The following is a 56,548-nucleotide window of genomic DNA, read 5'->3' as shown; positions in this document are numbered from 1 at the left end:
CGGCAAAGCCGCTCAGCCGTTCGCGATGGTCGCGCAGCGTCAGCGAGCCGGCAATCACCGCCACCGGCCCGGACCGGCCGGAAAGAAAGCGGCGCATCAGCCCGCCGGCCGTGCGTCCGGCCGCGATATTGTCGATGCCGGCGAAATGCCTGCGGCCGGATGCCGGCAGGTCCGAGACCAGCGTCGCCACGGGAATGCCGCGCGCGGTCAGCCTGCCGATCGCCGCCTCGACCTCGGGAGCATCCACGGCCACGACGGCGATGCCGGCAGGCCTCTGCTCCCCGGCCCTGTCGAGCGCGGCTGCCAGCGCGACGGCATCCAGCGACGGCACGGGGTCCAGCGAAACGGCAAGCCGCTCCAGCCCGCCAAGCCGCGTCGCGGGATCGCCGACCTGGAGAACATGAGCTTTCAGGGCATGCATGAAGGGATTGTCGCCATCCGGCAGGATGAAGCGGATGGCATAGCTGCGGCTCTTGGCCAGATTGGCGGCCGCCACATCGCGAACATAGCCGAGACGCGTCACCGCCGCCTGGACGCGCTCGCGCGTTTCGGCGCGCACGCCCACACGCGCGTTCAGAACCCGATCGACGGTGGCCAGGCTGACGCCGGCTTCCGCCGCGATGTCGTGCACCGTCGGCCGCATGCTCCTTCCTCCCTGAAGCAGGCATAGGACAGATTCTGAGATACGTAAATCAAAATCTGACGTACGTATGTCAGATCGCGCTCGAAAAAATGGCGCCGGCCTCTTTAGGCTGGCGCCATCCCTCTCACGATCGATCCGAGAGAACCGTCATGGCCGCGCCGGGCGCGCGGTCTGCCAGATCAGTGGCCGCCGCCGGCGCCTGCGGGAACCGCCTGCGGCTTCTTGATCAGGGCCACGCACAGGATCAGAGCGGAAAACAGCCCGGTCAGCAGAACGAAAATGTCGGAGAAGGACATCACCGCCGCCTGCGTCTGCACGATGCCGGACAATTGCCTGATCGCGGCCAGCTGACCGTCGATGCCATGGGCGGCATAATTGCCCGCGATCGAATTCAGCTTGTGCATCGCCGCCGGATTGCCCCACTGCACATGCTCGGAGAGCTGGGCATAATGAATGTCCTGCCGGCGGGTGAGCAGGGTGTTGATGATCGCCAAACCCAGGGCGCCACCGAGATTTCGCGTCAGATTGTACAGGCCGGAGGCGCCGCCGATCCGCTCGCGCGGCAGCGTGCCGAGCGCGATGTTGTTGATCGGCACCATGCACATCATCAGCCCGAAGCCGCGCAGGATCTGCGGAATCAGCAGCTCGTAGAAATCCCAGTCGGCGGTGATCCCGCTCATGATCCAGGTGCCGAGCGAGAAGCTGGAGAAGCCGGCGACCATCAGCACGCGCGGATCGAATTTGCCGGAGAGGATGCCGGCAATCGGCGCGGTGACGAACATGGCGAGACCCGAGACAAACATGGTCTCGCCGATCATCAGCGAGTCATAATGGCGGATACGGCCGAGATAGAGCGGATAGAGATAGGTCAGCCCATAAAGCCCGATGCCCATGATGAAGGAGAAGAGCGAGCCGAAGGCGAAATTGCGGTTGGAGAAGGCGCGCAGATCGACAACGGGGAAATCCACCGTCAGAGCCCGCCAAAAGAACACGATCCCCGCAAGCGCGCTGGCGATCGCGCCCAGCACGATCTTGTCGTCGCTGAACCAGTCCTTGGTGTTGCCCTCTTCCAGCACATATTCGAGAGCGCCGAGAAAGACGCCCATGGAGATGAGGCCCCACCAGTCGAACTTCTTCAACAGCGCCAGGTTCGGCTTGTCGAAGTCGATATAGGTCCAGGTGACGATGGCCACGACGATGCCCGGCGGCACATTGACCAGGAACAGCCAGTGCCAGGAAAAGGCGTGGCTGAGATAGCCGCCCACCGTCGGCCCGATGGTGGGCGCCAGCGTGGCGATCAGGCCGATGATCGGCGAGACGATATTGCGCTTGGAGGGCGGGAAGATGGTGAAGGCCGCCGCGAAAACTGAGGGGATCATGCCGCCGCCGATGAAGCCCTGCAGCGCGCGATAGATGATCATCTCCTCGATGCTGGTCGAGGTCGCGGCCATGGCGCTGGCGATGGTGAAGCCGATGGCGGCGCTGGCAAAGAGCACGCGCGTGGAGATGATCCGCGCCAGCGTGCCCGACAGCGGGATCATGATGACCTCGGCGATCAGATAGGAGGTCTGCACCCAGCCGATTTCGTCGGAGCCCGCGGAAATGCCGGCCTGGATCTCGGCCAGCGAGGCGGAAACGATCTGAATGTCCAGGATCGACATGAACATGCCGACGACCATGGCGAAGAAGGCGATCAGGCGCCGGGGGTCCATCCGCTCGTCGACGGGCGCCTGGGCCGGGGCTGCCGGACGCTGCTGCGCGGGCCGCGCGCCCGAGCCGACCGTTTGAATTGAGGCCATGGCTGATGTCTCCGCCTGTTGCCCTTGCGTCTCGTCAGGGCCTGAAGCGTCGTGAGGGTCGCGGTCCATCGCGCTTGGCGCGCGCCCGTGCCGGCCGGCGGCTTCGTTTCGTCTGAAGGAAATACTGTCGTCATGCGCGCAAGCCGACCCGCCGGCTTGCCCGGGATGATCCACGCCGGAGCCTGTCCGGCGCGAATGCCGATCGGTCTGCCTGTCGCCTTACGCCGGCCGGTCGATCCAGGCCGGCCAATCCTGGCCGACCCATGACGCGCCGGTGCAGCGCCAGAGCTTACCGGCCGGCCGTTTCAGCGGCGCCCGGTGCGGTGCGGCTGTCGACATCGACGACAACGCTCAGGCCGGCGCGCAGACGACCGCTTTCCAAGGCATCCTTCGGCAGGCTGATGCGCACGGGAACGCGCTGGATCACCTTGGTGAAGTTGCCGGTGGCGTTTTCCGGCGGCAGCAGCGAGAAGACCGAGCCGGAGGCCGGCGCGATCGACTGCACCGTGCCTTCGATCGGCTTGTCGTCATAGGCATCGACATGCACCTTGACCTTCGAGCCGGGCACCAGACCGGCGATCTGGGTCTCCTTGAAATTCGCGTCGATATAGAGCGCTTCGGTCGGCACCAGGGCCGCCAGACGCTGACCGACGGAAACGAGATCGCCCTTCTGCACCGAGACATTGCCGACGACGCCGTCATAAGGCGCCTTCAGCACGGTGAAGCTGAGGTCACGGGCGGCCTTGTCGCGAGCAAGCTCCAGCGAGCGGATCGTGCTCTCGGCCTCGGCGCGCTGCGCCTTCAGGACGGCGATGCTCGCATCGGCAGAAGCGATGCCGGCATCGGCGGCCAGAAGATTGGCGCGCGCCTGATCGACGGCGACATTGGCGGCATCGAGCGAGGCTGCCGTGCCGACCGAGCGGGAGGTAAGATCGCTCTCGCGGCGCTGGGTGATTTCCGCGCCGCGCACCGTTGCCTGCAGCGCCACCTTCTGTGCCTCGGCCTGCGCGCGGGCAGCCACGGCGCCCGTGATCTGCGCGTCGAAGCGGGCGAGCGACAGCTTCTCGGTCGCGATCTGCGCCTCGGCCTGATCAAGCGCGATGCGGTAATCGCCGCCATCGAGCACGACAAGCGGATCGCCGGCCTTGACGTGCTGGTTGGCGATGACGGGCACGCTCTCGACATAGCCGGAGACCTTCGGCGCGATCGCGGCGATGTCGCCCTCGATATAGGCGTCGTCGGTGGAAATCATGAAGCGCCCGTTGGTCCACCAGTCATGGCCATACCAGCCGGCAGCCGCCAGAACGGCGAGACCGATGACCGGCAGAAGAAGGCCGCGGCGCTTCTTGGCCGGCGCCGCAGTGGCGGCCGGAGCCGCCCCGGCAGTCTTACCCTCCTGGGGGCGTGCCTCCGCGGCGGGCTGGCTGTCGCGCGCCACATCCGGCTGATCGTCTGCAGAGGTCTCGACAGGGCGCACATGCGCCGCGCTGGAAGTGGTCTTGGCTGCCATGGAAGCATACCCGCGAAGAGAAGGAGAAAAGCGAAAGATCGGACCGAACCGTTCGGTTCGAATTGACATAAGCCGATCCTTCGCCCATATCAAGAGGAAATCGAACCCGGCGGTTCGAAAGGCTGACCATGATGAACGAAGCGAAAAACACGGCGAAAGCGGAGAGCGCCACGCGGGATGATGCCTGCGGCGGGCGGCGCGTGGCCGGGGCGGATCCGGCCAAGCGCGAGCAGATCCTGGCGGGCGCCAAGACCGTCTTCATGCGGCTCGGCTTCGATGCCGCCAGCATGAACGACATCACGCGGGAAGCAGGCGTCTCCAAGGGCACGATCTATGTCTATTTCGACAACAAGGAAGACCTCTTCTGTCGCCTGATCGAGGAGGAGCGCACGCGCTTCGTGCGCAACGTCAAGGATACGCTGAACGATTCCGCGCCGATCGCCGACATGCTCACCGGCTTCGGCATCCGCTTCGCCACCCATGTCTGCTCGGAAAGCACGATCTGCGCCATGCGCTCGGTCCTGTCGGTGCAGGCGCGCATGCCGCACCTGACCAAGCGCTTCTTCTCCGCCACGCCTGAAAATGTCTATACCGTGCTGAAGGCCTTTCTCGATCGCCACGTCGCGGCGGAACGGCTGGAGATCGAGGATACCGATCTCGCCGCGCGGCAATTCATCGACCTGTGCACGGCCGGCGTGTTCAAGCGCCGCCTTTTCAACGACCTGCCTGCCGCACCCGACGCGGCGGAGATCGCCCGCATGGTGGCCTCCGCCGTGCGCCTGTTTATCCTTGGCTATGCCCCGGCCTCCGGTGTTCGGCCGAAGGAGCCGGCGCTGGCCGAGCTGTAGCCTGGGTTCGTCGCAGGGACGCCCGAAGATTCCTGCGCCGGATCGTCCTGTCATGCGCGCATCGGCTTGCCGTTCCCAAAAGAGCTAATAGATATGGTGGCACGCGCCATAAGGCGCTGCCGCCCGCCCGTTCGCGCCTCTTGAAGACAGACGCGTGCACGGTGGCGTTCCGCGGCCGACCCGACCGAGGAAGGACATAGCCCTGATGCAGGAGATTCTGCAGCTCGTGCAAGACCCGACAGCCTGGATTGCGCTCGTGACGCTCGTCGTCATGGAAGTGGTACTGGGCATCGACAATCTGATTTTCATCTCGATCCTGACCAACAAGCTGCCCGAAGCGCAGCGCGAGCGGGCACGGCGCATCGGCATCGGCCTTGCGCTGGTCATGCGCCTGGCGCTGCTCGGCACCGTCGCCTGGATCGTCAAGCTGACGGCCCCGGTCTTCGAGCTGTTCGGCCATCCCTTCTCCTGGAAGGACCTGATCCTGATCGCCGGCGGTCTTTTCCTGGTGTGGAAGGCGACCAAGGAGATCCACCACACGGTGGACCCCGTCGATCACAAGGAAGACATGGTGGGCAAGGGTGCGAGCCTGAGCTTCAATGCCGCCATCGGCCAGATCCTGCTGCTCGACCTGGTCTTCTCCGTGGATTCGATCATCACGGCGGTGGGCATGACGCCGCATCTGCCGATCATGATCGTCGCCGTCATCGCCGCCGTCACCGTGATGCTGCTGGCGGCCAACCCCCTCGCCAATTTCATCGCCCGCAACCCGACCATCGTCATGCTGGCGCTGGGCTTCCTGCTGATGATCGGCGCGACGCTGATTGCCGACGGCATGGGCTTCCACGTGCCCAAGGGCTATATCTACGCTGCCATGGCCTTCTCTGCTTTGGTGGAGGTGCTCAACATGGCCGCGCGCCGCCGGCGCGAGAAGCAGAAGAGCGGGCATTGAGGCAATGTCGGCGCCCCCCAGGGCCGCCGGCATCCGCCACAACAGGTCCACGTGAAAAACACAGCAGGCCGAGATGAAAAAGAAGAGAGGCGCGATCCGGTCGCGCCTCTCTTTTCTATCGGTCAGGAGGGATGTGCGTCAGCCAGACGTGCCGCGGCGAGAGGCCAGCGGCTCAGGCACGCAGGCTGCGGGCGCCGGCCATTTCTGCCTGATCGGCGCCGTAGAGACAGACCCGGTTGCGACCGGCATCCTTGGCGGCATAGAGCGCGAGATCGGCATGGCGAAACAGGCAGCTCGGCCCGACCGCGCCGCCGCCGAAGGCCAGCCCCACGGATGCGCCGATCACCACGGGCTGCCCCTCGTAGAACATCGGCGCTCCCAGCACCTCCACCACGCGCCAGGCCATGGCCTCGGCCTCGGCCAGCGAAACCGGTGGCGCCAGGAGCGCGGCAAATTCATCGCCGCCGACGCGCGCGACCAGCTCGGACCGGCCAAGCGCGATCTTCAGCCGCATGGCGACCTGCTTCAGACAGGCATCGCCGGCCGGATGGCCGAAGGTGTCATTGACGCCCTTGAAGCCGTCGAGATCGATCAGCATCAGGCCAGCCTCGCCATCGGCATGCTGCTCGCAAAAGGTCGAGAACACGCTCTGGAACCGGGCGCGGTTCGACAGGCCCGTCATCATGTCGTTCTCGGCCAGTTCGCGGATCTGATTGAGATGCATGCGCTCTTCGGTGATATCCTGTTTCATGCCGAAAATGCGAAAGGGGTGACCGGCCTCGTCGGCATCGACACTGGCGGTGATGCGCAACCAGCGGCGATTGCCGCGCCGGGTGATGATTTCGGCATTCATGGAGAAGCTGCCGCAATCGGCGATCGCCTGGGCGCGCTTGATGTCGAGCTCGGCGCGGGAGGCAGGCGTGTAAAGATCCAGCACCTCTTCCCGGTTGAAGCGGCCGGCGCGGGGGATCTCGAACATGTCGTAGATCACGTCGCTCCAGGTCAGGCAATTGTCCGCAAGGGAGCATTCCCAGACCCCGATCCGGGCCATGGCCGAGGCATGGTTGAAGGTCCTGCGCAGATGCGCAAGCTCGGCACTCAGCTGCTGAATCTGCCTGTCACGCATGTCCAACTGCCGTTCGAGGCCCGACAGCTCCGTGTCGGCATTCGTGAAACAGCCATGCTGGGGCGCAGGCAGCGCCCCCTTATCGACCAATTTTTCCATCTGGTCCCTAAACCTCGCATCATGCGATGGCAGACCATAGGCCCGCTTCCGTTAACAGAAGGTAGGCAGGATGACTAAATTTCGATCAAACAGACACGACCGTCTGCCTGAAACCCTGCCACCCAACCCTGTCACCAGACCCTGCAAGCGATGGGGAAAGCCGGCCTGCCGAAGGATCGTGTGATCCGGCGCATCGCTGAGCCACACGGACGGATGACGGGAGGAAACCGGGCGCGGCGCGACAAGGCGATGGATCGGCCGGCGCCCTCAGGCTGTGCGCCCCCGTTTTCCTTGACGCGTGACGGGGAATATGGTCTCACCCGAGCCCAAGGGACAAGGCCTTCTCCTGCCGGCAGCGGCGCATGAGGGCCCGCGCCCCGTAAGCCCGCAGGACGCCTGCCCGCCGCCTGCCCAGCGCGGGCCGCGCGCAGCGGCCGCCCAAACGCTTGAAGCACGAGCCGATTTCATGACCGACACCCCCGTCCGCGTGCGCATTGCGCCTTCCCCCACTGGCGAGCCGCATGTCGGCACTGCCTATATCGCGCTGTTCAACTGGCTCTTCGCCAGGAAGAACAACGGCACCTTCATCCTGCGCATCGAGGATACGGACGCCACGCGCTCCACGCCGGAATTCGAAGAGAAGGTGCTGGATGCCTTGAAATGGTGTGGGCTGACCTGGGCGGAAGGCCCCGATGTCGGCGGCCCCTATGGCCCCTACCGCCAGTCCGACCGCAAGGACATGTATCAGCCCTACGCCCAGGAGCTTCTGGACAAGGGCCATGCCTTCCGCTGTTTCTGTACGCCGGAGCGGCTGGAACAGATGCGCGAGGCGCAGCGCGCCGCCGGCAAGCCGCCGAAATATGATGGTCACTGCCTCAATCTCACGGCCGAGGAAGTCACCACGCGCATGGCCGCCGGCGAGCCCTCGGTGGTGCGCATGAAGATCCCGACGGAAGGCTCCTGCGACTTCACCGACGGTGTCTATGGCGATGTCTCGATTCCGTGGGATTCGGTCGACATGCAGGTGCTGATCAAGGCCGACGGCATGCCGACCTATCACATGGCCAATGTGATCGACGACCATCTGATGAAGATCACCCATGTGGCGCGCGGCGAGGAATGGCTGGCCTCGGTGCCCAAGCACATCCTGCTCTACCGCTATTTCGGCTGGGACCAGCCGGTGTTCATGCATCTGTCCCTGATGCGCAATGCCGACAAGTCGAAGCTGTCCAAGCGCAAGAACCCGACCTCGATCTCCTATTATTCCGCGCTCGGCTATCTGCCGGAAGCACTGATGAACTTCCTCGGCCTGTTCTTCATCCAGATCGCTGAGGGCGAGGAGATGCTGACCATGGCCGAGTTGATCGAGAAGTTCGATCCCGACAACCTCTCCAAGGCCGGCGCGATCTTCGATGTGCAGAAGCTCGACTGGCTGAACGGCCGCTGGCTGCGCGAAAAGCTGGAGCCCGATCAGTTTGTTGCCCGCGTGCTGGAATGGGCCATGGAGAACGGCCGGCTGACCGAAGGGCTGAAGCTTGCCCAGAGCCGCATTTCGCGCCTCGGCGAACTGCCGCCGCTGGCCGGCTTCCTGCTTGCCGGCGATGTCGGCCTTTCGCCTGCCTCCTTCGCCGGCCTGAAGACCAGCCCGGCCGAGACGCTGGCGATCCTCAACGCCGTCCAGGCCGATCTGGAAAAGCTGATCGAGTGGAATGTCGAGGCGATCGATGGCGCCCTGCGCGGCGTGGCCGACGGGCTCGGCAAGAAGCTGCGCGTGGTCACCCCGCCGCTCTTCGTCGCCATATCGGGTTCGTCGCGCTCGCTGCCGCTGTTCGATTCCATGGCGCTGCTCGGCCGCTCGGTCGTGCGCCAGCGGCTGAAGATCGCCACGGGCGTCGTCGCCTCCATGGTCGGCAGCGGCGCCTAAGCGCCGCCCGCCTTTCGCCCGACAAGAAGAACCGGGCGGGATGATCGCCGAAGCCGCGCCTCGTGCGCCGCGCCATCCTGCCAGAAAAGCGCCAGAAGGTTTGAAGCGATGTCCGACAAGCCCACCGAGACCAAGACCGAAACCGCCCTCTCCTCCGACGTCACCGAAGTGCGCGCCCAGAAGCTGGCGCGCCTGCGCGAGACCATCGGCGATGTCTATCCCGCCCATTTCCACCGCAGCCATACGAGCGCGGAACTGGCGGAGAAATATGCCGATCTCGTCCCCGATACGGAGACGGAAGACCGGGTGACGGTGGCGGGCCGCGTCTATTCCGCGCGCAATTCCGGCATGTTCATCGACCTGCACGATGCCTCGGGCAAGATCCAGATCTTCTCGCACAAGGACACGACGCCGGAGGAAGCCCGCGCGCTGCTGCCGATGATCGACCTCGGCGACATCATCGGCGTCACCGGCGTCATCCGGCGCACCAAGCGCGGCGAGCTGACGATCAATGCGCAAGAGATCACCATGCTGACCAAGGCGCTTCTCCCCATGCCGGAGAAGTGGCACGGCCTTTCCGATATCGAGCTGCGCTACCGCAAGCGCCATCTCGACATCATGACCAATGAGGATTCCAAGCTGCGCTTCCGCCAGCGCAGCCGGATCATCTCGGGCGTGCGCCGCTTCATGGAGGAGGACGGCTTCATGGAGGTCGAAACCCCCATGCTGCATTCCGTCTATGGCGGGGCCACGGCCGAGCCCTTCAAGACCCACCACAACACGCTGAAGCTCGACATGTACCTGCGCATCGCGCCGGAGCTGTTCCTGAAGCGGACCCTGGTCTCAGGCCTCTCCGACAAGGTGTTCGAGATCAACCGCAACTTCCGCAATGAGGGCGTGTCCACCCGGCACAATCCCGAATTCACGATGATGGAATGCTACTGGGCCTATGCCGATTACGAGGACATGATGGACCTCGTCGAGCGGCTGTTCGCCTCGCTGGCCGAGACCATCCACGGCTCGACCGATGTGGCCTATGGCGAGCAGACGCTCTCCTTCAAGGGCCCCTTCCGCCGCGTGCCCATGCCCGACGCGGTCAAGGAGGCCACCGGCATCGACTTCATGGCGATCGGCACCGATGACGAGGCCCGCGCCGCCGCCAAGGCCGCCGGTTTCGAGGTGGAGAAGGACGCGACCTGGGGCGAATGCCTGGCCTTCATCTTCGAGGAGAAGGTCGAGGGCACGCTGATCCAGCCCTCGCATGTCACCCATTTCCCCAAGGACATCTCGCCCTTCGCCAAGGAAGTGCCGGGCGAGCCGCGCTTGGTCGAGCGCTTCGAGACCTATTGCAATGCCTGGGAAATCGGCAATGCCTTCTCCGAGCTGAACGACCCGGAAGAACAGCGCCGCCGCATGGTCGAGCAGCTGGAGCAGGCCCATGCCCGCGGCGAGAAGGAAAAGCAGCTGGACGACGAGTTCCTCGACGCCATCGACCAGGGCATGCCGCCGGCCGGCGGCCTGGGCATCGGCATCGACCGGCTGATCATGCTGCTCACCAACGCCCCCTCGATCCGCGACGTCATCCTCTTCCCGGCACGGCGCGCCAAGGCGGACTGAGCCGAGGCCTGTTTTCAGAACTTGACGCCGGCGTCGACCAGACGCCGGCGTTTGCCGTTTGAGGGCATGGGGCTGATTGGAGCGCCGCGCTAGTGTCCCGTCACACCGCTGTCGGCCGTGGCGTCCGCGCCGGGCGAGTTGCGGTGGGCAGCCTCGTCGGCCGGCTTTGCCGCCGCGCCAGAGCCGGAATCGCCGGTGATTTCATGGGACGGCCCGGATGCTTCCGGGGCCGGTGCCGCGCCAGCCTCATGTGCTGCGCCAGCCTCATGCGCGGCGGGCGCAGGATCCGCAGCGGCAGGCGCTTCAGGCGCGTGGACCGCAGGCACAGCGCCGTCGCCGTGATGGGCTGCATCCTCGGGAGCCCCCGCAGGCGCGGCCTTGGCCTCCTGATCGGGCGGTGCGTCATGCGTGGCTGCATTCGCGGCCTGCGGAGCGCCGGCGTGCTCGGGTGCCGCGTCGTGGCCGTTTGCCGCCTCATGGCCGGCGGGCGCATCATGGCCTGCGGGCGCGTCGTGAGCGGGCGCCGCCGGTTCAGGGGTGGAGGACGAGCCCATGCCGAACAGGCCGGTCACCTTGTCCAGAAGGCCGCCGGACGATTTGGCTTCGCCCTCGGCGGCCGCGTGTTCCTCGGCCTTGGCCGGATCGGCGCTCTTCGAGCCGAAGATCATGCCGGTGATCGAGGAGAACCAGCCGCCGCTTTCCGCACTGGCCGTGGGAGAGCCGCCATGACCTTCGCCGTCCTTGGCGCCATCGCCATGGCCGCCTTCGGTCACGGCTTCACCCTTTGCGCTTTCACCATGGCCGCTTTCGCCATGCCCGCCCTCGGCCGGTGCGCCGTGTTCGCCTGCGGCAGCCTCGCCATGGCCGCTGCTGTCCCCATGCCCGCCGCCTTCCGGCTTGGCCGCACCATGCCCGCCGCCATGCGCGGCCGCCGCTGCCGCGGCCTCGGCTGCGGCGGCCGCCGCAGCGATGGCCTTGGGATCGATGCAGTCCTTCGGATCGGCCATGGTCGTCATGATGCCGCGAATATCGTCGAAGGACAGCGCCTTCTCGTCCCCGGAGAAGCGACCGGCCTCGTTGACATCGCCGTCACGATAGCTGGCGACGATCGGCTGCGGCATGTCGGCCACCCGCGTCGGATCGGGCGCAAATAGCGCCTCGGCGCCGATGGCCGTGCCGCGCCAGTCGGCGCGCTTCTGCGGCCCCGCATCGCTCAGGATCACGACCTGGTAGAGATCGGCCTTTTCCTGCTTGGCCATGAGGCCCGCGACGCGCAAGGCGGTGCGCACCCGCTCCTGCCCGTTGCCCTTGTTGACGGTGACATATTTGCGCAGAAAGCGCTGGCCGTTGCGGTGGATCTTGACCACCTCCAGGATCGAGCAGTCGAGCCCGGAAATGGCGGCGGTCTTGGCCTCCTCGTCAATCCCGTCACCGGACCGGCCGAAATAGAAGGCGGCGCCCGCGCCTGCGCTCGAGAGCACGACGACGCCGACCAGCGAGAGGATGAAGACCTTCCTCGACAGGCGAATCTTGAACGATATACCCTTCACGTCGCCGGCCTCACCTTCGACTTCACCACAAACGCACAACCAGATGGTGGCGCAAGCTTAAGCGATGCCATGTTTCGGAACTCTAAACGACCGGGCGGAGAACCGTCGGCGGGTTTTAACGACACGGCCTCTTGATCCCCCAAAGGGGACGGGGCATGACCGGACGATCGGGAACAAGCAGGGGATCGTGGCCATGGCGCGGATCGGAATTGCGGGCGCGGGGGTCATTGGCGCGGCCATGGCGGTCCAGCTCATCGAGCGCGGGCACGATGTCACGGTGTTTGAAAAGGATGGCGAGAGCCTGCCGGCCTCCGTCGGCAATGCCAGCATCCTGGCCATTCCCGAGATCGACCCGATCGCCCGGCCGGACATGGTTTTTTCCGCGCCGAAATGGCTGATGGACCCGCTGGGGCCGCTGACGCTGCGCTGGCAGGACCTGCCCGCACTCACCCCCTGGCTGCTGGCGCTTCTGGCCGCCGCCCGCCCCTCCCAGGTCGAGGCCTCGCGCCAGGCGCTGACCGTGCTGATGCGCGAGGCGCTGTCCGAGCATGCGGCGCTGGGCGAACAGCTCGGCCTGAGCGGCCATATCCGCCACACCGGCGCGCTGCATGTCTATGACAGCCAGACGGCGCTGGACAAGGGCTATGCCCATGACCGGCAGGCCGCCCGCATCCTCGGCTTCGAGGTAGAGCGGCTGGACGCGGCCGCAACGCGCGCCCGTGTCCCGGCGCTGGAAGGCCATCTCGCTGGCGCGGTCTTTTCCGGTGGCTATCACACGCTGAACCATCCGCAGACCTTTCTGGACCGCCTGCGCGAGGTCATTCGTGCGCGGGGAACGCTGGTCGATCAGGCGGTCACCGCCGTGGTGCCGACCGCCTCGGGCGTCAGCTTGCGCAGCCGGGCCGGCGATCACGCCTTCGACAAGGTGGCGGTCGCCGCCGGCGTCTGGTCGCGCGAGCTGGTGCGGGGCCTCGGCCTGCGCGTGGCGTTGGAGACCGAGCGCGGCTACAACACCACCTGGACCGATCCGGCCGTGACGCTTCCCATGCCGGTCTTCTTCTCCGAGCACGGCTTCGTTGCCACGCCGCTCGATGGCGCACTCAGGGTCGGCGGCGCGGTGGAGCTTGCCAAGCCGGAGGCGCCCGCCAATTTCGCCCGCGCGCAGGCCATGCGCACCCGGATGCGCCGCTACGTGCCCGCGCTGCCGGAGGCGGGCGGCGTGGAATGGATGGGCCGGCGCCCCTCCACGCCCGACAGTGTGCCCGTTATCGGCCTCTCGCCGCAGGATCCGCGCATCGCCTTCGCCTTCGGTCATGGCCATCTCGGCCTGACGCTCTCGGCCATCACCGGCCGCCACATCGCCGATCTCCTTGAGGGCCGCAGCCTGCCGGAGCTGGCGCCCTTCTCGATCAGCCGTTTTCAGTAAACCATCGCCTGTCAGAGGACTGCTTCATGCATAAGGTCATTTTCGATACGGATCCCGGCGTCGACGACGCCATGGCGCTCCTGTTCCTGCACCAGCACGCCGAGATCCACCTCGTCGGCATCACCACCGTTTTCGGCAATGCCTCGGTGGAGACGACGACGCGCAACGCGCTGTTTCTCAAGCGCGAATGGCAGATCGAGGCGCCGGTGGCAAAGGGCATTCCCGAGACCATCGACCCGGCCCGCGCCCATGCCGACTGGCCGACCTTCGTTCACGGCGAGGACGGGCTCGGCAATATCGGCGTGCCCGAAACGATCGACCTGCCCATCGATCCCCGTCCCGCCCACCGCTTCATCATCGATACGGTGCGCGCCTATCCGGGTGAGGTGACGCTGATCGCCGTCGGTCGCATGACCAATCTCGCCCGCGCGCTGAAGGAAGACCCCGAGATCGTCGGCCTGGTCAAGGGCGTCATCATCATGGGCGGCGCCTTCGACACCAATGGCAATGTCAATCCGGCGGCCGAGGCCAATATCCATGGCGATCCCGAGGCGGCCGACCAGGTCTTCACCGCCGCCTGGCCGCTGACCGTGGTCGGCCTCGATGTCACCACCAAGACCGTGATGACCCGTGCCGATCTCGCGGCCATTGTCGAGCGGGGCGGCGCGCGCACGAAGCTGCTTTCCGATATCTCGCAATTCTACATCGATTTCTACGAGACCCGCGTGCCGGATGGCATGCTGGTGCATGACAGCTGCGCCTGCGTCTATCTCGTCGCGCCTGAGCTTTTCACCATCCGCAAGGGCTCGATGCGCGTCGTCTGCGGCGGCATCGCCGATGGCCAGACGATCCAGAAGCCGGACGATCTCGGCTGCGGCCCCAGCGTCTGGGACGGCCTGCCCTCGCAGGCGGCCTGCATGGAGGTCGACGCACCCGCCGTGCTCAAGCTGATCGCCGACACTTTGGCGAATACGGGGGCAAACACCGGGGGCAAGACCGGAGCCTGAGCCGATAAAAATCCGCGCGCCGGCTTTCTTCGGAGCGGCGCGCGGCTATCTTCTGACGGCATGAAAGCCGATCATCTGCTCTACCCCACGCCCAAGGGCCTTTATTGCGAAAGAGGCGGGTTCTACATCGACCCGGTCCAGCCGGTGGAGCGGGCGCTGATCACCCATGGCCATGCCGACCATGCCCGCGCCGGCCATGGCGCGGTGCTCGCCACCCGCCAGACGCTCGACATCATGGCGGTCCGCTATGGCGAGGCCTTCTGCCAGACGCCGGAGGAAGCGCCGCTCGGCAAGGCTATGCGCATCGGCGACGTCACCGTGCATTTTCACCCGGCAGGCCACGTGCTCGGCTCGGCGCAGATCGCCGTGGAGGCGGAGGGCCTGCGCATCGTCGTTTCAGGCGATTACAAGCGCCGGCGCGACGCGACCTGCCTGCCCTTCGAGCCGGTGCCCTGCGATGTCTTCATCACCGAAGCCACCTTCGGCCTGCCGGTCTTCCATCATCCCGACGATGCCGGGGAGATTGGCAAGCTTCTGACCTCGCTGCGCCAGTTTCCCGAGCGGGCCCATCTGGTCGGCGCTTATGCATTGGGAAAGGCGCAGCGTGTGATCATACTGCTGCGCGAGGCCGGCTATAACGCGCCGATCTTCATTCACGGGGCGCTTACGAAACTTTGCGACTATTACCAGGCGCAGGGCATCGATCTCGGCGCTTTGGAGCCGGCGACCATCACCGGCCGCGACAAGAGCGCCTTTGCCGGGCGGGTGATCATCGGCCCGCCCTCGGCCTTTGCCGACAAATGGGCGCGGCGCTTTCCCGATCCCATGGCCGTCTTCGCCTCCGGCTGGATGCTGGTGCGCCAGCGCGCCCGCCAGCGCGGCGTCGAGCTGCCGATCGTCATCTCGGACCATTGCGACTGGGCGGAACTGACCGCGACCATCGCCGAGCTGCGCCCCGGCGAGGTCTGGGTCACGCATGGGCGGGAAGAGGCGCTGGTGCGCTGGTGCGAGCTGCAGGGCATCGCCGCCCGGCCGCTGCACCTCGTCGGCTATGACGACGAGGGGGAGTGAGCCATGCAGGCCTTTGCCGAACTGCTCGACCGGCTGGTGCTCACCCCACAGCGCAATGCCAAGATCCGGCTGATGGCGGATTATTTCCGCACGACACCCGATCCGGACCGTGGCTATGCGCTGGCGGCGATCGCCGGCACGCTTGACATCGCCGCCGTCAAGCCGGCACTCTTGCGCCAGCTGATGCTGGAGCGGATGGATCCCATCCTCTTCCAGTACTCCTATGATTATGTCGGCGACCTCGCCGAGACCATCTCGCTGGTCTGGGAAGCGGTGGAGCCTGAGGATGCGCAGGTCGCGGACCTGTCGCTCGGCGCCGTCATCCATCGCCTGCAAAGCGCCGGACGGGCCGATGTGCGCGGCCTCGTGCGCGATCTTCTCGACCGCCTCGACGGTTCCGCACGCTATGCCTTCCTCAAGTTGATCACGGGCTCGATGCGCATTGGCGTCTCCGCCCGGCTGGTAAAGCAGGCGCTGGCGGAGATGGGCGGCGTGGAGGCCGGCGAAATCGAAACGCTCTGGCACGGGCTCTCCCCGCCCTATCTCTCGCTCTTCGCCTGGCTGGAGGGCCATTCGGAGCGGCCGGCCCTGTCCATGCCGGCCGTCTTCCATGCGGTCATGCTGGCAACGCCCGTCGCCGAGGGGGATCTCACCAATCTCGACCCGAAGGACTATGCCGCCGAATGGAAGTGGGACGGCATCCGCGTCCAGCTCGCCAATCTCGACGGCACGCGCCGGCTCTATTCGCGCAGCGGCGACGACATCTCCGCCGCCTTCCCAGACATTCTCGAGGCGGTGAATTTTGAAGGCATCATCGACGGAGAGCTGCTGGTCGGCGGCACGGCCCGCACCAACCGCGCCACCCGCACCTTCTCCGACCTGCAGCAGCGGCTGAACCGCAAGACAGTGACGCACAAGACCATCGAGGACTATCCCGCCTTCGTGCGCGGCTACGATCTCCTGTTCTCGCGCGAAGGCGACCTGCGCGCCCTGCCCTTTTCCGAGCGGCGCACAGCACTCGCCGGCCTGATCGAGGAAGCCTCGCCCACGCATTTCGACCTGTCGCCGCTGGTTCCCTTCGCAAGCTGGGAGGAGATCGACCGGCTGCGCACCGCACCGCCCGATCCCGTCATCGAAGGCATCATGCTCAAGCGCTGGGATTCGCCCTATCTTGCCGGGAGGGCCAAGGGCCCGTGGTTCAAGTGGAAGCGCGAGCCCTTTAATGTCGATGCGGTGCTGATGTATGCCCAGCGCGGACACGGCAAGCGCTCCAGCTATTATTCCGACTTTACCTTCGGCGTGTGGACGACAAGCGAGGGCAAGGACATGCTGGTGCCGGTGGGCAAGGCCTATTTCGGCTTTACCGATGCGGAGCTGGAGATCCTCGACCGCTACGTGCGCAACAACACGATCGAGCGCTTCGGCCCGGTCCGCTCGGTCAAGGCCACGCCGGACCATGGCTTCGTCCTGGAAATCGCCTTTGAAGGCATCAATCGCTCCAGCCGGCACAAGTCAGGCGTCGCCATGCGCTTTCCCCGCATCGCCAGGCTGCGGGCCGACAAGCTGCCGCGCGACGCCGACCGTCTGGAAACGCTGCTCGCCATGATCCCCGCAGGTGCGCACGACGATATCGACGGCTGAAATACGGACGATCCGCGGCCTCTCCTCCTCGTCCACAGATGAGGTCATGCGCGCAATCGGTAAGGGCGCTGCTTCTGTAGGCGAAAAAGCGCGCACAAGCTCATCCATGCGCAAGCCTGCCGGTCTACAAATCACTCCGGAAGCCAACGGCATCAGACCGAACCGGGAAAGCTTTTAGCAGGCAAACCAGCAAGCACATCGCCTTTTCGCTCGTGCGAGCAGAGTATGTTAACACGCAATCGCCACCATCGCCTGGACATCCAGGGCTGGGATGGCAAGAACTGTGCGTGGTTTTCACCTGTCATCCCGCTCTCCTCTTCTGATCAGGATCACGGTTCGGATGACAGACCGAACAGGTCCGAGATCATCATGATCCAGGGATTGACGACGCGTGACGATCACCAGATCTCGAAACAGACGAACGGAGTGGCTGAGACGGCTTTTGCGCCCCAGCTATATTCCGGCCGTCATCGCGCTCGCCGTGATCCTTACCGCCGCCTTCTTCGCAGAGCGGCAAAATGCCTCCGTCAACGAGGTCCGCTCGCGGGCGATGGTGGCCGAGCGTCTGACGGCCATCCGCTCTAAAATCGAGCGCGGCATCACCGACGATGTGCAGCTGGTGCGCGGACTGGCGGCGCTGATCGCGGCGAGGCCGGACATGATAGAGGCGGACTTTCCGCGCGTGGCCAGGGAGATTGCAAGCCAATCCTCCTACCTGCGCAATCTGGCCCTGGCCCCCGATATGGTGATCGCCCAGGTCTATCCCCGCGCCGGCAATGAGCAAGCGCTTGGAAAAGACTACCGGCTGATTCCCCAACAGCGAGAGACCGCACTGCGCGTCCGCGACGAGAACCGCATGATTCTGGCGGGGCCCATGAATCTGATCCAGGGCGGATATGGGCTGAGTGCGCGCTTTCCCATCCGCGTGGAGGACGGCACCAGCGGCGGCCGGTTCTGGGGCATCCTTTCCGCCGTGCTGAAAATCGACCAGCTTTACCGAGATGCGGGCCTGATGGAGTCCGAGCTCGACCTTGCTCTGTCCGGACGGGATGGCACGGGCGCGCAGGGGCCGGTTTTCTTTGGTGCAGCAGAGGTGCTGCAGCGCAATCCCGTGCGCCTGACCATCGACCTGCCCGGCGGCAATTGGGTGATCAGTGGAACGCCGGCGGGCGGCTGGCCCCACTCGCCGCCCAATCTATGGACCGTGCGGATGGCCATCGCCTTCGCCGGGCTTCTGCTGCTGGTCCCTGTCTATACGCTCGGCCGGCTGATGGACGAGCGCCAGCAGCACATCACAATCCTGACCCAGAAGGAAGAAAGGCTCAGCGCGCTCTCGCACCGCCTGCGAATCGCGCTGGATGTGTCGGAAACCGGCACCTGGGAATGGGACCTGGCACGCGATGTCGTGTTCATGGACCGGCGGATGCAGGAGATCTACGAGTTCCACGAGGATGAAGATCCCGGCGCAGCGCTTTGGCGCAGTCGTCTCCATCCGCTCGACAGGGAGGACACGACTGCACGGGTCCATGAGGCCCTGCGTACCCGGCAGCCCTATCAGATACAATTCCGCATCATCGTGCCGGACAAGGGCGTCAGGCATATCCGCTCGATCGGATCGCCCTATACCGACGCCAAGGGCATCCAGCGCGTGGCGGGCGTCAACTGGGACATTACAGCCGACGTGGCCAAGACCGAAAGCCTGGAGGAAGCGCGGCGTCTGGCCGAGACCCGCAGCCGCGAAATCGAAGCCGCGCGCCACCGCATGGAGTTCAACGCGCTGCATGATCCGCTGACCGGCCTGCCGAACCGGCGCTATCTCGACCAGAAGCTGAACGCGCTAAGCCTCGAGAGCTTGGCGATCAGCATCTTTCACCTCGATCTCGACCGCTTCAAGGACATCAACGATACGCTGGGCCATGCCGCGGGCGACCAGGTGCTGCGGCATGCCGCAGACATCCTCCGCTCGAAGATGCGCGCGGGCGATTTCATTGCCCGGATCGGCGGCGACGAATTCGTGGTCATCGTCACCAATAACAGCCTGCCGGATCAGGGCGAAACCCTGGCCAGGGAGATCATCGCCGCCTTTCATGCCCCGCTTCCCTATCATGGCCATGAATGCCGGATCGGCGTCAGCATCGGCATCGCCCGCCAGGCGGAGGCGGAAACGCCGGAGCAGCTCCTGGTCAATGCCGACATTGCCCTTTACGAGGCCAAGCGCGATGGACGTGGACGCTACAGGTTCTTCACCCCGGCGCTCAAAGCCGCCGCGCTGACCACCAAGAAGGTTGGCGACGAAATCCTGCGCGGGCTGGAGCGCGGCGAGTTCATTGCCTATTTCCAGCCGCAGTTCTCGCCGGTCTCGCTCGATATCGTCGGGGTGGAGGCGCTGGCGCGCTGGCAGCATCCCACGCGTGGATTGCTTGCACCTGCGGCCTTCCTGGAAACGGCGGAGGAGATCGGCGTCGTCTCGCGCATCGACGACAGCATTCTCGATTGCGGGCTGGAAGCCCTGCACAGCTGGGACGCCGGCGGCGTGTCGATCCCCAAGCTCTCGGTCAATCTTTCCCACAGCAGGCTGATGGACGAAAGCCTGCCCGAACGGCTGGAAGCGCTCGATCTGCCGGCCGGTCGCCTGTCCTTCGAACTGCTGGAGTCCATCTCTTTCGACGACTGGGACAACCGGATCATGGCGACGATCAAACGCATCCGCGCCATGGGCATCGAACTCGAGATCGATGATTTCGGCAGCGGCTACGCCTCGATCACCAGCCTTCTCAAGCTCACACCGAACCGGCTGAAAATCGACCGCCAGCTGGTCATGCCGATCCTCTCCTCGAATCGGCAGCTGCGCCTGGTTTCCTCGATCATCGACATCGGCCGGGCGCTGGGCATCGACGTGGTGGCAGAGGGCGTGGAAACCCGCAACCATGCCGACGTTCTGCGTGCCCTCGGCGCGCATGCGCTGCAGGGCTATGCCTTCGCCCGGCCGATGTCGAAGGAGGCGCTGACCGCTTTCGTCAGCGAGCAGAGCTGGAAGGCCGCCTGATCGATCCAAGCACAGCGGATCATAAAATATTTTAAAAACATGACCTTGTATGATTTTTTCGACCGACTCGCCTGTCGGTGTGTGTCCCGCTTTCGGCCACACCGTGGCGCAAAGGAAACACTTGTTGAGGGACTTACCCTATTTTGGGGGATGGCAGCGAATGCCCGCTCGCAACGCGGCGGCAAAATGGTAAGGAGAAATGGTGAATCACTCGTTACCGGCAGCGTAGAGCCGGAAGGGGAAACCCGGATGAAATTCGTCAAGACGCTTCTGCCGCTGAGCCTTCTCCTGCTGTCGGGCTGCATGGTCGGCCCCAATTATCAGGAGCCGCCGGCCGTTCTTCCTGCCAAGTTTTCGCGCGGCTCGTCTGCGGCGGACAATGTGGTCATGAACCCCTGGTGGCAGGCCTTCCGTGACAAGAAGCTCGACAGCCTGATGACCCGCGGGATGAACGAAAATCTCAGCGTGAAGCAGGCGCTCGAGCGCATCAATCAGGCAAATGCCAACGTCATCATCGCCGGCGCCGGCGCCCTGCCGTCGCTCAACAGCTCGTCCTCGGCCACCGTGCAGGGCCAGGATGGCTCGCTGGTGCGCCGCCAGTCCAACGGACAGCGCGACCATAGCGAGACCAAAACGGCCACCACGTCACTTCCCGCGTCCTGGCTTCTCGACCTCTTCGGCCAGTATCGCCGGTCGGTCGAATCGGCCAACGCCACGCTGGATGCGGCCTATGACAATATCGGCACGGCACGGCTCGCTTATCTCTCCGATCTGGCGACGTCCTATATCGACGCGCGCTACAACCAGGAGGCTCTGGCCCTCGCCCGCAAGAGCCTGGAATCGCGCCGCGAAACCTTGAAGCTGACCAATGACATCCGCGAGGCGGGTGCTGCTTCGAGCCTCGACGTGGTCCAGGCTGAAGGTTTGGTCAATTCGACGCTTGCCGAGCTGCCGGCCTATGAAAGCGGCTTCAATGTCGCCGCCAACCACATCGCCACGCTGCTCGGCCTGCCGGCCGCCTCCATCACCTCGGAGCTGACGCGCAGCAGCGGCCAGCCGAGCCCCCGCTACAACACCAAGGTCGGCATTCCCGCCGATCTCATCCGCAACCGCCCGGATATTCGCGCCGCCGAGCGCAATCTCGCTGCGGCGACGGCGGAAATCGGCGTGGCCGAAGCCCAGCTCTATCCGAGCCTTTCGCTCGCCGGCTCGATCAGCGCCTCGCGCACGCTGACCAACGCCGTGCAGGGCAATGTCGGCGCCTGGTCCTTCGGCCCGGATCTGGTCATCCCGATCTTCAATGGCGGGCGGCTGCGCGCCAATGTCGAGGTGCAGCGCTCGGCAGCCCAGGTGGCCTATCTCACCTGGAAGCAGACGGTGCTCAAGGCCGTCGAGGATGTCGAGAACGCCCTGATCTCGCTCAAGAACAATTACGAGACGGTCGCCGCGCTGCGCAAGGTCGTCGCTTCCTCCGAACAGGCACTCGGCCTCGCCCGCGAAAGCTATCGCGGCGGCGCCACCTCGCTGCTGGACGTGCTCGACGCCGAGCGTACCCTGTCGCAGTCGCGCATACAGCTGGCCGCAGCCATTCGCAGCCTTGCAGCAAATTACGTCTCGCTGAACGTCGCCATCGGCGGCGGCTCGGCCATTGCAGTCCCGGTCCGCGGCGCGCCCGTGGTCGCCAGGACGACGGTGGTCGCGACCAAGTAAGGACGCCGGCAGCATCCTTTGAGCTTGGTTTCATCAGGGGCGTCGGCTTTGGCCAGCGCCCCTGATCGCGTTTTCTCGCCTTGTCGCTTGCTCGCCTTGTCGTGCAAAGCGCCGTTCAAGGACGCAAGCGTCACGTCAGGCCGATCTCCAGCGCCTGCGCGCCCTCCCACAGCACCATCCGGCCAAGCTTGGCGAGATCCTCCAGCGGCGAGGTCACGGTGAGAAAATGATTGCCGGCAAGCTGCCCCATCTTCGATTTGAAATGGACGGCGCCATAAGCCAGCAGCATCTCCGTCTCGCTGATGCCGCCGGGATAGAGCAGCATCTGCCCGGGCGCGGGGAAGCTGGTGTGGTTTTCATAACCGATGCCGAAATCGGTGGTGCCCAGCGGAATCCACAGGCCCTCGCCGCTCCAGCGCACATGGATGATCCGTTCGCGGTAGGGCAGAAGCTTCAGGATCGCCGAACAGGTCTCGGGCGCCGCCTCCGTCTCCAGCCGCGCCTCGAACCGGAAGGGCCCGGCCTTCAGAAACACCATTTCGCTCATTGCACACTGCCTCTTTGACGTTATGCCGCATCATGCCCAAGGGCTGCCGCCGGCACCAGCCCCGGCGCGCATCCGCCCTGTGGCAAAATCAGCCGGCAAAGCGGTGGCACCTCATGATTTTTTCCGGCTCAAGGCTTGGCTTTCCTTAAGAACCTCTCCATATTTGGAGCATCCCCGCGAGCGCCTGTTCGATGGCTTTCGCCTGCGCGTGACAGGTGCACATTCGCCCCTGATTGGCCGGTCGTGACTGGCCGCGTGCCAGACGGGCGCGACGGAGGCGGCAGGCATCTTTGACTGCTGCGTCCGGCTCGTTCGTGCAGACGATCAGCGGGGACCGGTCTCATGCTTGTGTTTCGCATCGCTGTGTTTCGCATTGGCTGAGCCTCCCGCCTGGACAACCATCCGAGAGGAACGACCCATAGATATCGCCGCGCTCCTGCTTCCGGTTCTCGTCTTCGCCCCGCTCGCGGGCAGCATCGCGGCCATTTGCCTGCCTTCACGGCAGGGAACGGAGGCGGCCTGGCTTTCCGGTCTCGTCGCCTTTCTCTGCCTCGGCATCAGCGTCTTTCTCTATCTGCAGGTCAGCCATCGCGGCGTCATCACCTGGCAGATGGACTGGATCCCTCAATATGGCCTGAACCTGAAGCTGCGGATGGACGGGCTGTCCTGGATGTTCTCAGGTCTGATCAGCGCCATCGGCCTGCTGGTCGTCGTCTATGCCCGCTACTACATGTCGCCAAGCGACCCGGTGCCGCGCTTCTTCTCGCTGTTCCTCGCCTTTATGAGCGCCATGCTCGGCCTGGTTCTGTCGGGCAATCTGGTGCTGATGGCGATCTTCTGGGAGATGACCAGCATCGTCTCCTTCCTGCTGATCGGCTACTGGTATCAGAACGCCCAGGCGCGCGACGGCGCGCGCATGGCGCTGACCATCACGGCGACCGGCGGGCTCTGCCTGCTGGTGGGGCTGATGCTAATCGGCCATATCGTCGGCAGCTACGATCTCGATGCCGTTTTGGCCTCGGGCGATGCCATCCGCAACCACCCGCTCTATCTGGTCGCGCTCATCCTCATTCTCGCCGGCGCCCTGACCAAGAGCGCGCAGTTTCCCTTCCATTTCTGGCTGCCGCACGCCATGGCGGCGCCCACGCCGGTCTCGGCCTTTCTGCATTCGGCGACGCTGGTAAAGGCCGGCATCTTCCTGCTGACGCGCTTCTGGCCGGTGATGGCCGGCACGGATGCCTGGTTCTGGCTGGTGGGACTGGCGGGCCTGACGACGCTTCTGCTCGGCGCCTATTTCGCCATTTTCCAGCATGATCTCAAAGGGCTGCTCGCCTATTCCACCATCAGCCATCTCGGCCTGATCACGGTGCTGCTCAGCCTCGGCAGCCCGGTGGCGGCCGTCGCCGCCATCTTCCATACGCTCAATCATGCGACCTTCAAGGCCTCACTGTTCATGGCGGCCGGCATCATCGATCACGAGACCGGAACGCGCGACATCAGGCGCTTGAGCGGCCTGTTCCGCTATATGCCGCATACGGCCACGCTCGCCATGGTAGCCAGCGCCTCCATGGCCGGCGTGCCGCTGCTCAACGGTTTCCTGTCGAAGGAAATGTTCTTCGCCGAGGCGATCGAGACCCATAAGGTCAATTTGCTGGATACGCTGACGCCCTATGTCGCCACACTGGCCAGCCTGTTCTCGGTCACCTATTCGGTCCGCTTCATCCACTCCGTCTTCTTCGGCCCGCCGCCGCGCGACCTGCCGAAGATCCCGCATGAGCCCGTGCGCTGGATGCGGCTGCCCGTGGAGTTCCTCGTGCTCGCCTGCCTGATCGTCGGCGTGGTGCCCTCGCTCACCATCGGCCCGATGCTCCATACCGCGGTCACCGCCGTTCTGGGCGCCGAGACGCCCTATTACAGCCTCGCCGTCTGGCATGGCTGGAACCTGCCGCTGTTCATGAGCATCATCGCGCTCGTCGGCGGGGTGCTGCTCTATGTGCTGATGAAGCCCTATCTCGCCAACAGCGTCGAGGGGCCGCCCTATATCCGGCGCCTGGAGGGCCAGCGCATCTTCGAGCGCGTGCTGGTGACGCTGTCCTGGCGCTGGGCGCGCCTGATCGAGGCCAAGGCGAGCACAAGGCGGCTGCAGCCGCAGCTGCGCATTCTCGCCGCCGTCTCGCTGCTGGCGGCTGCCGTGCCGCTGCTCCATCGCGGCTTCCAGCCGGCGGAGATCGTGCTGCGCGGCATCGATCCCGCCTTCGCCTTCGTCTGGCTGATCGGCATGGCCTGCGCGGTCGGCGCGGCCTGGCAGGCGAAGTTCCATCGGCTGGCGGCCCTGGTGCTGCTCGGTGGCGCGGGGCTGATCACCTGCATCACCTTCGTCTGGCTGTCGGCGCCGGACCTCGCCGTCACCCAGCTGCTGGTCGAGATCGTCACCACCGTCTTGATCCTGCTCGGCCTGCGCTGGCTGCCGAAACGGATCGAGCAGGCGACCAAGCCGGAAGAAATGACCTTCGGCGTGCGCCTGCGCCGCCTGCGCGATTTCCTGGTGGCGGTGGCCTGCGGCCTCGGCCTCACCCTGATTTCCTACACGGTCATGACCCGGCAGATGCCCGGCACGATTTCCAGCTTCTTCCTTGAGCGCGCCTATTCGGAAGGCGGCGGCACCAATGTCGTCAATGTGACGCTGGTGGATTTCCGCGGCTTCGACACCTTCGGCGAGATCGCGGTGCTCTGCATCGTCGCGCTCACCGTCTTCGCCCTGCTGCTGCGCTTCCGCCCGGCCTCCGAGAGCCTGGAAAAGCCCGAGCAGCAGCAGGTGCAGAACGCCTATGACGACCGCCACCCGGATCGGGCCAAGGGCGACAGCGTCTCCGACTATCTGTTCGTGCCGGCCATCCTCATGCGCTGGATGTTCCCCGTCATCGGCATGCTGGCCGCCTATCTGTTCTTCCGGGGACATGATCTGCCGGGCGGCGGCTTTGCCGCCGGCATCGCCATGTCGATCGGCTTCATCCTGCAATATATGGCCGGCGGCACGCGCTGGGTGGAGGAGCGGCTGCGCATCCATCCGCTGCGCTGGATGAGCATCGGCCTGCTGGTCTGCAGCGCCACCGGGCTCGGCTCCTGGGCGCTGGGCTATCCGTTCCTCACCTCCACATCGCATTACCTGCATCTGCCTGTGATCGGCGACGTGCCGCTCGCCAGCGCGATCCTGTTCGATCTCGGCGTCTTCTCGCTGGTGCTGGGCGCCACCGTGCTGATCCTGATCGCGCTGGCCCACCAGTCCGTGCGTGCCCCGCGCGCCCATATCCGCGCGCCGCGTGTCGGTGGGAAGGAGGTCTCCTGATGGAACTCGTGCTCTCCGCCGGCATCGGCGTACTCGCCGCCTCGGGCATCTGGCTCCTGTTCCGGCCGCGCACCTATCAGGTCGTCATCGGCCTTTCCCTGCTGTCCTATGCGGTGAACCTGTTCATCTTCGGCATGGGACGGCTGCGCGTGGACGCGCCGCCGATCATCGAAAAGGGTGGCGCCGGAGGGCTTCTCACCCATAGCGATCCCCTGCCCCAGGCGCTGGTGCTCACCGCCATCGTCATCGGCTTTGCCATGACCGCGCTCTTCCTTGTCGTGCTGCTCGCCTCGCGCGGCTTCAGCGGCAATGACCATGTCGATGGGAGGGAGTGAGCCCATGTCGGTCTTCGCCCACCTGCCGATCCTGCCGATTCTCATTCCGCTGATCACCGCGGCGGCGCTGATCCCGATCGACGACCGCAACCGCGACCTGAAGGGCGTGGTCAGCGTCGTCTCCAGCGCGATCGTCTTCCTGGTCTCGCTGTCGCTGATGTATGCCGCCGCCGACCAGCCGGAAGGCCGGCCGCTGGTCTATCTGCTCGGCAACTGGGCCGCGCCCTATGGCATCGTCCTGGTGGTCGACCGACTCTCGGCGCTGATGCTGGTGCTGTCGAGCCTGGTGGCGCTCGGCGCGCAGACCTTTTCGATCGCCCGCTGGCACCGCCAGGGCTTCCACTACCATTCGCTGTTCCAGTTCATGGCGCTCGGCGTCAACGGCGCCTTTCTCACCGGCGACCTGTTCAACCTCTTCGTCTTCTTCGAGATCATGCTCGGCGCCTCCTATGGCCTGCTCCTGCATGGATCGGGGCCGATGCGGGTGAAGAAGGGGCTGCATTACATCGCCATCAACCTCGCGGCCTCCTCGCTCTTCCTCCTTGGCGTCAGCCTGATCTACGGGGCGACCGGCACGCTGAACATGGCCGATCTCGCGCTGCGCATCGGCCAGCTGAACGTCGAAAACCGCATGCTGATGGAAGCGGGTGCCGCTCTGCTCGGCATGGCCTTTCTCGTCAAGGCGGCGATGTGGCCGCTCGGCTTCTGGCTGGCCGGGGCCTATGCCGCCGCCAGCCCTCCCTCTGCCGCCTTCTTCGCCATTCTCACCAAGGTCGGCGCCTATATCCTTCTCCGGCTTTCCATGCTGCTCTTCGGCGCGGCGGCCGGGCCTTCTGCGGGTTTCGGCCTGAATGTGCTGCTCTATGGCGGGCTCATCACCATCCTCTTCGGGCTGATCGGCGTGCTCGCCTCCCAGGCGCTCGGGCGGCTAGCGGCCTATTGCATCATCACCTCCTCGGGCACGCTGCTGGCCGCGATCGGCATTGCCGACAAGGCGGTGATCGCCGGCGCGCTGCTCTATCTCGTCACCTCGACGCTCGCCGCCGCCGCGCTCTTCCTGCTGATCGAGCTGATGGAGCGCGCGCGAGACGCCGGGGCCGACGTTCTGGCCGTGACGATGGAGGCCTATGGCGATGACGACCAGGTGGAGACCGAGGTCGGCGTGGCCGTGCCGCGCACCATGGCGCTGCTCGGCCTCTGCTTCGTCATCACCACCATGCTCCTGGCCGGGCTGCCGCCCTTTTCCGGCTTCCTCGCCAAGGTCTCGATCCTGCACGGCCTGTTCGGAAGCGGCCCACCGGGCGCGGCACTTTCCTTCCATGGCCTTGATGGCGCGCAATGGACCTATGTCGTGCTGCTGATCCTGTCGGGCCTGTCGACGCTGATCGCCATGAACCGCGTGGGCATCCGCACCTTCTGGACCTCGATCGAAGGCACGGTTCCGCGCGTCTACCTGATCGAGATCGCCCCGATCATGCTCCTGCTCGGCGCCTGCCTGGTGCTGACGCTCGGGGCCGGCTCCGCGCTCTCCTATCTGGATGCGACCGCCAGCGCGCTGGTCAACCCGCAAAGCTATATCGAGCCGGTGCTTTCCGCGCCCCGCGTGCCGAGCCCGGGGGAGCCATAGGATGCGCTACTGGTTTCCCTTCCCCTTCCTGTCGCTCGGCCTGCTCCTCTTCTGGGTGCTGATCAGCCAGTCGGTCTCGCCGGGAACGCTGGTACTGGGCGGGGCGCTGTCGATCGCGCTCGCCTGGGCCATGGTCAATCTGGGGCCGCACAAGAGCGTGCCCGGCCGGGTGCGGCCGCTGTTCCGCCTGGCCGGTGCGGTGCTGGTCGATGTCGTCCGCTCCAACATCGCGGTGCTCCGCGTCATGCTCGGCCGGCGGGGCAAGCCGGCGACCTCGGGCTTCCTGACCGTCGATCTGACGCTTCAGGACGAGAACGCCATTGCGCTGCTCGCCTGCATCCTCACCGCCACACCTGGCACGGCCTGGCTGGAATTCGACCGCACGACCCGCCAGCTGACGCTGCACATTCTCGATACGGCGGATGGCATGGACTGGCAGCACATCATCAAGACCCGCTATGAGCGGCCGCTGACGGAGATCTTCCAATGAGCGAACTCCTGATCATCTGGTGCATGCTGCTGGCGCAGCTGATGCTCGGCGTCGCCATGGCCTGCACGCTCTACCGCATCATCTTCGGCCCGCGCGCGCAGGACCGCGTTCTGGGGCTCGACGCGCTCTATGTCTGCGCCATGCTGCTCCTGCTGACCTTCGGCATCCGCACGGCCAATGTCATCTATTTCGAGGCGGCGCTGATCATTGCGGTGCTCGGTTTCGTGTCCACCATCGCTTTCGCCAAGTTCATGATGCGCGGCGAGGTGATCGAATGACGGTTCTCGACCTTCCCGCCTGGGCTGCCATTCCCGTCTGCCTGCTGCTGCTTCTCGGCGCGGGCAATGCTCTGGCCGGCGCCATCGGCCTTCTCAGGCTGAAAAGCTTCTATGCCCGGCTGCATGCGCCCTCGCTGATGGTCAGCGGCGCCACGATCCTGATCTGCCTCGCCTCCATGCTCACCTTCGCCGTGCTGCAGAACCGCTGGGTGTTTCACGAGCTGGCGATCATCGCCTTCATGATCATCACCACGCCTGTCACGCTGATGCTGCTCGGCCAGGCCGCGCTCTATCGCGACCGGGCGGAGGGCTCGCAGGAGGTGCCGCACAAGGAAGAGGGGCTGAAGACGGAAGCCGCGGTGGAGGAGTAGAGCATCGGACCGAAACGCGCAAAAGCATTATAGGAATAGACCGGATGCGAAACAGGCCCTATTCGCCCCGCCCGCGAAAGCGGCGCTGGTAGCCGGCATCATACAGGGCACTTTCGCGAAACTCTGCACCATCCGCAAGGCCGCGCCCAACGAAGACGATCGCCGTGCGCTCGATCGGCTCCGCCCGGACCTGATCCTCAATGGTCGCCAGCGTGCCCCTGAGAACGCGCTGGTCCGGCCAGGAGGCCTTGACCACGATCGCAACGGGACAATCCGCGCCATAGAGCGGCGTCAGCTCGGCAACGATCCGGTCCAGCGCGTGAATGGCGAGATGGATGGCGAGCGTCGCCCCGGTCGCGCCGAAGCCGGCAAGGGTCTCCCCTTCGGGCATGGGCGAGGCCCGGCCGGAGACGCGGGTCAGCACCAGGCTCTGCGCGCGGGCGGGCTGGGTCAGTTCGCGGCCGAGAACGGCAGCGGCGGCGGCAAAGGCCGGCACGCCCGGCGTCAGCGTATAGGCGAGCCCCCTGGCGTCGAGACGGCGGATCTGCTCGGCCACCGCGCTCCAGACGGACAGATCGCCGGAATGCAGCCGCGCCACATCCTGCCCCGCTTCGGCCGCGCGAACATATTCCGCCTCGATCTCGTCGAGCGACATCGGCGCGGTGTCGACGATGCGCGCGCCCTCGGGACAATAGGCGAGCAGATCCTTCGACACGATCGAGCCGGCATAGAGGCAGACCGGCGATGCGGCGATCAGGTCGCGCCCGCGAACGGTGATGAGATCGGCGGCACCGGGCCCGGCGCCGATGAAATGAACAGTCATGCAAGATCCTTGGTCAGGGCGCGGCGCGCCTTAGATGCCGCCCCTGCGATCCGCATTGCCACGGAAAGGACGGGCCGGCCGCGCACGCGGTGCCGTCTCGTTCTTCTCGAAATTGCACGCCGGGGCAAGGGTGAAGTGAGAAAGGCCGAAGGGGAGTGGCGCCAACCTCCGGCGCAGGTCGCCGCGCTACACCCAGATCGTTTCCGTCTCCTGCTCCGGCTTTGTCCAGACCCACTGGGTGATCGGCATGGCCGGCCGCCAGCCGGTCATGCCGCCGACGGGAGCGGCGCTTGCCAGGGCGATCCGGGTCAGCGCGCCGCCGAGCCGGGCGTGATGGTCTAGCAGGACACGCTCCATCTCCAGCGTCACGGCATTGGCGACCAGCCGCCCGCCGGGGCGCAGCGCGTCGAGAACCGCCGGCATCACCCCCGCCACGCTGCCGCCGCCGCCGATGAAGATGGCATCCGGCCGTGCAAGTCCGCCAAGCGCCTCCGGTGCCGTGCCCGGCACGATCTGCAGGCCCGGCACACCGAAGGCGCGGGCATTCTCCCCGATCCGCTCGGCGCGGACTGCATCCGCCTCGATGGCGACGGCGCGCAGCGAGGGATCGGCCAGCATCCATTCGATGGCGATCGAGCCGGAACCCGCGCCGACATCCCAGAGCAGCTCGCGATGGCGGGGGCCAAGCGCCGAGAGGGTCAGCGCGCGCACCGCCTGCTTGGTGATCTGCCCGTCATGGGCAAACAGGTGGTCGGGAAGACCCGGTGTGAAAGGCAGGATGCGCGCATCCGGCCCCGCTACGACCTTGATGGCGCAGAGATTGAGCGCTGCGACATCCTCAAGGGCAAACTCCGCAGCCCTATGCCGGGTGATGCGCTCCCGCGCGCCCCCCAGCGCCTCCAGCACGGTGAGCCGCGACCCGCCGAAGCCGGTCGCAGACAGCAGCCGGGCCAGCTCCGCCGGCCCCTTCTCGTCGGAGGTCAGCGCCAGAATCCGGCGGCCAGGATGGAGATGCGGGCGAATGAGATCCAGGGGACGGCCATGCAGCGAGAGACAGGTGACCTCCTGCAGCGGCCAGCCGAGCCGAGCGGCCGCCAGGCTGAAGGCCGAGGGCGCGGGGATCGTGTGCATCTCCCTTGTATCGACATGGGCCGAGAGCGTCGCGCCGACGCCGTAGAGAAAGGGATCGCCAGAGGCGAGCACGACGACGCGCCGGCCGCGCGCGGCCAGCACGGCCTCCACCGAACGCGAGAACGGGCTGAGCCAGGCCTGCGCCGTGCCTTGGATCAGCGGCCCGGCCAGCGCCAGGTGGCGGGCGCCGCCGAAGACCAGCTCGGCCATAGCGATCCGACGCTTGGCCTCGTCGCCAAGACCGGCTAGACCATCCTCCCCGAGGCCGACCAGGGTCAGCCAGGGCGCGACCAAGCGGGTTTCGGCATCATCCATGCAGGCTCATCCTCATCTTCTGATCCTCGGCGGCACCACGGAGGCGCGGCAACTGGCCGAACGCCTCGTGCACCTCGGGCATGATCGCATCACCCTGTCGCTCGCCGGCCGCACCGAGCAGCCGCGCCCGCTGCCGGTTCCCGTGCGCATGGGCGGCTTCGGCGGGGCGGAAGGGCTTGCCGCCTATCTCAGGGAGAAGGCGGTGGACCTGCTTGTCGATGCCACCCATCCTTTCGCCGCACGGATCTCCGCAAATGCGGAAGTCGCCGCCGCGCAAACCGGGGTGCCGCTGCTGGTGCTGCGCCGCCCCGGCTGGAAGGCGATGGCGGGCGACCGCTGGCACCGTGTCGGCTCTATCAGCGACGCCGTGGCGGCCCTTGGCGCAGGGACACGCCGGGTGTTCCTCGCCATCGGCCGGCAGGAGGCCGCCCTGTTCGAACGCGCGCCGCAGCATGCCTACCTCATCCGCAGCGTCGATCCGATCCTGCCGCCGCTGGCGCTGCCGGACGCGCGCTTCATCGAGGCCTGCGGCCCCTTTGCCGAAGCCGACGAACGGGCGCTGCTGACGACGCACGCCATCGATGTCATCGTCGCCAAGAACAGCGGCGGTTCGGCCACCTATGGCAAGATCGCCGCCGCGCGCGCGCTGGGGCTCGACGTGATCCTGGTCGACCGGCCGCCGGAGGGCGCAGCCCCCGTCTTCGAGACGGTAGAAGCCGCGCTGGCGGCCATCGCTCACGGCGTGTATCCGCCCGCGCCGGCGGAAAAGCGCGGGGTGTAGACGAGATCGCCCTGCCCGGGCCGCGCGACGATGCGCGTTTCGGCGCTGCCGATGATGACGCAGGTCGCCATATCGGCAAGCGCCGGATCGGCCGTTTCCAGCGCGAGAACCCTGATCGCCTCGTCCGGCCGCCCGGCCGCCCGGCCGAAGATCACCGGAACGCTTGCCGGCAACACCGCGCGCAGTGTGTCGAAGGCTTGCCCGAGCTGCCAGGGCCGGGCGCGGCTGATCGGATTGTAAAGCGCGATGACCAGCCCGGCCTCGGCCGCCAGCTGCAGCCGCCGGACGATGACGGACCAGGGCTTGAGATTGTCCGACAGCGAGATCGCACAGAAATCATGGCCGAGCGGCGCGCCGGCGCGCGCGGCAACGGCCAGCATGGCGGTCACGCCCGGAAGGATCTCCAGATCGACGCCGGCATAGGCCGCGGGATCGCGGTCGATCGCCTCGCAGACGGCGGCGGCCATGGCAAAGACGCCGGGATCGCCGCCGGAGACCATGCAGACGCGGTGCCCCTCGCGCGCACGGTCCAGCGCCTGACGCGCACGCGCCAGCTCCTCGCGGTTGTCGGAAGCGATGCGGGCCTGATGCGGGGCGAGCGCCAGCCGGTCGAGATAGGGGCCATAGCCGAAGAAGAGATCGCAGGCCGCCACGGCCGCCTGCGCCTGCGGCGTCATCTGCTCGGGCGCACCGGGGCCGGTGCCGATCACGATCAGGCGTCCGGCGCCCGGGCGAATGACGTCAGAGAGCGTTTCGGGAGAGGCCGTGCTCATCGCCGCCCCTTCCAGCCGGGCACCAGCACCAGCGAGAAATAGGGCGCGGCATCGTCGGCCTTCTCGGCGAGCGGCACCATCGCCGCATTGGCCATGGTGCCGCGCTCGACATAGACCGCCTCGGCCAGCTTGCCGACCGAGGCCAGCGCCCGGCGGATCTTCGGCAGGTTGCGCCCGACCTTCATGATCACCGCGGCCTCGGTATCTCCCAGCCGGCGGGCAAGCTCCGCCTCACTGAGCGTGCCGGGCAGCACCGAGAGAATATCGTCGCCCTGGACGATCGGCAGGCCGGCGACCGACCAGCAGCCGGACATGGCGGTGATTCCGGGAATGACCTCGGCGGAAAAGGTGCCGGCAAGCCGGACATGCAGATGCATATAGGAGCCGTAGAACAAGGGATCGCCCTCGCTCAAGCAGGCCACGGTGCGGCCCGCCACCAGATGCGCGGCCACGGCTTCGGCCGAGCGGTCGTAGAAATCGCCGATCTGGCTCTTGTAGTCGTCGTGTTCCTTGTCGATCTCGGTGGTGACGGGATAGTAGAGCGGCAGCTCGACGATGCTGGGCTTCAGCAGGCCATCGACGATCGACCGGCCATTGCCGCGCCGGCCGGCCTTGGCGAAATAGGCCAGGACATCGGCGCTTTCGAGCGCGCGCAGCGCCTTCACCGTCAGAAGCTCGGGATCGCCGGGGCCGGTGCCGACGCCGATCAGCCGCCCCTGGGCGGGCAGCGGTTCCGCCATCGCGCTCACAGGCCCGGCCTCGCCAGCGCATTGACGGCCGCCGCCGTGATGGCGGAGCCTCCCAGTCGCCCGCGCACGATGGCGAAGGGCACGCCATAGGAGTGCTCGGCCAGCGCCTCCTTGGATTCCGCCGCGCCGACGAAGCCGACAGGCATGCCGAGGATCGCCGCCGGCTTCGGCGCGCCGTCGCGCAGGAGTTCGAGCAGATGGAAGAGCGCGGTTGGCGCATTGCCGATCGCCACCACGGCACCGTCCATGCGCTCGCGCCAGAGATCGAGTGCCGCGGCCGAACGGGTATTGCCGATGGCGGCGGCAATGGTGGGCGTCTCGGGATCGCGCAGGGTACAGAGGACGGAATTGCCGGCGGCAAGCCGCGCGCGGGTGATGCCATCGGCCACCATGAAGGCATCGCACAGGATCGGCGCGCCGGCGGCAAGGGCTGCCCGCGCCGCCGCGACGAAGCCGGGCGAGAAGACGAAATCGCGTGCGGCCTCCGGCAGGCCGCAGGCATGGACCATGCGCACGGCGATCTCCGCCTCTTCCGCGGAGAAGCGGGACAGATCCGTCTCGGCGCGGATGATGGCGAAGGATTGCCGGTAGATGGCGTCGCCATCGCGGATATAGTCGTAGTCGGCCATGCCTATCCCTGTTGAAGCGCTGCGGCGATCCCCGCCGGCCCCAGCCGTCTCAGGCACGCGCGGGCCGATTCGCCCGCCAGCCGCGCCCCGCTCACGCACCGGGAAAGCCGTGTCAGTGCCCCGTTCAGGTCGCTCACGTCAAGAGCGATCGACGGCGCATCGGCCGCCTGCCCCTCCAGAACCAGACCGAGCCGCTCCTGTGCGGGCCCGCCGACCAGCGTCAGCGCCGCCGCGCGCGGGTGGGCGCAGCCCTTGGGACAGCCCGAGACATGCAGGCGGACGCTCCCGTCGAGAAGCGGCGCCAACCGCTCCGCCGCCTGTGCAGCGATCCCCTTGGTGTCAAGACAGGCGGAGGCGCAGGCCGGACGTCCGGCGCAGGCGGCCACCGCGCGGGCCGGATTGTCAGGCCTGGTGATAAAGCCGAGCGCCTCGGCCCGCGCCATCAGCCGCCGCAGCGCGGCCTCGCCAAGCGGCGCGACGATCAGCCCGTGATCGGGCGCGAGCCGCAGTTCGGCGGCGCCCTCCGCCTCCGCCTGCTGGAGGAAGGTGAGGAGATCCGCCGCCCTTGCCTGTCCGAAGGCAAAGCCGAGGCCGAGCGCGAAGCCCCTCGTCATGGGATCGCCAGATCGGAAATTGATCGGGCCGAGATCGATCGGACCGACCAGCGTGACCGCCTCCGGGCGCGGCGACTGCCGCGCGCTACCGCGCTTCATTTCGGGCGCACGCCCTTGCCCTTGAAGCGCTCCTGTTTCCGCCCCCAGTTCATTCTCCGGCTCTGCCGGCTTCTCTGGCGTTGCCGCCTCAAGCGCGGGAAGCGTCAGGGTCGCAGGGTCGAGATCGCGGCCGCGCGCCGCGCGTCCCAGCTGCGCCAGTGCCCGCAGGCTGGCGCGCACCGCCACAACCGCGCCCTGCGCATCGAAAAGCCCGGCGTCTTGCGCACCAAGGAACAGGCGCCAGCGTTCTGCCGCCTCGGCGACCAGTCTGAGATCGGCGATCAGGCCCGAGAGATCGACTTGCCCCCCCTCATCGATCACGATCGACAGCTTGGGTGCCAGACGATCCGTGAAGCCGGACGACCCGGCCTCTTCCTCCGCGAGAACCGCGCGCAGCCGCTGCGCCATCGCCTGCCCGTCGGCCAGCGCCTGGCGATCGAGACCGGAAAGCGGGGAGATTTCGACGGCGGGCGCCTCGGCCAGCGGAAAACCTGATTGCGCCACGTCATCCGCGAAGTCCGCAGCGCTGCGCGCCGTCAGGCCGCGCACTTGCAGGCTGCCGCGCGCGGTGATTTCCACCAGACCCGAACCATGGCGGTCCGCAGCCAGGAGCACCGTGCGCACCATGCCGAGCGGCAGGGCAGGCTCGCGCGGCCTCAATCGTGCGAGAAGCCCGTCGCCCGTCGGCATGGGCGCGGCCAGCGTTGGGCAGGCGCCGCGCCGCCAGGCCGTTACCGCCTGCCGCGCCCCGCTCATGTCCATCCCCGCATCCGCCATCCGCGCCTCGCCGCTTTTCTCCTGGCATAGCGCATCCGGGCGGAGGAGACAAAGCGGCAGAACAGAGTTCACGCTGTCAAGGCGGGCGACGCTGTCAAGGCGGGCGCATGGGATCAGCGGTGTGGGCACGCATTGGCGGATCCCGACGACGCGGAAAAGGGTGGGCCTGTTCCGGCCCGTCACCTACGAACGCGGCTTTCGCAGGAGATAGATATCCATGATCCAGCCATTCATCGCCCGCGCCTCGGCCCGGCGGGCGGCGATCTCCTCGCGCAGCTCGCCCAGGCGCCCAGAAAGGACGATTTCCTGCGGCATGCCGAGATAGGCGCCCCAATAGATCTCCGCATCGAGATCCTCCAGCGCCAGGAAGGCCTGTTCGCCGTCGAGCATCACGACCGCCGTGTCGGGCGTCGCGGGGAAATCCTCGGCCAGCCGCCGTCCCGTGGTGAGCGTAACAGGAGCGCCGATGCCGTTGAGCGGGATCTGGTGGCGGGCGGTGAGCAATTGCAGGCTGGTGATCCCGGGAATGACCGAGAGGGTGAAGTCGAGCCCCGTGGCCCTGACCCGGTCGAGAATACGCAGCGTGCTGTCATAGAGCATCGGGTCGCCCCAGACGAGGAAGGCGCCGGTTTCCTCAGGACCCAGCGCCTCGGCGATCAGTTGCGCATGGTTGCGCGCAAGCGCGGCATGCCAGTCATCGACGCTCTCGCCATAGGTCACGCCCGCCGCCTGCCGCCGTGGAACGATGAAGGCCTGTTCGCGCTGATCCATGCGGGTGACATGGGCGGCGATCACCCGCCGGCGCGCATCGGCCAGCGCGGCCTTCTCCTCGCCCTTGTCCGGCAGGAAGAGCACGTGGGCGCGGTTGAGCGCCTTCACCGCTTCGATTGTGACATGGTCCGGATTGCCCGTGCCGATGCCGATCACCGCGATGTGGCGCATCGCCCGCTCCTTCAAACAGAGCCGAAACAGGCTCTCGCATAGACATGGGTCGGGAGAGCTGATCGGGCGGAAAAAATCAAGCCGGAAAGATCGCTTGAAAGCAATGGCTGGAGTGGCACAACCTGAAACCCGGTGGCAGAACAATTTTTACGACATGCCGCCGCATTTTGGCCGCGCGGATGATATTATCACACGCGACTGTGATCGAGCCGGCCGGATTCGCAGGACAGAGGGGCCGCGATCGGCTAGGGAAATGCGTCGGGGCGGGCGCAAGAGGCCAGAGGCGAAACCCCGGCATCGAGGCGTTGCGCCATTCGAGGATGCGCGCATTGCGGCAGGGGCCGCCCAGGCGGGCAGAGCGGTAACTATACCGCGGAACACATCTTTAAAGCGGATTTGATTTAAATCGACACAAGACCGGAGCCGCCTCACCCGTTTGGAGGCGGCGAAGGGCACCGGAACAGGGCTAGAGTGACGACCGGCAAGGCCGGACGACGATCGGCCGGGCGGTTTAGAGGGCGTAGCGGGGACATCATGATGAAGACCCAGGGCAAGACAGGCAGCACCGATCCGGGCCAGGCGCTCAAGGCCTGCAGAAGCGCCTTTATCGGCGTGGGGATCGCCAGCGCGCTGGTCAACCTGCTCTATCTCACCGGCTCCTTCTATATGCTGGAGGTCTATGACCGCGTTCTGCCTTCGCGCAGCATTCCCACGCTGATCGCGCTCAGCGTGCTCGCGCTGCTGCTCTATGCCTTCCAGGGCGCCTTCGACATGATGCGCGGCCGTATGCTGGTGCGCATCGCCAATGCGCTGGACGAAGCGATGAGCGGGCGGATCTACCGCGCCGTGGTGCAGGCGCCGCTCAAGGTGAGGATGCAGGGCGACGGGCTACAGGCGCTGCGCGACTTCGACCAGGTGCGCAGCTTCCTCTCCGGTTCCGGACCCACCGCGTTCTTCGACTTGCCCTGGCTGCCACTCTACATCGTCATCTGCTTCCTGTTCCACCCGCTGATCGGCACCGTCGCCATCGTCGGCTCGCTGATCCTGATCGCGCTGACCTTCCTGACCAATCGCGGCACGCAGGCGCCCTCGCGCCGAGCGGCGGAAGCCGGCAACCACCGCAACGCTTTCGCCCAGTCCTCCCGCCGCAATGCCGAGGTGGTGCAGGCCATGGGCATGCTTGGGCGCATGTCCACGCTCTGGGCGGAGAAGAACGACAGCTATCGCGAGGAAAACCGCATCACCTCGGATGTCGGCAACGGCTATGGCGCCGTGTCCAAGGTGTTCCGCATGGCGCTGCAGTCGGGCGTTCTTGCCACCGGCGCCGTGCTGGTGATCGAGGGCATGGCCTCGCCCGGCATCATCATCGCCGGCTCGATCCTCACCGCGCGCGCGCTCGCCCCGGTGGAGCTCGCCATCGGCAACTGGCGCGGCTTCGTCTCCGCCCGGCAGAGCTGGCAGCGGCTGAAGGACATGATGGTGGCCCTGCCCGAGCAGCCCGCACCGCTCGAACTGCCGCCCCCGTGCGAACGGCTGACCGTCGAGACCCTCTCCGGTGGCCCGCCCGGCGTCCAGCGCCTGATCTTCGCCGATATCAATTTCACGGTTCCCGCCGGCAGCGCACTCGGCATCATCGGCCAGAGCGCCTCGGGCAAATCTTCGCTCGCCCGCGCCATTCTCGGCATCTGGCCGCCGCTGCGCGGCTCGGTGCGCCTGGACGGCGCAGCGCTCGACCAGTGGGACAGCGACCGCCTCGGCAGGCATATCGGCTATCTGCCGCAGGATGTGGAGCTGTTCGGCGGCACGGTGGCGCAGAACATCGCCCGCTTTGCCGAGGACGCCACGGCGGAAGCCGTGGTCGCCGCCGCCAAGGCCGCCCGCGTTCACGAGCTGATCCTGCGCCTGCCCAATGGCTACGAGACCGATATCGGCGATGGCGGCACCGCGCTCTCGGCCGGCCAGCGCCAGCGCGTGGCACTCGCCCGCGCGCTCTATGGCAATCCCTTCCTTGTCGTCCTGGACGAGCCAAACTCCAACCTCGACGCCGAGGGCGAGCAGGCTTTGTCGGAAGCGGTGATGAGCGTGCGCGCCCGCGGCGGCATCGCGCTGGTCATCGCCCATCGCCCGAGCGCGCTGGCCGCCGTCGATCTGGTTCTGGTGATGAAGGACGGCCGCATGCAGGCCTTCGGCCCGCGCGACGAAACGCTGGCGCAGGTGCTGCGTCGGGATACACCGCGCCCGGCCCAGGCGGCCAGCATCGGCGGCGGCCACCACCCCGCGCTCAAGGTGGTTGAAGACAAGGAAGCCGGCGAATGACCTCAGCTCAGACTTCGGGTGTCCGGACATCGGGCAGGCCCGCCTCCGGCCGTCCCCCCGCAGCCGGCACCGCGCGCGGCTCGCTCAAGCGCCACATGCTGGCGATCGGCGTCATGGCCGTGGTTCTGGTCGGGGGCATCGGCGGCTGGGCCGCCACCACCTCGCTGTCGAGCGCGATCGTCGCCGGCGGCACGGTCGTGGTCGAGAACAATGTCAAGAAGATCCAGCACCTGACCGGCGGCATCGTCGGCGAGCTGAAGGTGCGCGAAGGCGACCGGGTCGAGGCCGGCCAGGTGCTGATCCGCCTGGATGGCACGACGGTGCGCGCCAACCTCTCGATCGTGCAGAACACGCTCGCCCAGCTCTATGCCCGCCGCGCCCGGCTGATCGCCGAGCAGACCGGGGCCGAGACCTTTGACATACCCGAGCGCATCGACGCGCTCACCGACAGCACCTCTGCAAAGCTTCTGGAAGACAGCGAGCGCAAGCTGTTTGAAAGCCGCCGCAGCGCGCTCGCTGGTATGAAGAGCCAGCTGGAGGCCCGCAAGGGCCAGCTTCGCGACGAGGTCGAGGGGCTGACGGTGCAGCTGGCGGCGATTGCCGATGCGCTGACGCTGATCGATCAGGAGCTTTCCGGCGTGGACAAGCTCTATGCCCAGGGCCTCGTGTCGATGCAGCGCGTCACCACGCTCAAGCGCGAAAAGGCCCAGCTCGAAGGCGATCGCGGCGCCCGCATCGCCTCGCGCGCCCAGTCCGCCGGCAAATCCAGCGAAATCGACCTGCAGATCCTGCAGCTCGGCGAGGACCGTCGCACCGAAAGCGCCAAGGAACTGACCGAGGTCGAGGGCCGGATCGCCGAATATGAGGATCGCCGGGTAGCGGCCCTCGACCAGCTCAAGCGGCTGGACATCACCGCGCCAATCGCCGGCCGTGTCTACCAGCTCGCCGTCCACACAGTGAACGGCGTCGTCAATCCGGGCGAACAGCTGATGCTGGTCGTGCCGGAGGCCGACAATCTGACGGTCGAGGCCCGCATCAACACCACCGATATCGACCAGATCCACCTGGGACAGCCGGTGGAGGTGCGCTTCAGCGCCTTCAACCAGCGCACCACGCCGGTGATCGATGCCGAGGTGGTCAATATCGCGCCCGATCTCGTGACCGACCAACGCACCGGCGTCTCCTACTACCCCCTGCGCATCCGGCCGAAGCCTGAAAGCCTCGCCCAGCTCAAGGGCCTGAGCCTTTATCCCGGCATGCCGGCGGAAACCTATATCAAGATCGCCGACCGCACCGTCGTCTCCTACCTCGCCAAGCCGCTGACCGAACAGATGCAGCGCACCTTCCGCGAGGATTAGGAGGGCAGCCGGAGGATCGCTTTCTTCCGGCTGTCTGATCACAAGATGCGATGACCCTTGTCGTCCAGGAAATCGCGTCGGGGGTGCGCAGCGATAAAGCTTGCGTCGTTACGGTGCGCCCGATTTCGGTCCCATCCGCAACGGCTTCGCATGCCGTCTTCACTATGGCAGTCCCGCCCGCGACATCATCCTCGGGCTTGACCCGAGGGTCTACGCAGGTTGCAGCAGGCAAGAGCATGGTGGAGATCGGGGTCAGCCCCGCGCCTGCGATGGCAGAAAATTCTGCCTCCGCCTCGGAAAAATGCGTCGCGCCCGCCTGACGATATGCTAAGCCGGGCCATGCACCATGATGCGCCGCACCATGCCGTCCGACCTTCTTGCGGGCCCGGCGGCGGCAGGACCTCCCGATGAATACAAAACGCAACGGCTATCTCTTCACGCTCCTGGCCATCGTCATCTTCACGATCCAGGACGCGGTGTCCAAGCATCTCGGCGCGATCTATCCGCCTGTGGTGATCACCATGATCCGCTACTGGGCCTTCGCGATCTTCGTGGTGCTGATGGCGATGCGCGCCAAGGGCGGGCTGAAGGCCGCGATCCGCACGCGGCGGCCGCTGCTGCAGCTGACGCGCGGCGTGCTGCTGGCCGCGCAGATCGTCACCGTCATCTTTTCCTTCACCCTCGTAGGGCTGGCGCATACGCAGGGGATCCTGGCCGGCGGGCCGATCTTCATCGCGCTTTTGTCGATGGTGCTGCTTGGCGAGCGTGTCGGCTGGCGGCGCTGGAGCGCGATCGGCGCCGGTCTCGTCGGCGTTCTCATCATCATCAATCCCGTGGGTACGCTGGAGCCGGCCATTCTGGTGCCGCTGCTCTGCTCCGCCTTTTTCGCCTTTTATGCGGTGGCGACCCGGCTGGTGAGCCGCGAGGACAGCGCGGCCACCAGCTTCTTCTACACCGGCATCGGCGGCGCGCTCGTCACCAGCCTGGTCGGCCCCTTCTTCTGGCAGCCGCTGGCGATGCATGACTGGGGCTGGATGGGGCTTTTGTGCCTTACCGGCATGTCCAGCCACTTCTTCCTGATCAAGGCCTATGAATATCTCGATGCCTCGGAGGTGCAGCCCATCAGCTATCTCCAGGTGGTGCTCGCCTCCATCGTCGGCGTCACCGTATTCGGCGAGACGCTGACCGCAAACATGCTGGTGGGCACCGCCATCGTGGTGGGGGCCGGCATCTTCACCATCTGGCGCGAAAGCGTGGTCGCGCGCCGCACGGCGCCGCCGGCGCAGGTCAAGGCGACCGCCGATCTCTGATCTGGCCCCGGGATCAGGCGCTGGCCGGAGCCTCCGGCAGGCGCCAGTCGATCGGCGTCTGCTCATGGGCGACCAGAAAGTCATTGGCCTTGGAAAAGGGCCGTGTGCCGAAAAAGCCGTTATGCGCCGAGAGCGGCGACGGATGGGCCGAGCGCAGCACAAGATGGCGCTCGCGATCGACGAAACCGGCCTTCTTCTGGGCGTAAGAGCCCCAGAGGATGAAGACGACGGGGTGCGGCAGGCTGTTGACGGCACGGATCACCGCATCGGTGAAGCGCTCCCAGCCCTTGCCTTGATGCGAGGCGGCGCTGGCGCGCTCCACCGTCAGCACGCTGTTGAGCAGCAGCACGCCCTGGCGCGCCCAATGCTCCAGAAAGCCGTGGCGGGCGGGGGGGATGCCGAGATCGCTTTCCATCTCCTTGTAGATATTGACCAGCGAAGGCGGAATGCGCACGCCCGGCCGCACGCTGAAGGACAGGCCATGCGCCTGGCCCTCGCCATGGTAGGGGTCCTGCCCGAGAATGACGACCTTGACCGCGTCGAGCGGCGTGAGGTCCAGCGCCCGGAAATACTCCGCGCCACGCGGGAAGATCTGCTTGCCCGCCTGCTTCTCTGCCTGCAGAAACTCTTTCAGCGCCGTCATATAGGGGCTGGTGAATTCCTGCGAGAGCGCCGCCTTCCAGCTCTCTTCCAGCCGCACCGCTTCGCTCATCCCAGCCATCCTTCATGCCGACACAGGTCGTTCTGACATAGGACAGCCGCCGCCGCTCCGAAAGAGCTTTCCTCGTCTGCCGGTAGCGTCGTCGTCGCGTTATATTTTACAGAATATAAGGCTGGCCTTGGTCAGGGCTTTCGCTATATTCGCGCGGATATGTCGATCTCTTGACCCCGGAGACCTCATGCCGATGCCCCGTTCCCCCGCCATGCAAGCGCCTTTGCACCGCCAGTCTCAGCCCCGCCGCCGCCTCGCAGGCCTTCTGGCGGCGCTGGTGCTTATCGGCGGCGTGCTCGCTGCCCTTGCGCCCGACGCCGCGCGCGCCGAGGCACCGGTGACGGTCTTCGCCGCCGCCAGCCTGAAGACGGCGCTGGATGCGGTGAATCAGGCTTTCACCGCCGAGACCGGCAAGCCGGCGACAGCCTCCTATGCCGCAAGCTCGGCGCTCGCCAAGCAGATCGAGGCGGGCGCGCCGGCCGATCTCTTCATCTCCGCGGATGAGGACTGGATGAACGATGTCGCCGGCAAGAAACTGATCCGCGCTGAGACGCGCACCGATCTGCTCGGCAACCGGCTGGTGCTGGTCTCGGCAAAGGCGGAGGGCGCACCGGTCGAGATCGGCCGCGATTTTGATCTCAAGGGCAAGCTCGGCGAGGGCCGGCTCGCCATGGGCGCGGTCGAGAGCGTGCCCGCCGGCAAATATGGCAAGGCGGCCCTGGAACATCTGGGGCTGTGGGACGGCGTGAAAGACAGGGTCGCCGGCGCGGAAAATGTCCGTGCAGCCCTGCTCCTGGTCTCGCGCGGCGAGGCGCCCTTCGGCATCGTCTATGAGACTGACGCCGCCGCCGATAAGGGCGTGCATCTCGCCGGCCTCTTCCCCGCCGGCAGCCATCCGCCGATCGTCTATCCCGCCGCGATCCTGACCGATTCGCACAATCCGGCCGCCGCCGACTATCTGGCCTTCCTGCGCTCGGACAAGGCTGGCGCGATCTTCAAGGCGCAAGGCTTCACGCTGTTGTCGCGATAGCGCGCATCCATCCTCCAGCGCGCGGCGCGCCCTTTCAGAAGAACAGGCAGAGGCGTGATCGATCTTTCCTTCAGCCCGGCGGAATGGACCGCGATCCGGCTTAGCCTCAAGGTGGCGCTGGTCGCCATGCTGGCGAGCCTGCCGGTGGCGCTGGCTGTCGCGCTGCTGCTGGCGCGCGGACGCTTTGCCGGCAAGGCGCTGCTGAACGGGCTGGTGCATCTGCCGCTGATCCTGCCGCCGGTGGTCACCGGCTATGGCCTGCTGCTGCTCTTCGGCCGGCGCGGGCCGGTGGGCGCCTTTCTGGAGCAGACGGTCGGCCTCGTCTTTTCCTTCCGCTGGACCGGCGCGGCGCTCGCCGCCGCCGTCATGGGCTTTCCCCTGATGGTGCGCAGCATGCGCCTGTCGATCGAGGCGGTCGATCGCCGGCTGGAAGAGGCGGCGGCCACGCTCGGGGCTCCTCCCCTCCTCGTCTTCCTCACCGTCACCCTGCCGCTTTGCCTGCCGGGGGTGATCGCCGGCATGATCCTGAGCTTTGCCAAGGCCATGGGCGAATTCGGCGCCACCATCACCTTCGTCTCCAACATTCCGGGCGAAACGCAAACGCTCGCCTCGGCCATCTACAGCTTCACCCAGGTGCCGGGCGGCGATGCCGGGGCGCTGCGGCTCACTCTCGTGTCCGTCGCCCTGTCCCTGACGGCCCTGATGCTCTCTGAAGCGCTGGCGCGGCTGACCGCGCGCCGGATCGGGCTCCCATGAATCAGGACAAGGATAGGAGCCTGGAGGTCCGCCTGAAGACGCCGCTCGGCGCGACGCGCCTCGATATTGGCTTTACCGCCGGGGCCGGCGTGACCGCGCTGTTCGGTCCCTCGGGCGCAGGCAAGACCTCTGTTCTCCGGGCGATCGCCGGGCTCCTGCGGCCGGAAGAAGGGCTGATCCGCTTTTGCGGGCAAACCCTGCTCGACACGGGCGCGGGCATCGCCGTGTCCCCGCATCGGCGCGGCTTCGGCGTGGTGTTTCAGGAGGCGCGGCTGTTCCCCCATCTCTCGGTGCGCCGCAATCTGCGCTATGGCGCCGTCTTTTCCCAGGCGCGCGGCCGACCGGATTCGGCGGAGTTTGCCCGCATCGTCGATCTCCTCGGCATCGCACCGCTTCTTGAGCGCGCCCCGCGCCATCTCTCCGGCGGCGAGCGCCAGCGCGTGGCAATTGGCCGGGCGCTGCTCGCAGCCCCCCGCCTGCTGCTGATGGACGAACCGCTCGCCGCGCTCGACGAGAACAGGCGCAGCGAGATCCTGCCCTATCTCGAGCGGCTGCGCGACGAGACGCGGGTGCCGATCCTCTATGTCAGCCATTCGGTCGCCGAGGTGGCGCGGCTCGCCGATCAGGTCGTTCTGATCGACCGGGGACGGGTGGCCGGCGCCGGGCCGGCCGCCGAAACGCTCGGGCGCGCGAGCCTTATGGCCGGCGCTTCATCGCGCGAGCGCGGCGTGGTTCTGGAGGGCCGTGTCGCGGGCGCCCAGCCGGAAACGGGCGTGACCACGGTCGAGATCGCAGGCGCGCGCCTGCGCCTTGCCGAGGAAGGTCTCGCCCCCGGCGCCGCCGTGCGTCTGAGGATCGCCGCCCGCGACGTCATGCTGTCGCTGCGCCCCGTGGAGGGCATCAGCGCGCTCAACAGCCTGCCGATGCGCATCGCCGGCCTGACGCCGCTGGACGGCCGGACGATGGAGGTGCGGCTGGAGCAGGCGGGTGGCCTGCATCTTCTCGCCCATGTCACCACGGTCTCGGCGCAGGCCCTTGGGCTTGCCGTGGGTCTTGCGGTGCATGCGCTGGTGAAATCGGTGGCGCTCGATCATTTTCGCTAAAGCGTCGGATCGGCAGGTGGGAACCGGTCTCGCAAAAACCCGATGCTTGCAATCCATGCCTAAGCCGCAGGAGACGGGCGGCCGGCCTCCTCGGGATCCGCGCGCGATCGGGGGCCTCCGGCTTCAACGCTCGGGCTGCGATCCACCCTTCCCGCCCTGTGCATCCTGCGCGGCTGGAGCCGTCTCTCGTCCGCCATCGGCAGCCGGGCCGGCTGGCCGGTGCGCCTCCAGCCAGGCAAGGTCTTCCGCCAGCGCTTCGCATGCCCGCGCTTCCATGGCCCGGAAGCGGGCGACGAGCTCCGCGCCGAACGGGGTCAGCGCCGCCCCTCCCCCCTGACGCCCGCCGCGCTGCGAGCTGACGACCTCCTGCGCGAACATGGCATTCAAGGCCGAAACCAGCAGCCAGGCGCGGCGGTAGGACATGTCCATGGCCCGGCCAGCCGCCGAGATCGAGCCTGTCTCGACGATCAGTTCCAGAAGCCGGATCTTGCCATGGCCGAGCCGATCTGCCGGAAAATCGACGCGGAGAACAGGTTTAAGCGCGGGGGTGGCGGGCATGCTGACATCCTCCTTGCCCGCATGAGGAGCTGGGGCGTCCGTGAACGGGTCGGCGATTGCTCCTTGTTTCATCTGGGCGCGCCGCCGTCCAGAGCGCGCGCGGACAGACACCGCGGACCCTTCGACAGAATCCTGTTGCTGCGCGAAAACAAGCGGCTTGCCTGTCCTGACAGAAAGCGCCAGATGCGCCACTATTCTCTCCCGCCGCTTATCCGACGATACGACGGAAGCCGCTTTCAAAAGGCTAGAGCATCAGACTGAAAATCGCACGCAGTCCGATGCTCTAATTTTTTGTTTTTGCATCGATTTCTCCGAAAACCGGTTCCCACTTTTCGGTCCGATGCTCTATCCTCACCGCCGGGCCTCTGCCGTTGCCAGGCGGCCATGGCACCCCGCCTTTGACTATCTTGCTCAAGGACTGACCCCGCATGCCCGGCCCGCGCCTCGATCCCGTTGAAACAGATCAGAACCTGCCCGCAAAGGCCGATGTCGTCATCATCGGCGGCGGCATTGTCGGCGTCTCCACGGCGCTGATGCTGGCCGAGCGCGGCGTGTCCACCGTGCTCTGCGAAAAAGGCGTTCTCGGCGGCGAGCAGTCGAGCCGCAACTGGGGCTGGGTGCGGGTCATGGGCCGCGACCGGCGCGAGATCCCGCTGGCAATCGAGGCGCTGAAGATCTGGGACGGGCTCGATGCGCGCGTCAAGGGCGAGACCGGCTTTCGCCGCGCCGGCATTCTCTACATTTCCGAAACCGAACAGGACGTGGCCAACCGGGATCGCTGGATGGAGCTTGCGCGCCTCCACGGGCTCGACACCCGCCAGATCGGCCCGACGGAGACGGCGGCGCTGATGCCGGGGGCGAAGGTGCACTATCTCGGCGCGATGGTGACGGCGAGCGACGCACGGGCGGAACCGCAAAAGGCGGTGCCGGCCATTGCCGCCGGCGCCCGGGCGCGCGGCGCCATCCTCCTTGCCGGCTGCGCCGTGCGCGGCATCGAGACGAGCGGCGGCCGCGTCAGCGGCATCGTCACGGAGAAAGGCCGCATCGCCTGCTCCACCGCCATCGTTGCCGGTGGCGCCTGGTCACGTCTCTTGCTCAAAGGGCTCGGCATCACCCTGCCGCAACTGAAAGTGCGCAACAGCGTTCTGCGCACGGGACCCGTCGATGGCGGACCGCAAGGCGCCGGCGCGACCGCAACCTATGCCTATCGCAAGCGGCTCGACGGCGGCTACACGATTGCCGGCGGCAGCGACAATCTACACGCGCTGGTGCCCGACAGTTTCCGCTTCCTGCGCCTCTTCGCGCCGGCGCGAAAGGCTGAAGCCGGCTCGGTGAAGATCGGGCTCAGCGCCCGTTCCTTCGAGGAACTGTTCGAGATCCGGCCCGTGCCGCTCGACCGACCCGGCGCGTTCGAGCGCCATCGCATTCTCGACCCCCGGCCGGAGGAGGCCTCGGCGCTGAAGGCCTTCGCTGCCGCAAGGGCCGCCTTCCCGATCTTCAACGGCGCGGCACCGGCGCAGATCTGGGCCGGGCTGATCGACGTGACGCCGGATGCCGTTCCCGTCATCTCCACGGTGGAGAGCCTGCCGGGCCTCGTAATCTCCACGGGCTATTCAGGCCACGGCTTCGGCATCGGTCCCGGCGCCGGTCACCTGACCGCCGATCTGGCGCTGGGCGACGCGCCGATCGTCGACCCCGCCCCCTTCCGCCTGCAGCGCTTCTTCGATGGCACGCCGCTGGAACTGGCGCCGCCGGTCTGAGGCGCATGGTGCCCGGAGCATCGGACTGAAAAGTGAGAACCGGTTTTCGGAGAAATCCGATGCGTCAGATGTGCAGCTCCAGGCTCTTCAGGCCGGGAAGGATCAGATGCGGCGCATGGTCCGGATATTCGTCCGGCGCGGCCGTGCGGTTGATCCAGACCGTGCGAAAGCCGAAGCGGGAGGCGCCGGCAATGTCCCAGCGGTTGGCGGACTGGAACGAGACCGACTGCGGATAGAGCCGGTAGGCCGTCGCCACCATTTCATAAAGGGCTGGGTCGGTCTTGTAGGTCTTCACCGCATCGGCGGAAAAAATATCGTCGACAAGCGTGTCGAGCGCCGCCCGCTTTACCGCCGCCTCCAACATCGCCTCCGTGCCATTGGACAGAATGGCGACGCGCGCGCCATGCGCCTTCAGGGCATGCAGTACGGCCGGCACGTCCTCATAGCAATCCAGCGTCCAATAGCTGGCGAGAAGATCGTCGCGCAGCGTGGCGGGCAAGGCGGGATAGGCGGCCAGCGCATGGTCGAGCGCCTGTTCCGTCAGCTGCCAGAAGTCGCGCCATTCGCCCATCAGCGCATGGGTCCAGGAGTATTCCAGCTGCTTGCGCCGCCACAGCGCCGAGAAGGCCTCGGCCTGCGGCCCGAGAGCCTGGGCATGCGCGCGCACGGCGGCATGCACGTCGAACAGCGTGCCATAGGCATCGAAAACATAGACCGACGGCGTCATTTCCACCTCCCATGCGCAGACGCAGCCTTCACCACACACCCTGAACCGCAAAGGCTGTCAGGATAAACATGCAGAAAAGACAAGGCTTTGCGGGCGCCACTCATCCCATTTGACCGGTCCCGCAAGCCGCAGGGCCCGTCCACGTCAGGTGAGAGCATATAGAGGCGTTCTTGCGACGCACAATATCGGCGCGCTGCGAAAGATGCGGCGACGACGGCGCGGATTTATGGCCTTGATGAGTTATGCCTTGAATTGCGGATAGGAGCGAGTGATGATGCGGGCCTGCACAACCGGCCAGCGCTCGGGTGGCTATGACGATTTCGGATGCCCCAGCCGCAATATGACGGGTGGGCGTGAAAAGGACGAGCGCAATCGGCAAGCGCCTGAACCGGACACCATTTTGAGTGAGTGTTATCGGCTGCATGGCAGATTGGTCGGGCTTGTGGCCATCCTCCGCGTGCGCCGGTCGAGAATTGACGATGCGTCCTTGCTGGCACGAGAGCGTGCTCAGCAACGCGGATTTGACTGGAGAGCGGGATGGGCGATCTAAATCATAATTTTAGTCTCGGAAATTTGAATATCGGAAAATACTACAAGAATAAAGAATTATTTTTAATTTCAATATATATAATTATGGGATTTTTCCTTTACTTTTCCCCGATGAATTTTGAAAAGGCAAAAGAAATATATTTTATATTCCCGGACTTCTTTATAAATAAAGTTCATATATTAAATGAAAAAGAAAGTGGCTTGGGTTCAAAGATTATTACTGTATCTATGTTTTTCATTATTTCCATTTTTTTGGGAGTTATAATAGATTTAATCATGATATTAAGATATTCTCCCACATTGCCGCCTGAAGATAGGAATAAATTTTTTAATATTCTATTAAAATATTCAATTTTTGCTTTATTTTTTGTTTCACTGCTTCTATCCAATCTGGAAAATACGTCAATCAGACGCTCGTCACCGATCGCTGCCATCTCCTTTGCCGCATGGCTTACTTCGATAATGATGACTTTATGGACCTTTTATATCGTCACGAGATTTTTCGTGCGACACACCAACGACAGCCCGTAACGCACATATCGACATCAGCGATCATCAATGCGGCTTGGTATCGCGCGGGAGCAACTCGGATGTGCGTTCGATTGCGTCGTCCAACGGACTGACAACCGCAGGGGTTCCCGGCTGTCATCGACATCCTGCCGGGCGGCCTGCACAAACCCGAGGCGCCTCAGCCCTTGGCCGGCTTCCAGACCTTGGCAGGGAAGCGCAGGGCCTGGCGGGCGAGCTTGCCCTTCAGGCCGATCTGCGTGTCGCAGAGCGTAACCACATGGCGGTTGGGCTTGGCTTCGGGGCGCAGCATATGCAGCGTGGCAGCGGCCTGCTCCGGCTCCATGTAGCGGCCGAGGATGCCGAGCGCCAGCGCCGGGGCGCGGCCGATGCCGCGCAGACAGTGAACAAGCAGGTGGGCGTCCTCTGGAAGGCCATCGACAAAGGCGAAGGCCTGCTCGATCGCCTCCAGGCGCGCGCCCTGCGGATCCTCCTGGTCCAGCGCATCGCTGAAGATCAGCTGCAGGTGGTTTTCCGGCGGCAGGTCGATCATCGACAGAAGCTTGGTGCCGGGCGCACGGATCGAGATCAGATGGCTGGGCGCCCAACTCGCGCGATTGTGGCGCGCCTCCGTCTGCGAGGCGACCATCATGCGCACGGGCCACCCGTTCGGATGCCGCTCGTTTTCCCGCAGGATCGGCGTGAAATACTCTTCGACCTGCTTTTCGGCCGCACGCGCCATCTTGTCTTGCCCCACTGATTCTCATGCCCCGCCCAAGTTTATCCAAGGTCGAGCATGAGGCAAGCTTGCGTCTATCACTTTCGTCTCACGAAAAGCGGTCGACGCCGCCTCGCGCCATCGGCCCGATGACGTGGCGGATCGGGCCCGTGACTTGCCGGGACGACGGACGGACGGTGGCTGTTCTTCATGCCGGGGGACGATCAGGCGCCCTTGCCCCGGCTGGCCGCTACCGGCCTGGGCGGCGGGGGCGTGGTCAGGGCTTCGGCCTCCATCTCGCGGACGCTCAGGTAGAACAGCCGGTCGGGCGGGGTTTCCAGCGCGCGGCGCCACAGGCCGGGCTTGACGCCCATGGCTTCGAGATGGCGGGTGACCTCCGCCGTGGTACGCTGCGCCTGCGACATCGCCTCCTCCGGCGTCAGGCGCTGGGTCGAGCCGTTGAAGATCTGGTGCACGCCGATCACCGCGCCCTTTTCCGCCACGCGCTGCACCCCGCCGGCAAAGACGATCGGGCAGGAGGAGGCGCAGAGCGCGCCTTTCTCCACCCGGGTGTCCAGCTGCCGCTCGCGGATCAGCCTGGACATGGCAAGTGCGTCGCCCACCGATCCGCCCGGCGAATCGAGCACCACTGTCTTCACATATTCGCCGCGCGCCTCGACCTCGGCGGCAAAGCGCGCCGCCGCCCCGGCGTCGATTGCGCCCTGGGCCTTGAGAATGCCGCCGGGCAGAAGCTCGAAGCGGATGGCGTTCTTCAGCTGCGCGGCCTCGGTGGTGATCTCGGAGGGCGGCGCCTCCGGCTCTCCCTCGGTCAGGGCGGGCGGCAGGATGGGGGCTGCGCCCGGCGCCTGCGGATCGAAGGGGACGAGCGCCTTCGCCGCCTCGATCTCGCGAAAGTCGATGACGACGAAGACGAGGGCTGCGGCAAGCAGGATCTGGAAGGCATGGCGCATCAGCGCGCCGTCATCGAGGCCGAGCGCTTTGGCCTTGATCGACCGCCACCTCTCCTTCAGCCGGTCGGGCCGCGCGGCCGGATGGCACAGCGGGCCGGAGCCCAACTGCCCGCCCGTGTCACCGGTCTCCGGCACGGCTGTTTCGCTGGCGCTCATGCGGGTGGGCTCTTGCGCGGGGTCTTGGGCGCCGCGTCCAGCGGCGTCACATTGGTGGAGCGATCCTCCTCCGCGCCCTCCGGCGCGGCCGGCCCCTGAGCCAGCGCCGCCAGATCGATGCCGCCGGCTGTCACCGCCTTTTGCACCTCCAGCGCTTGCAACAGCTCGGCGGCGGTGATGCGCTCGGCAAAGGGCAGGCGCTCCTCCTGCCGGCGGATGGCACCGTGGACGATGGCCAGCATGAAGATCAGCACGGCCGGCAGAAGGTCGATCGAGATCGCGCCGGCCCAGCTCGGGATGAAGTCTGCCGCATAGCGCAGCACGGCTTCCGCCGAAGACAGAGGCACGAAGCGGCGCTCGCCGACGGGCGCGCGGGCCAGGATCTCATCCGCCGCAGCCGACAGGACCTTGGACTGGGCGGCGACCGAGGTGCGGATCGTCTCCATCACCTTGTCCTGCCGGTCGGCCAGCCCCGCCTCCTGGCCATCGGCGACAGGGGCGATGAAGCCGAGCGACAGATCCTCCGCCGCACGCTTGACCGAAGGCGCGATCGAGGTCTGTTCCAGCGAGGTGACGACGCCGGTCAGCGCCACGGCTTCGGAGGCGAACTGGTCGGCGCGCGGGCCGATGGCACCGGGGGAAGAGACGAGGCCGCGCATGGTCTCCAGATGCTTGCGGCCCTGGTCGAACAGCGTGGTCACCCGCTCGCGCGAGGCATTGATGCCGGTGTCCAGCTCCTTGAGCTGCGCGGCCATCTGCGAGAGCAGCTGCACCACGCTGCCCGCGCCGGTGGTTCCGGTCAACGCGCCGGTGGCCCGCTCCTGCTCGGCCAGCCGGTTGAAGCGCTCCTGGGTGCGCTGGATGTCGGGCAGCAGGCTTTGCGCTGCCAGCGCATTCTGGTGCGCCCGGTCGAGATCGCCGGTGTAATCCTCCAGCGTTTCGGCCAGATGCTGCTCCAGCGCCGCCGAGCCCGCCAGCGCAGCGGCATTCAGCCAGCTGGACATGGCGATGATCATGGCGCAGCCGAGCGCCATCACCCCCAGCATCGCCCCGCGCCCGGAGGCACTGGTGACATGCGGATAGAAGCGGGCCATGTAGCTCCAGAAGGCATAGATCGCCACGGAGACGGCGCTGGAATAGATCAGCGCGGCAAAGAACACGGCGGTCGGCGAGCCGTCGAGGATCGAGCGCACGCCGAGATAGGTATAGACACCCGAGGCCAGCGCCAGAACGGCAAGGGCAAAGCGCGTCATGGTTTCGACGGCGTCGACGCCGTCCTGCAATCGATGGGAAGCGCCGAGCGCCATGAAGGAGCGATCTCCGCAAGGGGTTGGGATCGCTAACAGATCGTTAACATCAGGGCGAAATGAAGGCTGGTGCGATCACATCCGTGCGCCTCCCGCTCAGGCGATGGCGCGAAGATCGAAGTCGGCGTGAATGACCTCATAAGGAACAAGGAACCGGCCGCTCTCGTCGCGGGTGATCAAAGACCATTCCATGAGAAGGTGAACGTCCTCGTGCACCCGCTTCACATCCCGTCCCAAGGCGCGTGCCAGACCGCGCAGAGACTGGGCCCCGATCCGTTGGAGGGTTTCGATCAGCTGCCAGCGCTTGGGCGACAGGACCTCGAAGAGTTGCATGGGCGAGGAAAAGGTCAGGACGACATCGGCGTCCGCCTGTCCGCGCCATGCCTGCTTGAACCGCAGAGCGGCATCCTCGACCGCCGCGTTCTCGTTTCGCATGATTCTGATCAGGGCCTTCGTCATCCACGCCTCCGTCTCACTTCTGAAAGAAAATCGTCAATGAGCCGGTCTACATCAACGAAGATATAAGGGCTTTCCACCCCATCGAGATGGCAATGGTCGCCCTTCGGTTTCTCATTGTCGAAACAGACGATGCGCTCTCCCGCCCGCCCGGAAAACAGGCTGTACTTGAAATCATGCCGACTGCCCGGCACCGGCTGCGGCACACGCCAGATCAGCATATCGATAATCGCCCCATCGGCGAGCACGGTCTTCGATCGATGCAACAGATCGGCCTTCATGTTGGCAATTATGCCAACGCTTTCCTGCTGCGTCGATGTTGATGACGTGAGAAGAATTTTCTGCAAAGGCCGGGCTTTGTGGTGGGCGAACCGTTGCCTCCCGGCATGGCTCTGCCTATGTTCCCCGGCGACGGCTTTTTATGACGAAACCGATGCCAAGAGGAGAACCACCATGGCTTTCGAGCTTCCGAACCTGCCCTATGATTACGATGCACTCGCGCCCTATATGTCGCGCGAAACGCTCGAATATCATCACGACAAGCACCACCAGGCCTATGTGACCATGGGCAACAAGCTGGCGGAAGAGGCAGGCCTCGCCGACTTATCGCTGGAAGAGATCGTCAAGAAATCCTACGGCACCAACCAGCCGCTGTTCAACAATGCCGGCCAGCACTTCAACCATCTCCACTTCTGGAACTGGATGAAGAAGGGCGGCGGCGGCACCAAGCTGCCGGGCAAGCTGGAAGAAGCCTTCGCCTCCGACCTCGGCGGCTACGACAAGTTCCGCGCCGACTTCATCGCCGCCGGCACCGGCCAGTTCGGCTCCGGCTGGGCCTGGGTCTCGGTCAAGAACGGCAAGCTGGAAATCAGCAAGACCCCGAACGGCGAGAACCCGCTGGTGCACGGCGCCAGCCCGATCCTCGGCGTCGACGTCTGGGAGCATTCCTACTACATCGACTACCGCAACGCCCGCCCGAAGTATCTCGAAGCCTTCATCGACAATCTCATCAACTGGGATTACGTGCTCGAGCTCTACGAGAAGGCCTCGGCCTAAGATCTCAGGCGCCTTCCTTCGTGCGGCTTCGGCGTCGCGCGAAGGAAAGCCATTGCGACACTCTCCATCGTCCTGCTCGGGCTCGACCGAGCATCCAAGGCCGCTCGCTCGTTGTGCGGGAGGTTCCCCGGGTCAAGCCCGAGCTTGACGTGGAGAGAGGGACGCCACGCTATCAATAAAGCCCCGGTCCATGAGCCGCCTATTCAAAGGCCGTTCATGGTCCGGGGTTTTCGCGTTTTTGAGGCAGCGCTCCGCCTGGCCCGTCAGGCCGAGGTGCCGGCTGGTTCCCCTCAGCGCGACAGGGCGCGCACAGCCTCGATGCCGCCGGGAAAGCCGGTGCGGTCGCGATAGTCTCGCGGCTTGCCGGTCGGGCGGCTGCGCTCGGCGGTGACGGCCTTGGCGACGAGGACATCGAGCACGGTGATGCCAACCACCATGGCGAGCGCGGCGGCGGCGTTGTCGCGCCGGTAATTGCCGTGGCGCAAGGCGGAGACCAGCACGGCGATGTCGAGGCCGTCGCCGACGACGCGCGACTGCAGGCCTTTGTCCTTGTCGACCGAGAGCGTCATCATGCCGCTCCAGATCTCGCGCAGGCCGAAGGCGCGGATGAGCGGCGCGTGGCCGTAAAGGCCGAGGCCGCGCGCTAGGCGCCGGGCGGCGAAAAGCTCGGTCAGGCCGAGACCGATGGAAAACCAGCCGAGCCCCTTGGCGAGGCGCTCCGCCCCGCTTTGCACCGTGGGCCCGGTGGTCAGGATCTTCGGATCGCCCTTGGGGCGGGTGAGATTGGACAGGATGGGCATAGGGATCTCCTCGGTCGGTCAAAGGGGACGCTTAAGGCTGCCGTCAGGGGAGGCAGCGCGCCTGCACGGGAAGGGTGGACGACCGCGAACGTCAGGGCTTCAGCACCACCTTGATGCAATTGTCCTGCTTGTTGCGGAACAGCTTGTACATCTCGGGGCCCTCCTTCAGCTCCGCCGTATGGGTGATGACGAAGGAGGGATCGATCTGGCCTTCCTCGATGCGCCGGACGAGATCGTCGGTGAAGCGCTTCACATGGGTCTGGCCCATGCGGAAGGTCAGGCCCTTGTTCATCGCCGCGCCCATCGGGATCTTGTCGACCAGTCCGGCATAGACGCCAGGGATCGAGACGATGCCGCCGGGGCGGCAGACATAGATGATCTCGCGCAGCACATGCGGCCGGTCGCTTTCCAGCATCACCATCTGCTTGGCCCGGTCGAGCAGGCTGTCGGGATGGCTCATCGACACATGGCTTTCCAGCCCCACGGCGTCGATACACTTTTGCGGCCCCTTGCCCTTTGTTAGCTCCTTCAGCCGCTCCAGCACGCTTTCTTCGCGGAAGTTGATGGTAATGGCGCCGCCGGCCTCGGCCATGGAGAGACGTTCCGGCAGGCAGTCGATGGCGACGACCTGGCGGGCGCCGAGCAGGATGGCGCTGCGGATCGCCATCTGGCCGACGGGGCCGCAGCCCCAGATCGCCACCGTGTCCTCCGGCTCGATGTCGCAATGCACCGCCGCCTGCCAGCCGGTTGGCAGGATGTCGCTGAGGAACAGCGCCTGCTCGTCGCTCATGCTGTCGGGCACTTTAATATGGGTGCTGTCGGCATAGGGCACGCGCAGATATTCGGCCTGGCCGCCGGGATAGCCGCCGGTCAGATGGGTGTAGCCGAACAGGCCTGCAGTGGTGTGGCCGAAGACCTTCTCCGCCAGATCCTTGCGCCGGTTGGTGCGCTCGCAGACGGAGAAATTGCCGCGCTTGCACTGGTCGCATTCGCCGCAGGTGATGGTGAAGGGAATGACCACGCGGTCGCCCTTCTTCAGCGCGCCGCCGATGCCGGAGCCGACCTCCACCACCTCGCCCATGGTCTCATGGCCCATGATGTCGCCGGGCATCATGCCGGGCACAAAATTGTGGAAGAGATGCAGGTCCGAGCCGCAGATCGCGCAGCTCGTCACCTTGATGATGGCATCGCGGGGATGCTCGATTTCCGGATCGGTCACGGTGTCGCAGCGTATGTCTTCCTTGCCGTGCCAGACGAGTGCGCGCATGGGAAATGCCTCCAGATCAATCTCGACGGTGTCGCGGCAAGGTCGGCGGCCGCGCGGGAGAGCGAACCGACGCCCGCCATGGCCGCAACGGGACCCCGCAAACAGACGGGAGGCCATGGGGTTGCACGCGGCAGGTCGGTTTTCTGGACTTTTGCGACGAGCAGGAGCGCGCAAGGACGCCGTGGCGCTGGAGCAGCGGACCGAAAAGCGGGATCGAGATTTCCGAAATTCCGATGCGAAAGCAGAGATCTAGGCGCTGGATAGAAATGGCGAAAAGGATGTGAGGTTTTCGCCTGAGATCCCGCTCCGATTCTGTGATCAGGCCGCGCCCTGCCGCTCCGCCAGCATGGCCACGAGCACGTCGGATTGCGAGACGATGCCGACGAGGCGGCCGGCATCGCCGACGACAGGCAGATGGTGCAGGCCGGCCTCGGCAAAGAGCACGATGGCCTCGACGATCGCCATATCGGGCGTCACCGTCTTGACCGGCACTGTCATGATGTCCTTGGCCGTACCATTGGGCGCGCTGGCGCCG

50 protein-coding genes (2 of these 50 only partly in view) are annotated in these 56,548 nt (G+C 66.0%); 25 read left to right on the top strand and 25 right to left on the bottom strand.

The genetic code is table 11. From position 1 onward, the window contains the following. From BJF92_RS02060 to BJF92_RS02050, 3 genes are all read right to left on the bottom strand, one after another. Nucleotides 1-643 carry the 5' portion of a LacI family DNA-binding transcriptional regulator gene (locus tag BJF92_RS02060; protein ID WP_075633104.1) on the bottom strand. It extends 401 nt beyond the left edge of the window, so 643 of the gene's 1,044 nt are visible here — the first part of the coding sequence; the start codon lies at nucleotides 641-643; its stop codon lies beyond the left edge, outside the window. Nucleotides 644-822: 179 nt separating this feature from the next. After that, entirely contained in the window at nucleotides 823-2,442 is a 1,620-nt protein-coding gene (locus tag BJF92_RS02055; protein ID WP_075633103.1) for a DHA2 family efflux MFS transporter permease subunit, read from the bottom strand. A gap of 289 nt (nucleotides 2,443-2,731) precedes the next feature. Beyond that, nucleotides 2,732-3,952: an HlyD family secretion protein gene (locus tag BJF92_RS02050; RefSeq protein ID WP_075633149.1), complete on the bottom strand. Its 1,221-nt coding sequence runs from the start codon at nucleotides 3,950-3,952 to the stop codon at nucleotides 2,732-2,734. A gap of 131 nt (nucleotides 3,953-4,083) precedes the next feature. Between BJF92_RS02050 and BJF92_RS02045 the strand changes: the two genes are divergently transcribed. After that, nucleotides 4,084-4,800, top strand: a complete 717-nt coding sequence (locus BJF92_RS02045; RefSeq protein ID WP_075633148.1) for a TetR/AcrR family transcriptional regulator — start codon at nucleotides 4,084-4,086, stop codon at nucleotides 4,798-4,800. A gap of 205 nt (nucleotides 4,801-5,005) precedes the next feature. After that, nucleotides 5,006-5,752 carry a TerC family protein gene (locus BJF92_RS02040; RefSeq protein ID WP_075633102.1) on the top strand — a complete coding sequence of 249 codons (747 nt, stop codon included), beginning with the start codon at nucleotides 5,006-5,008 and terminating at the stop codon, nucleotides 5,750-5,752. A 172-nt stretch (nucleotides 5,753-5,924) separates the two neighbouring features. Here BJF92_RS02040 and BJF92_RS02035 read toward each other — a convergent pair whose 3' ends face one another. Further along, nucleotides 5,925-6,878: a sensor domain-containing diguanylate cyclase gene (locus tag BJF92_RS02035; protein ID WP_245294637.1), complete on the bottom strand. Its 954-nt coding sequence runs from the start codon at nucleotides 6,876-6,878 to the stop codon at nucleotides 5,925-5,927. A gap of 565 nt (nucleotides 6,879-7,443) precedes the next feature. On the opposite strand from BJF92_RS02035, the gene gltX reads away from it, so the two are divergent. Together gltX and lysS are read left to right on the top strand one after the other, a co-directional pair. Further along, complete coding sequence (gene gltX / locus BJF92_RS02030) at nucleotides 7,444-8,901, top strand: glutamate--tRNA ligase (protein WP_075633100.1); 1,458 nt, start codon at nucleotides 7,444-7,446, stop codon at nucleotides 8,899-8,901. A 108-nt stretch (nucleotides 8,902-9,009) separates the two neighbouring features. Next, nucleotides 9,010-10,518, top strand: a complete 1,509-nt coding sequence (lysS, locus tag BJF92_RS02025; RefSeq protein ID WP_075633099.1) for a lysine--tRNA ligase — start codon at nucleotides 9,010-9,012, stop codon at nucleotides 10,516-10,518. A gap of 89 nt (nucleotides 10,519-10,607) precedes the next feature. Here the strand turns inward: lysS and BJF92_RS02020 are convergent, their stop codons facing one another. Then, nucleotides 10,608-12,068 carry a hypothetical protein gene (locus tag BJF92_RS02020; RefSeq protein WP_075633098.1) on the bottom strand — a complete coding sequence of 487 codons (1,461 nt, stop codon included), beginning with the start codon at nucleotides 12,066-12,068 and terminating at the stop codon, nucleotides 10,608-10,610. Nucleotides 12,069-12,261: 193 nt separating this feature from the next. On the opposite strand from BJF92_RS02020, the gene BJF92_RS02015 reads away from it, so the two are divergent. The 6 genes from BJF92_RS02015 (at nucleotide 12,262) to BJF92_RS01990 (ending at nucleotide 21,969) form a co-directional block, all read left to right on the top strand. Next, the gene (locus tag BJF92_RS02015; protein ID WP_075633097.1) at nucleotides 12,262-13,494 is read left to right on the top strand and encodes an NAD(P)/FAD-dependent oxidoreductase; all 1,233 of its coding nucleotides are present in this window, start codon (nucleotides 12,262-12,264) and stop codon (nucleotides 13,492-13,494) included. Between the two features lie 26 nt (nucleotides 13,495-13,520). Beyond that, the gene (locus tag BJF92_RS02010; protein WP_075633096.1) at nucleotides 13,521-14,501 is read left to right on the top strand and encodes a nucleoside hydrolase; all 981 of its coding nucleotides are present in this window, start codon (nucleotides 13,521-13,523) and stop codon (nucleotides 14,499-14,501) included. Nucleotides 14,502-14,561: 60 nt separating this feature from the next. Continuing rightward, nucleotides 14,562-15,572 (top strand): ligase-associated DNA damage response exonuclease, encoded by a 1,011-nt coding sequence (locus BJF92_RS02005; protein ID WP_075633095.1) that lies wholly within the window; start codon nucleotides 14,562-14,564, stop codon nucleotides 15,570-15,572. Nucleotides 15,573-15,575: 3 nt separating this feature from the next. After that, a complete protein-coding gene (locus tag BJF92_RS02000) occupies nucleotides 15,576-17,213 on the top strand; it encodes a cisplatin damage response ATP-dependent DNA ligase (RefSeq protein ID WP_075633094.1) in 1,638 nt (545 codons plus the stop codon). A 391-nt stretch (nucleotides 17,214-17,604) separates the two neighbouring features. Further along, nucleotides 17,605-20,259 carry a bifunctional diguanylate cyclase/phosphodiesterase gene (locus BJF92_RS01995; protein WP_245294636.1) on the top strand — a complete coding sequence of 885 codons (2,655 nt, stop codon included), beginning with the start codon at nucleotides 17,605-17,607 and terminating at the stop codon, nucleotides 20,257-20,259. Between the two features lie 249 nt (nucleotides 20,260-20,508). Beyond that, nucleotides 20,509-21,969, top strand: coding sequence for an efflux transporter outer membrane subunit (locus BJF92_RS01990; protein ID WP_075633093.1), 1,461 nt, complete (start codon nucleotides 20,509-20,511; stop codon nucleotides 21,967-21,969). A 130-nt stretch (nucleotides 21,970-22,099) separates the two neighbouring features. Here the strand turns inward: BJF92_RS01990 and BJF92_RS01985 are convergent, their stop codons facing one another. Next, nucleotides 22,100-22,516 (bottom strand): DUF3830 family protein, encoded by a 417-nt coding sequence (locus BJF92_RS01985; protein WP_075633092.1) that lies wholly within the window; start codon nucleotides 22,514-22,516, stop codon nucleotides 22,100-22,102. Between the two features lie 418 nt (nucleotides 22,517-22,934). Between BJF92_RS01985 and BJF92_RS01980 the strand changes: the two genes are divergently transcribed. Genes BJF92_RS01980 through mnhG form a run of 6 tightly spaced genes read left to right on the top strand, consistent with a single transcriptional unit; the run spans nucleotide 22,935 to nucleotide 28,963 of the window. Next, nucleotides 22,935-25,862, top strand: coding sequence for a monovalent cation/H+ antiporter subunit A (locus tag BJF92_RS01980; protein ID WP_425356442.1), 2,928 nt, complete (start codon nucleotides 22,935-22,937; stop codon nucleotides 25,860-25,862). Continuing rightward, entirely contained in the window at nucleotides 25,862-26,197 is a 336-nt protein-coding gene (locus BJF92_RS01975; protein WP_075633091.1) for a Na+/H+ antiporter subunit C, read from the top strand. The genes BJF92_RS01980 and BJF92_RS01975 overlap by 1 nt, the downstream gene beginning before the upstream one ends. Before the next feature lie 4 nt (nucleotides 26,198-26,201). Next, nucleotides 26,202-27,824: a monovalent cation/H+ antiporter subunit D gene (locus tag BJF92_RS01970; RefSeq protein ID WP_075633090.1), complete on the top strand. Its 1,623-nt coding sequence runs from the start codon at nucleotides 26,202-26,204 to the stop codon at nucleotides 27,822-27,824. Nucleotide 27,825: 1 nt separating this feature from the next. After that, on the top strand, nucleotides 27,826-28,314 hold the full coding sequence (locus tag BJF92_RS01965) for a Na+/H+ antiporter subunit E (RefSeq protein ID WP_075633089.1): 489 nt from the start codon (nucleotides 27,826-27,828) through the stop codon (nucleotides 28,312-28,314). Then, nucleotides 28,311-28,592: a K+/H+ antiporter subunit F gene (locus tag BJF92_RS01960; RefSeq protein ID WP_075633088.1), complete on the top strand. Its 282-nt coding sequence runs from the start codon at nucleotides 28,311-28,313 to the stop codon at nucleotides 28,590-28,592. Before BJF92_RS01965 ends, BJF92_RS01960 begins: the two co-directional genes overlap by 4 nt. Further along, nucleotides 28,589-28,963 (top strand): monovalent cation/H(+) antiporter subunit G, encoded by a 375-nt coding sequence (gene mnhG / locus BJF92_RS01955; RefSeq protein WP_075633087.1) that lies wholly within the window; start codon nucleotides 28,589-28,591, stop codon nucleotides 28,961-28,963. The genes BJF92_RS01960 and mnhG overlap by 4 nt, the downstream gene beginning before the upstream one ends. Before the next feature lie 58 nt (nucleotides 28,964-29,021). On the opposite strand, the gene cobM is transcribed toward mnhG, so the two are convergent. Further along, complete coding sequence (cobM, locus tag BJF92_RS01950; protein ID WP_075633086.1) at nucleotides 29,022-29,786, bottom strand: precorrin-4 C(11)-methyltransferase; 765 nt, start codon at nucleotides 29,784-29,786, stop codon at nucleotides 29,022-29,024. 186 nt (nucleotides 29,787-29,972) lie between these two features. After that, the gene (gene cbiE / locus BJF92_RS01945) at nucleotides 29,973-31,232 is read right to left on the bottom strand and encodes a precorrin-6y C5,15-methyltransferase (decarboxylating) subunit CbiE (RefSeq protein WP_075633085.1); all 1,260 of its coding nucleotides are present in this window, start codon (nucleotides 31,230-31,232) and stop codon (nucleotides 29,973-29,975) included. On the opposite strand from cbiE, the gene BJF92_RS01940 reads away from it, so the two are divergent. After that, nucleotides 31,231-32,013, top strand: coding sequence for a cobalt-precorrin-6A reductase (locus BJF92_RS01940; protein ID WP_075633084.1), 783 nt, complete (start codon nucleotides 31,231-31,233; stop codon nucleotides 32,011-32,013). The two genes, cbiE and BJF92_RS01940, sit on opposite strands and share 2 nt — an antisense overlap. Here the strand turns inward: BJF92_RS01940 and BJF92_RS01935 are convergent. The 5 genes from BJF92_RS01935 to cobF form a co-directional block, all read right to left on the bottom strand. Continuing rightward, nucleotides 31,968-32,786 carry a precorrin-3B C(17)-methyltransferase gene (locus BJF92_RS01935; RefSeq protein WP_075633083.1) on the bottom strand — a complete coding sequence of 273 codons (819 nt, stop codon included), beginning with the start codon at nucleotides 32,784-32,786 and terminating at the stop codon, nucleotides 31,968-31,970. The two genes, BJF92_RS01940 and BJF92_RS01935, sit on opposite strands and share 46 nt — an antisense overlap. Further along, complete coding sequence (locus tag BJF92_RS01930; protein ID WP_075633145.1) at nucleotides 32,783-33,526, bottom strand: precorrin-2 C(20)-methyltransferase; 744 nt, start codon at nucleotides 33,524-33,526, stop codon at nucleotides 32,783-32,785. The genes BJF92_RS01935 and BJF92_RS01930 overlap by 4 nt, the downstream gene beginning before the upstream one ends. Before the next feature lie 5 nt (nucleotides 33,527-33,531). Continuing rightward, complete coding sequence (locus BJF92_RS01925) at nucleotides 33,532-34,164, bottom strand: precorrin-8X methylmutase (RefSeq protein WP_075633082.1); 633 nt, start codon at nucleotides 34,162-34,164, stop codon at nucleotides 33,532-33,534. A 2-nt stretch (nucleotides 34,165-34,166) separates the two neighbouring features. After that, nucleotides 34,167-35,633 (bottom strand): precorrin-3B synthase, encoded by a 1,467-nt coding sequence (gene cobG / locus BJF92_RS01920; RefSeq protein ID WP_210187596.1) that lies wholly within the window; start codon nucleotides 35,631-35,633, stop codon nucleotides 34,167-34,169. A 204-nt stretch (nucleotides 35,634-35,837) separates the two neighbouring features. After that, nucleotides 35,838-36,596: a precorrin-6A synthase (deacetylating) gene (cobF, locus tag BJF92_RS01915; protein ID WP_075633080.1), complete on the bottom strand. Its 759-nt coding sequence runs from the start codon at nucleotides 36,594-36,596 to the stop codon at nucleotides 35,838-35,840. Nucleotides 36,597-37,133: 537 nt separating this feature from the next. Here cobF and BJF92_RS01910 point away from each other — a divergent pair. The 3 genes from BJF92_RS01910 to BJF92_RS01900 all read left to right on the top strand — a co-directional run bounded on the left by BJF92_RS01910 (nucleotide 37,134) and on the right by BJF92_RS01900 (nucleotide 41,580). Continuing rightward, a complete protein-coding gene (locus BJF92_RS01910) occupies nucleotides 37,134-38,912 on the top strand; it encodes a type I secretion system permease/ATPase (protein WP_425356441.1) in 1,779 nt (592 codons plus the stop codon). Between the two features lie 95 nt (nucleotides 38,913-39,007). Further along, a complete protein-coding gene (locus BJF92_RS01905; protein ID WP_075633144.1) occupies nucleotides 39,008-40,270 on the top strand; it encodes an HlyD family type I secretion periplasmic adaptor subunit in 1,263 nt (420 codons plus the stop codon). A 407-nt stretch (nucleotides 40,271-40,677) separates the two neighbouring features. Continuing rightward, nucleotides 40,678-41,580 (top strand): DMT family transporter, encoded by a 903-nt coding sequence (locus BJF92_RS01900; protein WP_075633078.1) that lies wholly within the window; start codon nucleotides 40,678-40,680, stop codon nucleotides 41,578-41,580. A 13-nt stretch (nucleotides 41,581-41,593) separates the two neighbouring features. Here BJF92_RS01900 and ung read toward each other — a convergent pair whose 3' ends face one another. Further along, nucleotides 41,594-42,292, bottom strand: coding sequence for a uracil-DNA glycosylase (gene ung / locus BJF92_RS01895; RefSeq protein ID WP_075633077.1), 699 nt, complete (start codon nucleotides 42,290-42,292; stop codon nucleotides 41,594-41,596). A 211-nt stretch (nucleotides 42,293-42,503) separates the two neighbouring features. Here ung and modA point away from each other — a divergent pair, with 211 nt between their 5' ends. From modA to modC, 3 genes are read left to right on the top strand one after another with little or no spacing between them, the layout of a single operon-like run. Next, the gene (gene modA, locus BJF92_RS01890; RefSeq protein WP_075633076.1) at nucleotides 42,504-43,322 is read left to right on the top strand and encodes a molybdate ABC transporter substrate-binding protein; all 819 of its coding nucleotides are present in this window, start codon (nucleotides 42,504-42,506) and stop codon (nucleotides 43,320-43,322) included. Between the two features lie 54 nt (nucleotides 43,323-43,376). After that, nucleotides 43,377-44,078: a molybdate ABC transporter permease subunit gene (gene modB / locus BJF92_RS01885; RefSeq protein WP_425356438.1), complete on the top strand. Its 702-nt coding sequence runs from the start codon at nucleotides 43,377-43,379 to the stop codon at nucleotides 44,076-44,078. Beyond that, a complete protein-coding gene (modC, locus tag BJF92_RS01880) occupies nucleotides 44,075-45,181 on the top strand; it encodes a molybdenum ABC transporter ATP-binding protein (protein ID WP_075633075.1) in 1,107 nt (368 codons plus the stop codon). The genes modB and modC overlap by 4 nt, the downstream gene beginning before the upstream one ends. A 123-nt stretch (nucleotides 45,182-45,304) precedes the next feature. Here modC and BJF92_RS01875 read toward each other — a convergent pair whose 3' ends face one another. Next, on the bottom strand, nucleotides 45,305-45,739 hold the full coding sequence (locus tag BJF92_RS01875; protein ID WP_075633074.1) for a winged helix-turn-helix domain-containing protein: 435 nt from the start codon (nucleotides 45,737-45,739) through the stop codon (nucleotides 45,305-45,307). 428 nt (nucleotides 45,740-46,167) lie between these two features. On the opposite strand from BJF92_RS01875, the gene BJF92_RS01870 reads away from it, so the two are divergent. Further along, on the top strand, nucleotides 46,168-47,499 hold the full coding sequence (locus BJF92_RS01870) for an NAD(P)/FAD-dependent oxidoreductase (protein ID WP_075633073.1): 1,332 nt from the start codon (nucleotides 46,168-46,170) through the stop codon (nucleotides 47,497-47,499). 64 nt (nucleotides 47,500-47,563) lie between these two features. On the opposite strand, the gene BJF92_RS01865 is transcribed toward BJF92_RS01870, so the two are convergent. The 7 genes from BJF92_RS01865 to BJF92_RS01840 form a co-directional block, all read right to left on the bottom strand. Next, complete coding sequence (locus tag BJF92_RS01865) at nucleotides 47,564-48,226, bottom strand: haloacid dehalogenase type II (RefSeq protein WP_075633072.1); 663 nt, start codon at nucleotides 48,224-48,226, stop codon at nucleotides 47,564-47,566. 722 nt (nucleotides 48,227-48,948) lie between these two features. Continuing rightward, nucleotides 48,949-49,209 (bottom strand): hypothetical protein, encoded by a 261-nt coding sequence (locus tag BJF92_RS24880; RefSeq protein WP_143523858.1) that lies wholly within the window; start codon nucleotides 49,207-49,209, stop codon nucleotides 48,949-48,951. A 254-nt stretch (nucleotides 49,210-49,463) separates the two neighbouring features. Continuing rightward, complete coding sequence (locus BJF92_RS01860) at nucleotides 49,464-50,024, bottom strand: phosphatase (protein ID WP_075633071.1); 561 nt, start codon at nucleotides 50,022-50,024, stop codon at nucleotides 49,464-49,466. Nucleotides 50,025-50,224: 200 nt separating this feature from the next. Then, a complete protein-coding gene (locus BJF92_RS01855) occupies nucleotides 50,225-50,971 on the bottom strand; it encodes a COG3904 family protein (RefSeq protein WP_425356440.1) in 747 nt (248 codons plus the stop codon). Nucleotides 50,972-51,123: 152 nt separating this feature from the next. Further along, nucleotides 51,124-52,434: a hypothetical protein gene (locus BJF92_RS01850; protein WP_075633070.1), complete on the bottom strand. Its 1,311-nt coding sequence runs from the start codon at nucleotides 52,432-52,434 to the stop codon at nucleotides 51,124-51,126. Nucleotides 52,435-52,530: 96 nt separating this feature from the next. Beyond that, nucleotides 52,531-52,893 (bottom strand): HVO_A0114 family putative DNA-binding protein, encoded by a 363-nt coding sequence (locus BJF92_RS01845; RefSeq protein WP_075633069.1) that lies wholly within the window; start codon nucleotides 52,891-52,893, stop codon nucleotides 52,531-52,533. Beyond that, a complete protein-coding gene (locus BJF92_RS01840; RefSeq protein ID WP_075633068.1) occupies nucleotides 52,890-53,171 on the bottom strand; it encodes a toxin-antitoxin system TumE family protein in 282 nt (93 codons plus the stop codon). The genes BJF92_RS01845 and BJF92_RS01840 overlap by 4 nt, the downstream gene beginning before the upstream one ends. A gap of 172 nt (nucleotides 53,172-53,343) precedes the next feature. Between BJF92_RS01840 and BJF92_RS01835 the strand changes: the two genes are divergently transcribed. Beyond that, nucleotides 53,344-53,946 carry a superoxide dismutase gene (locus tag BJF92_RS01835; protein WP_075633067.1) on the top strand — a complete coding sequence of 201 codons (603 nt, stop codon included), beginning with the start codon at nucleotides 53,344-53,346 and terminating at the stop codon, nucleotides 53,944-53,946. Between the two features lie 290 nt (nucleotides 53,947-54,236). On the opposite strand, the gene BJF92_RS01830 is transcribed toward BJF92_RS01835, so the two are convergent. From BJF92_RS01830 to BJF92_RS01820, 3 genes are all read right to left on the bottom strand, one after another. Next, nucleotides 54,237-54,746, bottom strand: coding sequence for a hypothetical protein (locus BJF92_RS01830; RefSeq protein WP_075633066.1), 510 nt, complete (start codon nucleotides 54,744-54,746; stop codon nucleotides 54,237-54,239). Nucleotides 54,747-54,837: 91 nt separating this feature from the next. After that, a complete protein-coding gene (locus tag BJF92_RS01825) occupies nucleotides 54,838-56,013 on the bottom strand; it encodes a zinc-dependent alcohol dehydrogenase (RefSeq protein WP_075633065.1) in 1,176 nt (391 codons plus the stop codon). 318 nt (nucleotides 56,014-56,331) lie between these two features. Then, nucleotides 56,332-56,548: the end of an HPP family protein gene (locus BJF92_RS01820; protein WP_425356439.1), read on the bottom strand. It continues 932 nt past the right edge of the window; the window shows 217 of its 1,149 coding nt (coding positions 933-1,149); its start codon lies beyond the right edge, outside the window; it ends in the stop codon at nucleotides 56,332-56,334.

Source organism: Xaviernesmea rhizosphaerae (assembly GCF_001938945.1).
Lineage (GTDB): Bacteria > Pseudomonadota > Alphaproteobacteria > Rhizobiales > Rhizobiaceae > Xaviernesmea > Xaviernesmea rhizosphaerae.
This window is presented reverse-complemented; position numbering and strand designations above follow the sequence as displayed.

Bases quoted from the DNA above. Each gene is read 5' to 3' on its own strand.
- BJF92_RS02055 (WP_075633103.1), bottom strand. From the start codon at position 2,442: ATGGCCTCAATTCAAACGGTCGGCTCGGGCGCGCGGCCCGCGCAGCAG.
- BJF92_RS02050 (WP_075633149.1), bottom strand. From the start codon at position 3,952: ATGGCAGCCAAGACCACTTCCAGCGCGGCGCATGTGCGCCCTGTCGAG.
- BJF92_RS02045 (WP_075633148.1), top strand. From the start codon at position 4,084: ATGAACGAAGCGAAAAACACGGCGAAAGCGGAGAGCGCCACGCGGGAT.
- BJF92_RS02040 (WP_075633102.1), top strand. From the start codon at position 5,006: ATGCAGGAGATTCTGCAGCTCGTGCAAGACCCGACAGCCTGGATTGCG.
- BJF92_RS02035 (WP_245294637.1), bottom strand. From the start codon at position 6,878: ATGCGTGACAGGCAGATTCAGCAGCTGAGTGCCGAGCTTGCGCATCTG.
- gltX (WP_075633100.1), top strand. From the start codon at position 7,444: ATGACCGACACCCCCGTCCGCGTGCGCATTGCGCCTTCCCCCACTGGC.
- lysS (WP_075633099.1), top strand. From the start codon at position 9,010: ATGTCCGACAAGCCCACCGAGACCAAGACCGAAACCGCCCTCTCCTCC.
- BJF92_RS02015 (WP_075633097.1), top strand. From the start codon at position 12,262: ATGGCGCGGATCGGAATTGCGGGCGCGGGGGTCATTGGCGCGGCCATG.
- BJF92_RS02010 (WP_075633096.1), top strand. From the start codon at position 13,521: ATGCATAAGGTCATTTTCGATACGGATCCCGGCGTCGACGACGCCATG.
- BJF92_RS02005 (WP_075633095.1), top strand. From the start codon at position 14,562: ATGAAAGCCGATCATCTGCTCTACCCCACGCCCAAGGGCCTTTATTGC.
- BJF92_RS02000 (WP_075633094.1), top strand. From the start codon at position 15,576: ATGCAGGCCTTTGCCGAACTGCTCGACCGGCTGGTGCTCACCCCACAG.
- BJF92_RS01990 (WP_075633093.1), top strand. From the start codon at position 20,509: ATGAAATTCGTCAAGACGCTTCTGCCGCTGAGCCTTCTCCTGCTGTCG.
- BJF92_RS01985 (WP_075633092.1), bottom strand. From the start codon at position 22,516: ATGAGCGAAATGGTGTTTCTGAAGGCCGGGCCCTTCCGGTTCGAGGCG.
- BJF92_RS01975 (WP_075633091.1), top strand. From the start codon at position 25,862: ATGGAACTCGTGCTCTCCGCCGGCATCGGCGTACTCGCCGCCTCGGGC.
- BJF92_RS01970 (WP_075633090.1), top strand. From the start codon at position 26,202: ATGTCGGTCTTCGCCCACCTGCCGATCCTGCCGATTCTCATTCCGCTG.
- BJF92_RS01965 (WP_075633089.1), top strand. From the start codon at position 27,826: ATGCGCTACTGGTTTCCCTTCCCCTTCCTGTCGCTCGGCCTGCTCCTC.
- BJF92_RS01960 (WP_075633088.1), top strand. From the start codon at position 28,311: ATGAGCGAACTCCTGATCATCTGGTGCATGCTGCTGGCGCAGCTGATG.
- mnhG (WP_075633087.1), top strand. From the start codon at position 28,589: ATGACGGTTCTCGACCTTCCCGCCTGGGCTGCCATTCCCGTCTGCCTG.
- cobM (WP_075633086.1), bottom strand. From the start codon at position 29,786: ATGACTGTTCATTTCATCGGCGCCGGGCCCGGTGCCGCCGATCTCATC.
- BJF92_RS01940 (WP_075633084.1), top strand. From the start codon at position 31,231: ATGCAGGCTCATCCTCATCTTCTGATCCTCGGCGGCACCACGGAGGCG.
- cbiE (WP_075633085.1), bottom strand. From the start codon at position 31,232: ATGGATGATGCCGAAACCCGCTTGGTCGCGCCCTGGCTGACCCTGGTC.
- BJF92_RS01935 (WP_075633083.1), bottom strand. From the start codon at position 32,786: ATGAGCACGGCCTCTCCCGAAACGCTCTCTGACGTCATTCGCCCGGGC.
- BJF92_RS01930 (WP_075633145.1), bottom strand. From the start codon at position 33,526: ATGGCGGAACCGCTGCCCGCCCAGGGGCGGCTGATCGGCGTCGGCACC.
- BJF92_RS01925 (WP_075633082.1), bottom strand. From the start codon at position 34,164: ATGGCCGACTACGACTATATCCGCGATGGCGACGCCATCTACCGGCAA.
- cobG (WP_210187596.1), bottom strand. From the start codon at position 35,633: ATGAGCGGGGCGCGGCAGGCGGTAACGGCCTGGCGGCGCGGCGCCTGC.
- cobF (WP_075633080.1), bottom strand. From the start codon at position 36,596: ATGCGCCACATCGCGGTGATCGGCATCGGCACGGGCAATCCGGACCAT.
- BJF92_RS01910 (WP_425356441.1), top strand. From the start codon at position 37,134: ATGAAGACCCAGGGCAAGACAGGCAGCACCGATCCGGGCCAGGCGCTC.
- BJF92_RS01905 (WP_075633144.1), top strand. From the start codon at position 39,008: ATGCTGGCGATCGGCGTCATGGCCGTGGTTCTGGTCGGGGGCATCGGC.
- BJF92_RS01900 (WP_075633078.1), top strand. From the start codon at position 40,678: ATGAATACAAAACGCAACGGCTATCTCTTCACGCTCCTGGCCATCGTC.
- ung (WP_075633077.1), bottom strand. From the start codon at position 42,292: ATGAGCGAAGCGGTGCGGCTGGAAGAGAGCTGGAAGGCGGCGCTCTCG.
- modA (WP_075633076.1), top strand. From the start codon at position 42,504: ATGCAAGCGCCTTTGCACCGCCAGTCTCAGCCCCGCCGCCGCCTCGCA.
- modC (WP_075633075.1), top strand. From the start codon at position 44,075: ATGAATCAGGACAAGGATAGGAGCCTGGAGGTCCGCCTGAAGACGCCG.
- BJF92_RS01875 (WP_075633074.1), bottom strand. From the start codon at position 45,739: ATGCCCGCCACCCCCGCGCTTAAACCTGTTCTCCGCGTCGATTTTCCG.
- BJF92_RS01870 (WP_075633073.1), top strand. From the start codon at position 46,168: ATGCCCGGCCCGCGCCTCGATCCCGTTGAAACAGATCAGAACCTGCCC.
- BJF92_RS01865 (WP_075633072.1), bottom strand. From the start codon at position 48,226: ATGACGCCGTCGGTCTATGTTTTCGATGCCTATGGCACGCTGTTCGAC.
- BJF92_RS24880 (WP_143523858.1), bottom strand. From the start codon at position 49,209: ATGGCAGCGATCGGTGACGAGCGTCTGATTGACGTATTTTCCAGATTG.
- BJF92_RS01860 (WP_075633071.1), bottom strand. From the start codon at position 50,024: ATGGCGCGTGCGGCCGAAAAGCAGGTCGAAGAGTATTTCACGCCGATC.
- BJF92_RS01855 (WP_425356440.1), bottom strand. From the start codon at position 50,971: ATGCGCCATGCCTTCCAGATCCTGCTTGCCGCAGCCCTCGTCTTCGTC.
- BJF92_RS01850 (WP_075633070.1), bottom strand. From the start codon at position 52,434: ATGGCGCTCGGCGCTTCCCATCGATTGCAGGACGGCGTCGACGCCGTC.
- BJF92_RS01845 (WP_075633069.1), bottom strand. From the start codon at position 52,893: ATGACGAAGGCCCTGATCAGAATCATGCGAAACGAGAACGCGGCGGTC.
- BJF92_RS01840 (WP_075633068.1), bottom strand. From the start codon at position 53,171: ATGAAGGCCGATCTGTTGCATCGATCGAAGACCGTGCTCGCCGATGGG.
- BJF92_RS01835 (WP_075633067.1), top strand. From the start codon at position 53,344: ATGGCTTTCGAGCTTCCGAACCTGCCCTATGATTACGATGCACTCGCG.
- BJF92_RS01830 (WP_075633066.1), bottom strand. From the start codon at position 54,746: ATGCCCATCCTGTCCAATCTCACCCGCCCCAAGGGCGATCCGAAGATC.
- BJF92_RS01825 (WP_075633065.1), bottom strand. From the start codon at position 56,013: ATGCGCGCACTCGTCTGGCACGGCAAGGAAGACATACGCTGCGACACC.